Raw genomic sequence first — 57,671 nt, forward strand, 5'->3', positions numbered from 1 at the left:
TTGAAAAACTAAACCAGGCCGGCTTTGACACCGTCAGCCTAGGCCCGCGCATTCTAAGGGTCGAAAACGCCGTCAGTACATTAGTTGCCCGCCTGTTTGACGGTGCCGCTTAAGTCTAAACGCGGTCACCAACCACAAAAAAGCGGCCAGTAAGGCCGCTTTTTTACTTAATCAAGCCTCGCCTTAGGCCGCTTGATGAGGTCGAAGTAGCACCTGTTCAGGGGCGACATACGCATAGCCCAATGCGCCGGCAACCGGCTCATTAGTCACCACACCACGGTACACATTCAACCCCTGTAGAAGATGTTTATCATCTAACATTGCCTGCTCTGCCCCCTTGTCGGCGAGCGCCAGAGCAAACGGTAGCGTGGCATTGGTCAGCGCCATCGTCGCTGTGCGCGCAACACCGCCGGGCATATTAGCAACACAATAATGCACCACATCATCCACCACATAGGTGGGCTGTTGATGCGTGGTCGCATGTGAGGTTTCGAAACAACCGCCCTGATCGATGGCGACATCAACCACCACCGAACCCGGCTTCATGCGACTGATTAAATCCTTCGATACCAGACGCGGCGCCGCGGCACCGGGAACCAATACCGCACCAATAACTAAGTCAGCAGCCAGGGCATACTGCTCCACCGCATCGCGGGTCGAATAGATGCATTTGATACGGCCGCCAAATTGATTATCCAGCTCACGCAAGCGTGGCAGCGAACGATCGAGAATCGTCACCTCGGCCCCCATACCAACCGCCATAGTAGCCGCATTAACACCCACAACACCACCGCCGATGACCAGCACCTTGGCTGGTTCAACACCGGGCACGCCGCCGAGTAACATACCATTGCCGCCCTGGGCTTTTTCCAGCTGATGAGCACCGGCCTGGATCGACATGCGGCCGGCAACCTCACTCATTGGTGCCAGCAAAGGCAGACCACCACGGCCATCGGTAACCGTTTCATAGGCGACACAGGTGGCGCCGCTGTCGACTAACAATTGGGTCTGTTGTGGATCCGGCGCGAGGTGTAAATAGGTAAACAGTAGTTGCTCTGGACGCAGCTGTTTGCACTCTTCTGGCTGGGGTTCTTTGACCTTGATAATCATCTCGGCGCGCTTGAAAATCTCTGCCGCGCTGTCGATGATTTCGGCACCGGCATCCACATATTGTTGATTATCAAAACCGACGGCGGCGCCGCCATCATGTTCTACTATGACTTGATGGCCGTGGGCGACCAGCTCATTAACACCGGCTGGGGTGAGACCAATACGGTATTCATGGTTTTTTATTTCTTTGGGGACGCCGATAAGCATAATAAACTCCAGTTGATAATCTAAACAGTTGATAGAGCCAGTATATGCTGCAATTATTAGTTTTATTTTCTTACTTCCCTTAAATATCAGTCGATAAAACTTAATTTTACGCGAAAAAAAGGTTATTCCACCGATGCTTAACACACCGATAACACTCAGCCGAATCGATCGCCGCATCCTGCGGGAGCTGCAACAGGATGGCCGGGTCAGCTATGCTGAGCTGGCACGCCGCGTTGGGTTGACCACCACCCCCTGTATAGAGCGGGTAAAAAAATTAGAGAAAACTGGCATTATTCGCCGCTACCAGGCCATTCTCGATCCCGAGCCCTTGGGGGCCGGCCTGGTTGTCTTTGTCCAGGTCAGATTATCTCGCACCAGCCAAGCCAATTTCGAAGACTTCCGCAGCGCCGTGATCAAGCTCAAAGAGGTGCAGGAATGCTATCTGGTATCGGGCAACTTCGATTACCTGATCAAGGCAAGAGTGGCCGATATGCATGCCTATCGCGAGCTGCTGGGCGAGACACTACTCACTCTGCCCTCGGTCAATGAGTCGACCAGTTACGTGGTCATGGAGGAGTTAAAAGAGACGCTAACCCTTAATATTGCCGACTAAGCTGGCGACATAAAAAAGCCCCAACAGCTGAGCTGTCAGGGCTTTTACACGCTACCCAGGGCTGTCATGCCCCGGGTCGGTATGCAATAACGACTATTGCGTGCTGCGGTAGTAGTTCATCAAAATCTCAGCCACTTCTGGGCGGGAGAATTCTGGTGGTGGCGCGATGCCGTCACCCAGCAACTGACGCACCTTGGTGCCCGACAACAGGATGAAATCTTCTTTCGCGTGATCCGGCGCATCCTTCATCATGATGACTTTGTTCAGCTTCTTAGAGTAAGCGGTGTGATCGGCGCGGTAAATCTCAATATCCAAGGCACCAGCGGGGACTTTCTCGTCGAAGATGGTCTGTGCATCGAAGCCACCGTAGTAATCGCCAACACCGGCGTGGTCACGACCAACGATAAAGTGGGTGCAACCACAGTTCTGACGGAAGAGTGCATGCAGCACGGCTTCACGTGGGCCAGCATACAGCATATCGAAGCCGTAGCCGGTGACCATGACGGTGTTTTCTGGGAAGTAGACATCGACCATTTTACGGATACAGTCATCGCGAACATCGGCAGGGATGTCACCCTTCTTCAGTTTACCGAGTAACATGTGGACCAAAATACCGTCGGTGTTGAGGTCTTCCTGCGCCATGCGACACAACTCTTCATGGGCGCGGTGCATTGGGTTACGGGTTTGGAAGGCAACAACTTTTTCCCAACCGCGATCGGCGATCTCATTGCGAATCTCTACCGCGGTGCGGAAGGTATCGGGGAAGTCGGCGGCGAAGTAGGAGTAGTTCAATACTTCGATGGCGCCAGACAATACATACTTGCCCAGGCCGGTAAAGGTAGCAACACCTGGGTGCTCAGCATCGTCGGTACCGAAGATCTCAACCGCCATGGCGATAAGCTCTTCGACGGTCACATCTTCGATGGCATCGACATTCATCACGGCAAGAACAGGGTTGCCTTCAACGTTGGGATCGCGAAGGGCGATACGTGAAGCGCCTTCGATGGCCGAGATGTCATTGGTGATGTTCACCACAGGCACAGGCCAGAACAAACCGTCGGTCGTCTTTAGGCTGTTGGCAACACTCTTGGCGTCGGCCAGATTCATATAGCCATTGAGCGGGGTAAAATAACCGGCACCCAGCATGACAGCGTTGGCGGCTGCGGCCGAGTTTAATAGCAGTGAAGGCAGCGTCTGCGCTTCCTCTAATAGTGCTGCACGCTTGGCTTCGTCAGCCACGTATAGCGGGTTTAACTGTTCAGAACCGTGAGGCTTGATCATTCTTATACTCCAATCATTAAAGTCAGCGGCTCAATCGAGCCGCTAATAATTACTTTTATTCGCCGCTTAAAATACCGCGATCTGTCAACAGCTGCAGCAGGATGGCAACCTCTTCTTCCAGCGACTGCTCGTGGCTGTTTAAGACCAGCTCGGCCTTCTCTGGCGCCTCGTAGGGGTCAGAAATACCGGTAAAGTTAGGAATCTCGCCAGCTCGGGCCTTCTTGTACAAGCCTTTCGGATCACGCTCTTCCGCCACGTCCAGTGGTACATCGACAAACACCTCGATGAAGTCCATACCGGAGGCTTCATGTAGTTCGCGAACAAGGTCACGGTCGGCGCGGTAGGGGCTGACAAAGCTGGACAGGGTGATGACACCGGTGTCGACGAACAACTTCGCGACTTCACCGATACGACGAATGTTTTCGGTACGATCTTCGGCGCTGAAGCCGAGGTTTTTGTTAATACCCATGCGGATATTATCGCCGTCGAGACGGTAGGTAAGCTTGCCTTGCTCGGCCAGTGCCTTCTCTAGGGCTACTGCTACTGTACTCTTACCGCTGCCAGATAGGCCGGTAAACCATACGGTTGCGCCTTTTTGACCGAGCATACGCTGACGATCCTGACGAGAGATTTCACCGTCGTGCCAATGTACGTTGGTTGCTTTTTGTTCAGCCATTGTCGCTACTCCAAATCCTGATTTAACACGCAAACAGGCTCAAAAACCTGCCTCAAATTTTTGCCAGAGAATACTACAGCAAAACGGCCAGGCCGTCGCCATAGAAGACGATTAATCATCAGTTAAATTAGTGGTCAGCCAACCCTGCCTACCGAACGGCTTCAGGGTTGCTTGGTCACTATTGATCTTTGTTATTGCTGGACGGTTCAGCCTCGATAAAACGCCGACGATAATCTGCAAATTGCTGCCTTAACCCCTCTTCAGTCAAGCCAAATTGAGCCAGGGTGTAATGATGAGCGGCCCGGTCTTCACGCCGGTTATCCTGTCGCCATTGAGCCATCGCCTCCAGGGCCTGCTCGGTGGCTTCCATGCCGACAAAATCGTAAATCTGCTTAGCACAGCCCTCGGCATCTATTGTCGTCTGCTCAAACCATAAATCGAGAAAGACCTCCGGGGCATCGTCGCGCACATCCATGGTGTGTCGCATCCCCGCTGCAAATTTTGTGCTCCACTGCTCAGCCACCAAATGGTCATCAACCTGGTCGCTGGCCATAATCCACAGCGCATGATGAAAGCTGCAAATTGATGGGATAGTCTGAACGGGATCTCGGTGCGTCTGCACTATTTTAGCGTCGGGAAATACCGACAGCAACGTCTTCATCTGGTGTAAATGATGCGGCGTCTTCAGCAGCCAGCGCTGCGCTCGGGCGCCAGCACCTGATCTGTTTTTTTGCCATTGCAAAAACTGTAGCTGTCGTTTCAGGTATTCATAGCCCGGGGTATTGTCGGCCTCGCTCAACCACTGACCATAACTTGGTATGTAACAAAAAGCCTCTGGCGTGGTGCTAAAAAAAGACTGCTCTAGTAGCATCAACTCTTCATCGGCGCCACAGGCTTCCAGCGGGTGGATGGCCGCCAAGTCTGGACTGGCTGCTAACATTGCAGCCACCTCCTGTTCCGCCCGATTGATACGGGCGTCATTCTCAAGACTAAAATCCCAGTCTAAATCGGGCGCCGGATAGCGCGTCTCATACCACAGCGGGGCATAAAAACGATCGTCGCAGGCCATCGTCCGGTGCAGCATGGTGGTCCCGGTTCTCGGCAGACCCACGATAACCACAGGCGCCTCAATTTGCTCATCGAGGATTTCAGGGTAACGGCGAATATACTCCTCCGCCCGCAGTCGGCCGATCAGAATATCGACAATTCTGGCCCGCTGTCCCATTCGCCCCATCTCATTCAGCTTCGCCTCGGTGTCCAGGGCATGCAGTAATACCCTCAGAGGCTGTTCGAAGCGTGTATCGCCAAAGTTGGTCAAAGCTGTGGCCGATTTAGCCTCTGCAATAATACTGTCGAAATCTAAGCTCAGTGCATCGTTCATTATTTTTCTCTAACGGTTAAACAGAGGGGCAAGATAAATCAAAGACAGGTTAACAGTGCAAACTGGCAGCCTTAACCACACGCATCGATGGCTCGGGGAAATCCTTGGCGCCAATCCAGCGAAAGCAACTGGTACCCAGCTTGTGGCCAGCAGTGGTCAGCAGGTTATCCACCGCCAGTGTTTGATGCGAAACAATAATGGTGACACTGCCGTCGTTGGCAACCACCGCATTATGCTTGTTGATATGTATCTGCTGATAACGATAATCGAGGGATTCCATCCAATAATTATTGAGTTGATAGTTCCAATTTTCGCAGTCGGGAATAGAGGGCAGCTCGATAATCAGCGCCTCGTCATCGGCGAGCTGCCAATAGTTGAAATAGTAATGAATATTGGCGTCACCGCCGACATCTTGACACCACTGCTGCTCCCAGGGAGCAAAGGCATTAACATGGGGCAGGCAGCGCTGTGACCAATCGGCAAATAGCTGGGCAGTCCCCTTTACAAAGGCCGCTGTCGACTGCAAGTTTGTAGCAATAGCTGCCGCTGTTAACGGCGCTGGCGCTGCATCGGCGCCGATTCGGGCAATGGTTAACTCTGCCTTGTCCTCAGCAGACCGGTCGAGAAATGTCTGGCGCACAATGACAGTTCGCGTCGTTGCCGTCATCGCTAACCAGTTGCCCTGCGGCGGCTTGCTAACACTGAGGATCAATTCAAAGCGACCATTCTCATCGATGATTAAGTCATGATCATCGATAAACCCCGTCGATTCATTCTTGCCATCCTCACCGTAACCGCCCGATTGCGTACCAAAACTCAAATAGGCAACAGAGCCTCTGTGCCCCGATATTTTATAGTCGTACTGACCGTCGAGCTCAGCACGCTGATAATAATTATCGGGGTTATCGGCACCAATTTTAGCGGTTTCATGCGAGGGGCGATAAAAGCTGGGGTGAGAGCGGTCACCACTCTCCATAAACATATCCAAACCAATACGCGCTAACCGGGTTAGGTAACGATAGCCCTCAGCGCGATCAAAGGCATTATCCGGCGCCTCAGATCGTAGTACCACATCCCCAGCCTGTTTGAGCTGATCGCAAAAATCGCCCCACGCCTTTCCCGATAGAATATCTTGCTCATTTGACACGTCGATCACACCTCTAAAGCGGCCACGATGGTGGCGTTATCAAGAATTAAAGTGTGTGACAAACAGAGGCTTTTTTCATCACCCAGCTGGGTGGATGGGAGCGATGAAGAAGCCTGTCGTGCGAGCTTTAAATCCAGCCCTGGTATTTGGCCATCGATAACAACATGCTGATGACAATAAGAAAGGGCAGAAAACGGCTGATTTTATCCATGCTTTGCTCGCTGGCAGGCTTGGCAAAACGTTCAACCAGTACCGTCACCAAAATCAGAGCAGCAAATAATACGGCAAGTATCAGTAACAATTTCATAACGGGCTACCTGAATATATTGCAATAGGCCAATGCGACTATCGCTGGTGATGGAATAGCATTATCATAACCTAAGACAAAAATGCAGGGCGAGTAATAATTGTGACTGACACAGATACCACCATCGAATATCAGGGCAGAAAAACACAACGACTCAAGGGCGAACAACGGCGTGTTGCGATACTCGAGGCCACACTGCGTATTATTTCCCGCGAGGGGGTCAAGGCGGTCAAACATCGCGCCGTGGCCAAGGAAGCCGGCGTGCCACTTGCCGCCACCACCTACTATTTCAAACAATTAGGCGATTTAATTAACGATGCCTTTTATTTATTTGTTGAAAACACCCAAGCCAACCAACAACAGTTAGAGCAACAGAGCTTTACTGCACTCGAATCATTTAGCTATAAAGAACTCGATGAGCCGGAGAACAAGCAAAAGTTAATTGATATGCTGGTGGATTTTTTAACCGCACATGTCGAGGGCGAAGTCAGCCGACTATCCGAGCGAGTGATTGAGAACGCCTTCCGCTTTGAAGCAACTATCAACCCACAACTGCAACAGCTTGTGCATATGCTGCATGAAAACAATCTATCGCATATTATCAATTTCTATCATGTCTTCGGCTCCGACGACCCACAAGCAGACGCCACTATTTTACACAGCCTGATACTGCACCTTGAATATCAAAACATTATTAATAATGAATTTGATCAAGAAGCCACTCGCCGCACGTTGCTACGCTGCATTACCAACAGCCTTTAGTTATTTTTTATTTTTCCAAAAACCATCGAAGACCCATGCTGGACCAACCAAAAGAAAAAGAATATCTTTAAAAAACGAGGGCTTCTTACCCTCGACTTTATGGCCATAAAACTGTGCAATCCAAGCGATGACAAATAGACTGACACTGATGACCGTCAGCGCCCCCGTCGCCATTTCAATGGCCCAGGACAGCAATAGACAACTCAGGCTGAACACCAGTAATGCGATAAAGAAACGTAGCCCCAGTGTTGCGTAGAAAATCATGACAAAGAAAAGTGTTAGCGACGTCCAGTTAAGCAGTTCAACAGATGCCATCCAGCCCGGTTGCGGCAGCCCCCACAACAGACCAGCAATAGAAAAATAAATAGTGGGAACAGCGATATTGTGAATGCGCTTATTGGTGATATTTTGGTGGCTTTGAGAATATTCTTCGAACCATGACGTCGCCGTCCGCATTAGCCTGCACCTCTATTATTTTATGTCGAAAACCATTGAAAAAATCTCTCAACAAACAACCGCCGAAAAACCAAAAAACTAAGATGTTGTTTTTAAACAAAAAACATATTTTCGTAGAGATTTATCCGCCACTATAATCCACCCTATCAAATTTAGCACGATAGTACCACTCCGTCGATATGTCACCAAAAAGTAACTCCTCAAGCCCTATTGTAAAATATAGCTAAATTGTTAGAAAAGTATTTAACATTGCGAGCTTGTTAAGTACTATGCAGCAACATGATCTAGTAATGATCAGAAAAATAATAAAATTCAAACAGCTCTATAACAGCATCAATGTTCTCACTGAGATTGTACCGCTGCGATAGATAGGGGATGTTTTCATGCAGTTAAAACCAATTTTCAAACCCAGTTTGCTTGCCATTGCTGTCGCCGTCAGTACCCAAGCCACCACAGCATTAGCCAACGACTCTGCCATGCTGTTAGAAGAGGTACTTGTTACCGCTCAGAAACGTGCTGAAAGTTCCCAAGACGTACCCATTAGTATGCAGGCGTTTAGTTCTGATTTCTTACAAACAACGGGGGTTAAAGACTTTTCAGACCTCGACCAATACACGCCGGGCCTGACGGTTAACGCAGACCAAGCCACTCAACCCAGCTTTGTCATTCGTAATATAGGTACCGGTGCCTTTGGTATTGGCACCGACCCCGCCGTGGGTATTTATATCGATGGCGTTTATTCAGGCCGTTCCGGTTCTGCGCTGATGCAGTTTACCGATATCGACCGCGTCGAAATTCTCAAAGGCCCTCAGGGTACACTATTTGGCCGTAACAGCGCCGCCGGCGCCATTCAAGTTGTTACCAAGCGTCCGACTGAAGACTTTGAAGCAATGGTTCGCCTCCGAGGCGGCAACTATAACAAGCAGCTTGGCGAATTCATGCTTAACGCCCCTGTTGCCGACACCGGCCTCGCCTTTCGTATCAACGGCCTTGCCAACAAGCAAGACGGCTATATCGACAACGCCAATGGCGACGACCTGGGCAATCAGAAAGACAAAAGCTTCCGTTTCAGCGCCGCCTGGGATATCTCTGAGAAAACAGAAATCCGTTATACCTATGATTACAATGATCTTGATCAGGACGCTAACACCAAGATTAATATCAACAAATACAGCGGCACCATTAACAAGCCCGGCACGCTCGGCAGTAACACCGAAATAGACCAAAACAAGGCCAACAACCCCTGGGATGTGGCGGTCGATCATGACGTGGTTGAAAACAGAGAGTCGCGTAATATTGCCGGCCACAACCTTCAGCTAAGCCACGATTTAGATTTCGCCACCCTGCGTTATATCGCCTCTTACCGTGAATTTGAATCACAGAACAAGGGTGACTATGACGGCGCCGGCAACATCACCAGCTATGTCGATACCGAGAACGTCGAAGACAACTCACAGTTTTACACCGAGCTCAGCTTTAACGGCCAGTTCGACGATGTGATCTGGACTGTTGGCACCAGCTACTATAAAGAAGATGGCGATCAGGACAGCTTTGTTAATACCTTTACCGACACCACCAACATTCTGATCAACCAGCTCGGAAACATCGATCTTGCTGGCACAGTTCCGACCGGCGTTTACTGGACAGAGAATATTCACAACAAGGTGAAATCCGAAAGCGCCGCCATCTACGGTGATGTCACCTGGCAGGCCACCGAGAAGTTCTCGGTTACCGGCGGTGTCCGAGGCACTTGGGATAAGAAAGAATTCAGCTGGCAGAACCAGTGTAACAATGTGATGGATGACTATTTTTCCGATGCAGCCTGCCTCTTCGATATCGCCTATCAGGAAGGTGAGGCCGTCCTCGCCGGCTACAAGAATGGCACCTATGAGGACGACGACAGCTGGAGCAATATCAGCCCTCGACTGGTACTGAACTACCAACTGCTCGACAGCGCCATTATTTTCGCCTCTGCCACCCAGGGTTACAAGGCCGGTGGCTTTAACTCGCTGCAGATGGGCTCAGCCTACGACCCCGAGTTTGTCGACAGCTTCGAGCTCGGTTTGAAGTCACAGTGGTTCGATAACAGCCTGCGTTATAACACCTCGCTCTTCCACTACCTCTATAAAGACAAGCAGGACACGACACTGATCAACCCCAGCGAGGGCACAGCTTATTACTCGACCGACACCGGCGATGCTGAGGGCACGGGTATCGACACCGAGCTGGTTTGGGCGGCAACACCAGAGCTGCGTTTCAGCCTGGTACACAGCTATATTCACTCGGTGTGGACCGACCGCGAGAACCCAACAACCGGCGACGACATGGACGGCGAATACCTCGATGGCCCCAAACATCAGGCCAATATCGCCGTCGACTACGACATTATGCTCGGCGATGCAGGCCGTATCGCACTGCACTTAGATCACGCCTATGAAAGCGCGGCTAAGAGCAACTCAGCCTCATCCGCAGAGCTGCAGGGCGTCTACTACGACACCCTCGATGATGACCGTAACTTTACCAATGCCCGTGTCGCCTGGATCTCTCCGGAGGAAGCCTTCGAGGTGGCCCTGTGGGGCGAGAATATCTTCGGCAATGAATATGTCACCGGCTATAGCCAATTTATTAGCTATTTCCCCAGCGACACTGTTAACCTCGACAAACCCGCCTACTATGGCGCTGAGGTTATCTACAAGTACTAAGTACATAGTACGATGCCGGTAGGACAGCGCCTGCCGGATATCGTCCGACACAAAAAAAGCCGATAACGCCTGCGTTATCGGCTTTTTTCTTGCCGGTGTGGCTACTCTGTGACGATTAGCGCCGCCATGGCCAGCAGCCGCCTAGCCTCTTCAACATGCAATATTTCAATCAGCTTGCCGTCAACCACGGCAACGGCCTTGGATTCTGCCTCAGCTTGCTGCCATGCGGCCAATACTTTCTCGGCGTGGGCAACGTCGTCATCATTAAAGCCAAAACTGACATTCGCCGCGGCAATCTGTTTCGGGTGGATCAGGCTTTTGCCATCGAAGCCCAAGTCTCTGCCCTGCTCACAAACCGTGGCAAAGCCCTGGTCATCAGCCAAATCCAAGCAGACGCCATCGATCACATCAATGGCGGCTAGTCGTGCTGCAATCACACAGCGATTGAGACTGTAAAGAAAACCACTGCGACAGGGGGTATGGCGCACCCGTAGCTCTTTTGCCAGGTCGGAGGTGCCCAGCATCAGCACACTCAAGCGAGTCGACGCCTTAGCAATTTCGTTAGCTTTGTCGACACCCAACGGTGTCTCTATCATTGCCCACACGGTCATAGACGCAGCCGCATGATAACGATCTAACAGTTCAACAACTGTGATAATTTGTGCGGCACTCTCTATCTTGGGCAGGCAAATGGCATCGGCCTGAGACTGGGCCACGGCTTCGATATCCTCATTAAACCAAGGCGAACCAATAGTATTGACCCTGACCACCACCTCTCGGTGACCATAGCCGCCTTGATTAACTGCTTCAATAACGCTGTTTCTTGCCGTTGCTTTAACGTCTGGCGCGCAGGCATCTTCCAAATCGAAAACGACACAATCTGCCGCTAGGGTTTTAGCTTTTTCAAGCGCCCGTGAATTTGATCCCGGCATATAAAGTACCGAACGTCTTGGACGAATTTCCATGATTCACTCTCTGTTTAAATAGCTGTTATCGTCGCGTCATCGATATAGTCGCAGATGCTATCGACCATCCAACAACGGTGCTGTCTGCCGGTCTTTACCAGCTCACCACTGTTATAACAGTTATCCTCCTCATAGAGAAAGCAAAGCTTGTCACCCTCCACAACCAACTGTGGCTGATAAAAGACCATCCCTCTGCGCTCGGCAAACGCTGTTATCTGCTGACACTGCCGCAGGCGTGACATCTGACTCAGACAAATATAGGTTGGCGGCAGCATTGCCAGAGCACCCTCATGATGCTCGTTCAAGGCCTGCTGCAGCGGCAGCCACTGATAGCTAACAATCTCGCCATCATCAATAACAACCTCGATATCATCCTCAATAGTGGCGATAAAAAACCAAGTTGAAAACCGCTTAGCGGTGCCCTCAGGGGCCGTCCAGTGCGCAAAAGGGGTCAATTGATCCGCCGCGAGACGAATGCCTGCCTCCTCCTCGCACTCACGGATAGCAGCCACCCTGGCCTGCTCTTGTTCAGTCGCCTTCAGAGCCAGCTCTTCTGGATCTACCCTGCCGCCAGGGAACACCCACAGGCCGGGGGCAAAGCTTAACGTCTTATTTCGGTTGAGCAGCAACGCCTCAACACCCCGCTTGGATTGACGCTGAACAATCACCGTCGCCGCGGGAATCAACTCGGACATCATAGACCCCCTTAACAGTGAATTAATCTTCTGGGTAATAACGGCTGATGGTATTGATGACACAACCAGGGCGATCAGAGCCCTCGATTTCGACGGTGACGCGAACCGTCGATTGAATACCACCTTTAACACTCTCAACCTGAATCAATTCACCGCTGCCACGGACACGGCTGCCAACCGGTACGACGGCGGGAAAACGAATGCCTTCGCAACCATAATTAACGCCCATCTTAATGCCCTGAACATCGACGATCTGTGGCAGAAATAGATTCACCAACGACAGCGTCAAATAACCGTGGGCAATACAGCCGCCGAAAGGCCCCTCTTTGGCACGCACTGGATCGACATGAATCCACTGGTGATCACCGGTGGCATCAGCAAAAAGATTAATCCGTTGCTGATCAATAGTCAGCCAATCGCTGTACCCTAAATGTTGGCCAACGGCTGCTTCCATATCGAGAGGGGTTTTAAAGACAGTAGTCATAAGAGACTCCATAATAGTGGGATTTACCGACTAAACGGTTGATTAGATTTAGTATTACCCAATTCTAGCACCACCCACACCTGACCGGTGACCCCACTTGGGTTAAGTCTTGGTGAAATACCGCAACTATATTGGCCACATCGGCTTGCTTGTCACCCAATAGACGACCAAACTTACTGAGCAATCCTCAGAGCACAACCGCTGACACACCGTCTGAATAGCGACACCGTGTTAAGGAGGCCATTTTGTATAACGGCTGGGAAACACATCTAGTCAGAACAGCGCTGCAAAAGCGGCTGGAAGAAATACGATCAGAACTGATTCGTACGCCGCTCAGTGCGATGCATAGGATTCTCGAACTCAACGCCGAAATTGACAAAAACGAAATCATGCTAGAAAAACTCAACCATAACATCAGCCCTATTACCGGCGAACAGATCGGTAATACCAGCCCTACTCCGCTACCTTAAGCCATGACAGCTCAACTGGTGACGATCAAAGGCATCATCACAGGTAAGGTTCAGGGTGTTTGGTACCGCCGCTTCGTCGAGCACGAGGCCAGTCTGTACCATATTCAAGGCTATGCCAAGAATTTGAGCGATGGCTCGGTTGAGGTCTTGCTCACCGGCGGCGTCGATCCGCTGTTTCAATTTCTGCAGCAAATGTTTACCGGGCCACAGGCTAGTCGCGTCGATAATATCGCTATCTATCGGCAACCAACAACAGCCCTGCAGGGCTTTAAAATTCTCTAAACGCGATAGCCCTTGCCGGTACTTGTCCGATACAATTTAACCGGTGAAACCCACCGTTTTTTCGATTCATTCCTTCATTCTTAGGCCATCATGAGCACTTTTAAATTACAACAGTTCAGTGTTGTGCAACAACACAGCGCCATGAAAGTCTGCACTGACACAATGATTTTTGGCGCCAGCCTGCCAATCACTGGCGGTGAAACAGTCATCGATATAGGCGCTGGCACCGGTATTTTGTCGCTGATGGCAGCCCAGCAGGGGGCCAGTAAAGTCACCGCAGTGGAAATCGATCAAGAGACCGCGAAAGAGTGTGCCGATAATCTCTCGAACAGTCGCTGGCACAGTATTTTGCACTGCCTACACGCCGACATTTTATCCCGGCCGCTAATAGAGCAAGTCGACAGGGTTATCTGTAACCCACCGTTTTTCGACAATCACACCGCATCGAGCGACCCGCTACGCAGAACTGCCCGTCACACTGACTATCTCGACTTCCAATCGCTGTTTACCGTCGCCACCTCGCTACTCAAGCGGGATGGCATTTTTTGCCTGCTCATCCCCCGCCCCATCGTCGACCGCATAAATACCATCGCCCAATCGAAGCAGCTACAATTGACCCGCCGTTTTGATATTCAAGCTAAACCCAGCCTCGACAGCAAGACATCAATATTGTGGTTTAGCAGATCCTCTCATACACCGGCGACACCGCAGCATCAGACAATTACTGTCTACGATGAAGACCGGCAGTATAGCGAGCAAGGCGTCCGTTATTTGAAAGATTATCTACTGAGATTTAAGGATTCCAACTCGTCATCGCCGGAAGACGAAAACTTAACCCCTGAAAATTAAGCTGCACAGCATCGACTAAAATGGCCTCGACGCTGAGGCCGGCACCAATCTTGTCACCCGCAAAACGCTTGCTACCATTCAAAATAACAAAACCACTGGCAGAGCGAGAAGAATAAATATGGGCGCCATATTCTACTGGTGGGATACGCTCTTTTTGCACCCAAGTTAACTCACTGAACAGCGGCGGCAACGGTTTTTTATTTTTTCTAGCATCGATATCGACAACAACGGCAGGGCTTGCCTGATCTATCATCTGCTGCAACTCTTTATCACTAAACGCCTTGTTTTTCTTTTCAATTCGGCCACTCGTCACAGCGACTACAACTGACGTTTTTATTCCATCATCAGTTTTCAACGCTTCGGTTCGCTGCTGATACAGGTCATCAATATCATTTTTTACAGGCGGATTAAGCGGCGCTGAATCCGCTATTTTATCACCGCCCGACGGGGCAACAATGACCGGCTGACGCACTATATCACCAGCTATAACGTCCCTGTGCTCAGTCGCCACTGCCACAAGTTCAGCAGCCTCGACTGGCGGCGGCAACGCATGCGTATTTTCCGCTGTCATCGCCACAACCCCCGTAGAGGGCACTGAACGTGGTAAAAAAAGCACCGCCAACAGCATCAACAATAACAACACAACAATGGCGGCGAATATGACTGGTCGAGCGCCGAGCACCTGTTTTGTGACTGGCAAGGGCTCGCTGTACTCTGCGACCAAAATCTCAGCCACACCGTTTCTTTGTGCCTCAGACTTATTTAATGCATCGAGAATATAAGACATCAGCCCTGCCCCTGCTGCGTCAACACAGGCACTGATACTGAGGAGGGGACAACAGTATTATCCGCTGCCGGCTGCTGATTTAACAACCTCGGCCGATAGAGCTGCTGGTTTATTTTCAGTAACGTATTAACCCCAACCATACCATCATCATGCAGCTGGTTATAACGCTGGAATAATTTTACCCGTTGCTCCAAAGCCCGGTTAAAATGCTGGTCGGCAAGGGGAATACTTTGCTGGTCGATCGAGGCAAAGGCTGTTGCCAACCATGCCACCATTGCCCCCTGCGAGCCATAGCCTACGGCGACGTCGAAGGCCGCCGGTTTACGCCAAACAGCGACAGCCTCTCCTCCCCACTGTTCACCCAATTCGAGCAAACTCACCGTAACAGGCTGGCCCGCCACCATTAGCGTGGCACGGTTGCCATCTATGGCAAGCAACAGCGCCAGCTTACTATCGGCCACCGGCTTCCTCCGGTCGTCGCCTATAACTGACTGCTGCCGCAATAATAACGGTCGGTTCAGCTCCTTTACCGACGACCAGCTGGTCATCGATAACGGCAGGCAGGCCAAGTCTGCCGGTAGACCCTGACAATCTGTCCCATGGCTGAGTTGAGCCAAACCCGAGATATTGACTAAACGCTGTAATTGTCGGGCAAAATCACCCCGCCAAAAATCGACGGGCTGATCTTGTTGCGCCGCCAATTCGGTCGCTGGCTGCTGTATTACCGACAGCAGCTGAAGCTGGGGCGTCACCTCGGGCACGGTTTCCTCAACCTGCGGCATCGGTGGTACTGTGATCATTGGCGACGCAACCGACGGCTCTCGCTCCAACAGACGCTGGAGCAGCAACGGTTTTAGCCACCAGGCGAGCGGTAAGACTACAAGTATCAAGCCTGCCACAGCCAACCGGCGAGGTATCATGCGGCGGTTATTTTGCCGCTGCTTCGCGACAACCGACTCCTCGCCCAAGACCTCTTTTGCCGCCAATTTCAGCGTCGGCTTATCGACGACCAATCGATGCTGGCTATAGGTGCCCAACAGCGCACGGTCGCAGAGAACATTGACTACCCGTGGTACACCATTGCTCAAACGGTAGATTTCCGCCACCACACGATCGGGAAAAAGACTGCCAGCGGATTGACTGCCGGCTACCTGTAAGCGATGAACAATATAGGCCTTCACCTCTGCCTGCGTCATCACTCCGATGTGATATCGAGCGGTAATACGTTGCGCCAATTGACTCAACTCAGGCCGTGACAATACCGTTTTAAGCTCCGGCTGACCGATCAAAATAATCTGCAGCAGCTTTTTACTGCTGGTTTCTAAATTGGTTAAAAGGCGAATTTGCTCCAGCGTCTGAAACGGTAACAACTGGGCCTCATCAATCATCAGCACCGTATTGCGGCCACGGGCATGATTGCTTAATAGGTAGTGATGCAGCAGTTCAATCAACTCTTTGCTGGTCGGCTCATCGCTGATATAGGCGATACCCAATTCATCACAGATAGTCGCCAATAACTCGATAGTGCTTTGATAGGGGTTAAGAATAAAGGCGACATCAGTCTGTTCCGGTAACTGCTGCAGTAGACTGCGACTAATCGTGGTTTTTCCTGTGCCGACCTCTCCGGTCAATAAGACAAATCCGCCATCACCGCTAACACCATACAAAAGGTGCGCCAAGGCCTCGCGGTGACGCTTACTCATATAGAGATATCGCGGGTTCGGTGCGATTGAAAAAGGCGGCTCTTGTAAACCAAAATAGCGGCTATACATAAAACGGGGGACCGAGTTTATTATGACGATGAGTAGGCATTATGCCCAAGCCAGAGCAGAAATGCGAAACCACTGTTGCGCTAACGAGCTGGGGGATGATTTTTGTCGTAGCAAGCGGATAATAACGGCAGCAACTGTTGCAGCTTCTCGGTTAGCGCGGTGACAGCCAGTGACAGGTTTCGCTCAAATACCTCGCCTGTGTCATGATCTTGCCGTACCGGGTTACTGACCGCCTTGATGGCAAGAAACGGTATATTAAAATCCTGACACAGCCTCGCAATTGCCGCCGCCTCCATTTCCTTGATATCACTGCCAATTTTTTCCAGCTGCAGCAAATCAGCATCACTGACATCCAGCGAGTTGCCGCTGCTTAAACAGGCACTGTTCAGCGCCAGGGTCTGCGCCAAATCTGCATCGAAATAGACCGGGTAACGGCCGACACCGAAGGGCTCAAAATCGCCCAGCGGTATACGATGATCGTGAAAACATACCGGCTTATCTACCCATAACACATCGGCCACCCGCAGCTCAGGATTAACCGCGCCACAACTGCCAGCCGAGATCAGATAGTCTGGTTTGAACTGCTGTAACACGACAAATGCTGTCACCGCTGCAGCCTCGGTGGCAATCCGGTCAACGCCGTAGACCGGATCTGTACCATTGACTGCGATAAGAACCTCCGCACCCGCAGTATCGGCAGTAAACAACGCCATCGGCAGTGGTGTATCAAAAGCCTTGGGGCTCGCCGCCAGCGCCTCAATCAACGGCTGCGCCTCAGCATACATGGCGAATATCAGAGCGATTGTTGGCTTTTTAATCATAGAGTTCTCAAAATTTGGCTAAAAAAAACCGCCTCTAACGGCGGTTTCTGTTCACGCTGTAAGTACAACAACGGTTATTAGTGACGCGGCAGCAACTCATCAGGCGGCTGCTGGCAGACCAGTTTTTCGCCGAGCAGCTTCTCTAAGTCTGGCAACAGGAAGACATCGGTTTCACCGGCAAAGGTATAAGCGACGCCAGTTTTCCCTGCCCGCCCAGTACGCCCAATACGGTGGACATAATCCTCCGGGTCTTCCGGCACATCGAAATTAACCACGTGACTGATACCGTCGACGTGGATACCACGGCCAGCAACATCGGTGGCAACAAGAATGCTGATATCCCCCTTCTTAAACAATTCCAGGGTGCGGGTACGCTTGTTCTGTGGCACCTCGCCAGACAGCATGCCGACATTAAAACCGGACTTTTTCAAACGCTCTTCCAACCAACGGGTGGTGTCACGGCGGTTAGCGAAGATAATAATACTGTCGACACCGGGCTGACGCAGAATATTCTTCAGCAGTGGCAGTTTCTCACGCGATTCCACCAAGAAGACTTTTTGCTCGACTGTATCGGTGGCGACATGGTCTGGCTCGATTTCGACCACCGTGGGATCGTTGGTCCACTGACTTGCCAGATTTAACACATCGGGGGTAAAGGTGGCGCTGAATAATAATGTTTGACGATTATTCTTTGGCGGAGTACGACTGATAATGCGTTTAACATCGGGGATGAAACCCATGTCGAGCATTCTGTCCGCCTCATCGATTACCATCACCTCGACCATGTCGAGGTGAATATCACCACGCTTATTGGCGTCGAGTAAGCGCCCTGGGGTCGCGACAATAATATCCACCGCACTGCGTTCTATTTTCTTGAGCTGCTTATCGTATTCAACCCCACCAATCATTGAGATGACCTTCAGATCGGTATACTTCATCAATTTAGCGGCGTCATCGGCAATTTGCGCGACCAGCTCACGGGTTGGGGCGATGATCAAGGCTCGAGGCTCGCCACTGTAACGCTCGTCGGTCAACGGATTATTCAACATATCGTTAATAATCGTCAGCAGAAAAGCCGCCGTTTTACCGGTACCAGTCTGCCCCTTGCCAATGACATCGAAGCCCTGCAGCGTATCGGGCAGTGACTGTGCTTGAATCGGCGAACAGTACTCGTATTTAAGGTCGGCGATGGCATGCATCAACTCAACACGCAGATTCAAGTCGTGAAAACGTGTTCTGCCCTCTTCCTCGGCGACAACAAACTGACTAATATCCCACGGTTTCTTATTGTGAGCAGCGCGATTGCGGTGTTGACTGGCCTTACTGGCACCGGTGCTGTGTTTCTGACCGCTGCTGGTTCGCTTCGACTCCGAGGCCTTCTTGCTGCCACCCTGTGGCGGCTTTGCCTGGGCTTTTTTTGCAGGCTTGTCGGCCGGTGTCTTTTTGCTGAAAAATCGTTTAATCAATCTGTGTTCCTTAGGGCAGGCCTACACAGCCAGCACCATCGTTGATTCATCGTCGCCAACACTAGGCCGTGATGATTTAAAAATTCCGCCTATTCTATAGACAATTCAACACTATTACACTTTCAACGCCTAACTTTCTCGCCGCTGACGCGATCAAAGGGTAGCACTATTGATTAAAGCAACACCATCAGCGAGGGATTTAACCAACAAACTGCAACTTTTATGGCTAATCTTGGTCATAAATAATACTTATCAACAAAAAAAGCATCGGATGCCTCTTATGATCAGCCTCATTGCCAAGCTATACAATCAGTGGCGCGACCTTGCCTCATCACTACTCTCTCCCCTCAGAGGTCTGCCCGCCTTAGGCTTGCGACTCTATCTCGCCCCTATATTTATTGCCGCCGGCCTGCATAAGCTGCACAACATCGAAGACATCGCCGCCTGGTTTGGCAACCCCGACTGGGGCTTGGGTCTGCCGGCGCCGATGCTAATGGCCGTACTTGCCACTTTTACCGAATTGGTCGGCGGCCTGCTACTGTTGGTTGGTGCCGCTACACGGCTGATCAGCATACCGCTGATCGTCACGATGTTAGTCGCCATCTTTAGTGTGCACCTGCCCAATGGCTGGTTTGCCATTGCACCCAGCAACCCAGAAACCAGCACCGCTGCTATCCTCGCCCCTATCGGCTTTCCCGGTGCTGCGGAGAGCCTGACCAATAGTGAGCAAGTCGGCGAGCGTCTCAGCGCAGCCAAGAACCTGCTGCGAGAGCACGGTAACTATGATTGGCTGACCGGCAAGGGTGGCATTGTTATTCTCAACAACGGCATCGAATTCGCCACCACTTATCTATTAATGCTACTGGCGTTAATGCAGCTCGGCGGTGGCCGCTATGTCAGCATCGATTACTGGCTGGCCAGACGTTTCCGACAGCCCGAAAGTTAGCCAAGGCAGCGGTTAAATTAAGCGTGGGCTCTGACAGTCCACAAAATAGCAGGCAATAAAAAAGGCCTAGAAAGTCAACTTTCTAGGCCTTTAAAATTAATGGTAGCAAGAGGCGGATTTGAACCGCCGACCCCATCATTATGAGTGATGTGCTCTAACCAGCTGAGCTATCTTGCCACTAAACAGTCTTTGCAGAATCATGCTCCGCACTGTTAATGTGTCGCGCATTTTACCGATTAGCGAGACAGAGTCAAGCGCTGACCGTGAGTTTTATTGCGCTTTTTTGTCAAATTAATTGTCTACACAAAAGCGGCTCAATCATCAAAAAATGATTGGCCACTGACAACCGCTATATCGACACTTAAACGTTGAACAGGAAGTTCAATAAATCACCGTCCTTAACAATATACTCCTTACCCTCAGCGCGCAGCTTACCGGCCTCCTTACAACCGCTCTCGCCGTTATAAGCGATAAAGTCATCGTAGGCCATGGTTTCCGCTCGGATAAAGCCACGTTCGAAGTCTGTGTGGATAACGCCGGCCGCCTGAGGGGCTGTAGCACCCACTGGCACAGTCCAAGCACGCACTTCTTTCACGCCTGCAGTAAAATACGTTTGCAGCCCCAGCAGCTCATAACCGGCACGAATCACCCGGTTCAGACCCGGCTCTTCCATACCCATTTCCTCGAGGAACATGGCGATGTCATCCTCGTCATCCAACTCGGCAATATCGGCCTCCAGCGCATTACACACCGGGACCACCACCGAGTTTTCTGCCGCCGCAATAGCGCGAACAACATCGAGGTGCGGGTTATTTTCAAAACCGTCTTCGGCAACGTTGGCTATATACATGGTCGGCTTGCAGGTCAACATGTGCAGACCTGGCAGCACGGCCAACTCATCATCAGTCATCGCCAGAGAGCGAATCGGCTTGGCCTGCTCAAGGTGTGGGATGATTTTTTCGATCAACGCCATCTGGCTGACGGCCAGCTTATCACCACCCTTAACCGAGCGTCTGAGTCGTAGCACCTGTTTTTCTAGGCTGTCCAAATCGGCCATACACAACTCGGTATTGATGATGTCGATGTCGGCGGCAGGATCAATTTTATTGGCAACATGAATCACATTCGGGTCTTCAAAACAGCGTACAACATGAGCTATAGCATCTGTTTCACGGATATTGGCCAAAAACTTGTTACCCAAGCCCTCACCCTTGGAGGCACCGGCAACCAGACCGGCAATATCAACAAACTCCATGGTTGCTGCAATACACTTCTGCGGGTTAACAATGGCGGCAATAGCGTCCTGACGAGGATCGGGGATGGTCACCGTACCCTCGTTGGGTTCAATGGTACAAAACGGGAAGTTTTCCGCCGCGATACCATTCTTGGTCAAGGCGTTAAACAGGGTAGATTTACCGACGTTGGGTAGACCAACTATGCCGCAATTAATAGCCATAATACTGCTCTCATTGTTTGCCCGCAGGCACTATTCGTTAATTGGCAACCGCAGCTGCCGATGCAAACCGCTATGCTTTAAAACTGTGTAACTTGTTCATTGCCGGCGCCCAATCTTCGACAACAATCTCTGGCAGCACTGCCAGCGACGCATCAATAATCGCCTCTAGCTGCTCTCGCTCTGTCTGGCTGGGTTTTTTTAGCACGTAGTTACTGACTAACTTGGCATTGCCTGGGTGACCAATACCGAGGCGAAGGCGATGAAAGCCCTTGTCGTTGGCCAGGGCGCTGATACTATCGCGCAGACCGTTATGGCCACCGTGGCCACCACCGGTTTTTAACCGCGCGGTACCGGGGGGAATATCTAGCTCGTCATGGGCAATTAAAATCTCATCGACGGCGATCTTGTAAAAATTGGCCACCGCAGCCACCGCCTTACCGCTTAAATTCATAAACGTTGTCGGGATTAACAGGCGCACATCGCGACCATCAATCGTTGCTCGGCCAACCAAACCAAAAAACTTGGCATCGAGGCTGAGTGTTACATTATATTTTCGGGCAATCTCTTCCACCCACATAGCACCTGCGTTATGGCGAGTTGCCTCGTAATCTGCACCAGGGTTACCGAGGCCAACAATCAGCTTGATAGTCAAAATTCATCCTCAACAAAGTTGCAAATAGGCAGTCAAAAAACGCAGTTAAACAAAAGCCAGCTATAAGCTGGCTTTTGTGTACGACAAAATCAAAGACCGTGGGTCTTTATTCTGCGGCTGGAGCGGCTGGTGCTGCTTCGTCTTCCTCGTCCTTACCTTTTGAGGCGATACAAGTCGCAACGCCTGAATCGTGATCGGCACCCAACTGAAGCTCAGTGCTAACAACGCCTTCTGGGAAGGTGATGTTAGACAGGTGATAAGTTTCACCAGCTTGGATGGCAGACATATCAACTTCAACAAACTCAGGAAGTTTGGCTGGTAGACAGGTAACTTCAACAACAGTAGCGGTGTGAGTAATACGACCACCCTGCACTTTAACGCCTTCGGCAGCTTCTTCGTTGATGAAGTGTAGCGGTACGCGAACACTGATTTCGGCGTTTGGATCGACGCGCAGGAAGTCAGCGTGCATCACGATGTCTTTTGCAGGGTGACGCTGAAGATCTTTAAGAACAACTTTCTCTTCTTTGCCAGCAACGCTAAGAGTCAATACAGAGGCGAAGAAAGTCTCGTCCTGGATCATCTTGTAGAAATCTTTGTGGATAAGCGTCAAAGATTGCGCATCTTTATCAGCACCGTAAACAACAGCAGGGATAAGACCAGCCAGGCGACGCAGGCGGCGGCTCGAACCTTTCCCTGACTCTTCGCGAATTTCAGCTTCAATTTTAAAAGTAGACATTGTCTAAACTCCAATATTTTGGGAGTGATATAAAAAAACAAAACCCAGCCTTCGACCGGCTGGGCTTTATTTTTGTGTTTGGTGTGAGGCTACGGCACGAGAAGATACGATTTATTCCTTTAGGAATAGATACTTACCTAAACATCGCGCTGATAGATTCCTCATTACACACTCGGCGAACAGCTTCTGCAAGCAGGTTGGCCATAGTGAGCTGGCGGATCTTACCACACTCTTGTGCCTCTTGTGAAAGAGGAATTGTGTCGGTGACCACTAATTCGTCCAGCTGCGAACCATTTATGTTGCTCATCGCATTGCCTGACAGTACCGGGTGAGTACAGTAAGCGACAACATGGGTGGCACCTTTTTCTTTCAGCGCCTCAGCAGCCTTGCACAGTGTACCAGCGGTATCGACCATATCGTCGACAAGTAGGCAGGTACGACCATCAACCTCACCAATAATATTCATCACCTGGGCAACATTGGCCTCGGGGCGACGCTTATCAATAATGGCAAGATCGACACCGAGGCTCTTGGCCACGGCACGGGCACGAACAACACCACCGATGTCTGGAGAAACAACGACAAGGTTTTCATACTTTTGACGCTCAATATCATCAAGTAATACTGGCGAACCGTAAACGTTATCAACAGGGACATCGAAGAAGCCCTGGATTTGCTCGGCGTGAAGATCGACGGTCAAAACGCGGTCAACACCGGCTTTTTCCATCATCTCAGCGACAGCTTTGGCACTGATCGGCACTCGGGCAGAACGTACACGACGATCCTGACGAGCATAACCAAAATAGGGAACAACGGCGGTAATACGAGCGGCCGATGCGCGACGCAGACCATCGACCATGAAAATCAGCTCCATCAAGTTGTCATTGGTTGGCTGACAGGTTGACTGGATAATGAAGACGTCTTTACCACGTACATTTTCATTGAGCTCAACGCTGATTTCACCATCGGAGAATTTACCGACTGACACATCACCCATTGGGATATTGAGCTTATCGACAACTTTATTTGCGAGATCAGGGTTGGCGTTCCCTGTAAATACCATTAACTTGGACACGGGAAAACCCTTGGCTGACTGTTCTGTGGGAAGATCTGGCTGATGCCTACGCTTGCTATTAATAGTGTATACCTATTTTCAAGAAAGCAGAGAAGGATGGCAGGGGTAGCTGGATTCGAACCAACGCATGCCAGGATCAAAACCTGGTGCCTTACCGCTTGGCGATACCCCTACAATTTTAGTGATTCACACTGGCTATTTTATCTAACTCTATAAATAGAGGCGAGGTATTAACACCTCGAGCGACAAATGCCTGCCAATCACCGGGAACACGGGCCAGTATATCCTCTGCTTTCGATTGTTGGTCGAAATGGCTAAAAATACAAGCTCCAGTACCCGTCATCAGTGTCGGGGCAAAAGCAGACGCCCAATCGAGCGCTTTTTTTACCTCCGGGTAGAGTTCGCTAACAAGTGACTGACAGTCATTGCGCATATCTCCCACTAATGCGGTGGCAAATTTAATGGGTTTGCTGCTGCGTGTCAATTTTTTATGACAAAAAATTTCACCGGTGCTGACATGAACATTCGGGCAGATAACCAACAGCCAATCCTGCGTCGGGACGATTGGTTGCAGCGCCTCACCAACACCCTCGGCCCAGGCTGCAAAACCATGGATAAACACCGGCACATCAGCCCCCAGCGCCAACCCTAATTCGGCCAGTTGATGCTGGGTTAAATTTGTCTGCCACAGCTGATTCAGCGCCACTAATGTAGTCGCCGCGTTGGAGCTGCCGCCACCTAGGCCGCCACCGGCAGGCAGAATCTTATCGATTTCAATATCGGTGCCCAGCGTCGTGCCGGTATGTTGCTGCAACAGTTTCGCCGCTCGCACGATGAGATTCTGCTCCGCTGGCAAGCCCTCAAAAGGGGTCAGCAAGTTAATTTGCTGATGGTGATTTAAGCGAAAGTGTAGCTGGTCGCTATAGTCGAGGAATTGAAAAACGGTTTGCAACTCATGGTAACCATCGGGGCGCTGCCCGGTAATGTGCAGCATTAAGTTAATCTTGGCTGGGGCAGGCAAACTGATCGCCTTACAGGCCGCGGTAGAACGTTTCATCGAATACTCATTACTTGTCTAAACACGAAGTTACAACTGCCACTGACTGACAATCAGAGTGATACGCAGTGACGGGTGAGTGATCACAACCTTACTCGGCAACACCGTGCTCTCTATACGACTGTATCGCTGAAACTCGATATGCCAATCACCCTGCTGCAGCATCGCCAGCGGCAGGTCTTGCATCACCGTATTCTCAGTGTCGGCTTCCACCACCAGACGGCGACTGTCATCAACCGGTAGCTCAGGGCTGGCCAAGCCTTGCAGCCAGTAAACCATCGAGCTGACCGGCAATTGCCAACCGGTGTGACGCAGCAGCAATGCCTCGGCATCGACGGCTGAAACATCCGGCTGATTGCGCTGCTTTAAGACGACGTGCTCGGCATCGCCCTCAATAATAACAGTGCCAGCGCCAAAGGGACCGCTGAGTCGTAAGTTGTAGTCATCACCCTGTAGACGCCAAAAAATGTTGGCGCTTTCGGCCTGCCCCTCTGCTCGGATACCAACACGACCCTGAACACGCCACTGCGCCAAGGGCTCACGAGGCTGCTCAAAGCCACTATCAAAGACATCCTGCTGCCAACTACTACAGCCAGAAAACAACAATACAAGCGCTAGTAACCCGACAATTCTGCCGCCACGACTCAGATTTTTCATCGTCAGACCTTACAATAGTTCGGGCGCTAGCCGCTGCAGCGTCTCATTCAAGGTAACGTCATCAGGCTGTTTCTGCAGCGCCTGCTGCCACACCTTCATCGCCTCCTCTCTGCGCTCTAACTGCCACAGCACCTCGCCTAAATGCGCGGCAACCTCAGCATCCGGATAGCCGTCATAGGCCCTGTTCAAATAGCTCAACGACTGCTCATACTTACCCTGCTTAAAAAGCACCCAACCCATACTATCCAGCGTCGCCGGATCATTGGGCTGGATTTGCAAGGCCTTGGCAATCAACTCATAGGCTTCCTGCAGACGGTTGGTATAATTGCTCAACACATAACCGAGGGCGTTGAGCGCCGCGGGATTGTTCGGGTCATCGGCCAAGATCTTACGTAGGTCTGCCTCCATCTCGCTCAGTTTGCCGCGCTTCTCATTAATTAATGAGCGCGAGTACAGCAGATTGCTGTCCCCAGGGTGACGCTTTAGGCCTTGATCCAGTAAGCCCACCGCGTGATCGTAAAGCTGCTGTCGCTGCAGAATATCAGTTTGTAACAAATACAGTGGCACCGACTGCTCAGGCTCAAGCTGGCGCTGTTGCTCGATATAGTCGTCAAAGGTAGGCGCCATATCCGCGCCGTACCACAAGCGCGCCAACGCTTGAATCGAGGGCAGGTAATTTTGACTGGGGGTAACCAGCTGATAATAATCGATGGCCGAGGCCGGGTCGCCGACCTGCTCCGCGATAGCGCCGAGATAAAAGTTGGCATCATTACTGCGAGGTCCGAGGTCTCTCAGCCTTAAGAAGTGATTGCGAGAACTGTCATATTGTTTCAGTTCGAAGTCAATCAACGCCAGCGAGTACAATATGTCGCTGTCATTCGGTGCCTGCTGCGACAGAATCTCAAATTGTTGCTGGGCAGCGACAAGATCGACCGCGGTCAACTGACGAGCATATTGCAATCGCAGCCGTTGGTTGTGTGGGTTCTCTTCCAGCGCCTTATGCAAAATTGCAAAAGCTTCATCGCCCCGCCCCAATTGCTGCAATACGGTGGTCTGGATGCTCAGTGCCCGTAGATTATCAGGGCTCTGGTCAAGCACTTTTTCCACTGTTACCAGTGCCGCCTCTGGGTCGGTTTGCTGCTGCAAAATCGCCTTACCCATTAATAGCTGCTCGTCGCGGGCACGCTTTTGCAGCGCGGTATCAAACTGCGACAATAAATATTCTCGCTTAGAGGCCGGTAACTTTAAACCCTGTGCGGCAATCACTGTAAAATTGGTCACACCACCGAGGCGGTCGACCTGTTGCATATGTTCAAAGGCCTCGTTGACGGCACCGCTCTGGCCGAGATTAATCGCCAACATATAGTGTGCCTCTGAGCTTTCTGGCTCCAGTTGCGTCCACAATGTTGCCGCATCAATTGCCGCCTCATTGGCCTGTAAGTACTGCGCCAACCTTGCCGTACGAGCGGCAATTTGCGGGTCCTGGGTCTTATGCGCCTGCTGTAAATAGTTGCCCAAAGCTATATCGTATCGCTGGCGAGCCCCCGCGACCTCAGCTACCAACAAAGCGTATAAGGTATCCACCTCAAAGGGTTTGGTCGGGGCTTCAACCTTGGCCGGCGGCGGCACAGCAGCCACCTTTTCCGTCGGCTGCAAAGAGCCACAGGCAGCCAAGGTTACTATGCTAGCGGCGATGATCAAACGGCGGAGCAAAATAGTCATGCAAGACTCGAGTCACAAAATAGAATAGTCATGACGATAATAATGACATAGAGTCTGAGCCAAGCCTATCTATTCACACCGCTTTTATTCGTCATCGATGCTGGTCGCGGATTTTCAAATAAATATGACCGGTTTACAGTAGGCGACTGCCATTTGTCGCCGTCTATTGATAGAATTAGCCGCTTTGCATCGTCTAGTGATGAGAAATCGGCACGGTCGCGGCTTAATAGCGCTGCAATCAACAAGTATTATGGAGTCTGTAGCCACACTATGAGCCTTTTGGCCCTCGGTATTAATCATAATTCGGCCCCTCTGGAGATCAGAGAGAAGGTCGCCTTTAGCGAAGCTCGTTTACAAGAGGCTTTGTCGGATGCCCGCGCCCACACCAAAATCAAAGAGCTGGTAGTACTTTCCACCTGCAACCGTACCGAGCTATTTGCCGCCTACGATGACGATAATGACGCCGACAGCGAAGCTCTGGGGCAATGGCTGGCCAGTTTTCACGGCATCGATTGGCTGGCGCTGTCACCGGTCTGCTACCACTATCAGAACAGCGAGGCAGTGCGACACCTGATTCGCGTTGGCGCCGGTCTCGACTCGATGGTTTTAGGTGAACCACAAATTCTCGGCCAGATGAAAACCGCCTATGCCGCCGCTCACGGCTTCGGCTCCGTTGGCGCCAAATTGAGCCAATTATTTGAGGGCGGTTTCAGCATTGTTAAGCGGGTCAGAACCGAAACCGCCATCGGCGCCAATCCCGTCTCTGTTGCCTTTGCCGCCGTCAGTTTATCGAAACGTATTTTCTCTCGCTTAGACAAGAGTAACGCACTGCTAATCGGCGCCGGGGAGACCATCGAATTAGTCGCCCGGCACCTGAAAGAAAATGGCATTGCCAATATGACCATTGCCAACCGTACGCTGACACGGTCACAGTTATTGGCCGAGGAGGTCGGCGCCAAGTCTGTCCCCCTCGACGCCATTGCCGCGGAATTAGTTAACGCCGATATTGTGATTACATCGACCGCAGCCCCCATTGCCATTCTCGGCAAGGGTACCGTCGAATCGGCCTTAAAAAAACGCAAACACAAACCGATCTTCATGGTCGATATCGCCGTGCCTCGCGATATTGAACCCGAGGTAGCCGAACTCAGCGATGTCTACCTCTATACCGTCGATGATTTAAAAGAAATCGTCGAAGAAAATAAGCGCGGTCGCCAGAACGAAGCCTACAACGCTGAAAAAATAGTCGATCAAGGCGTACAAGCCTTCAGCCGAAAGCAACTTGAATACCATGCTGTCGACACGGTCAAGGCGCTGCGACAACAGGCCGACATGCTTCGCCAGCAAGAGCTAGAACGCGCTCTAAAACAGCTGGCCAAAGGTGATGAGCCCGCCGACATACTGGCCTCGTTAGCCAGATCGCTCTCCAATAAATTAATACATGCACCCAGTGCCAACCTGAAGAGGGCCAGCGCTGCCGGTCGCACTGAAGTAATACCGTTAGTCGATGAACTTTTTGACCTCGGTGAATACAAGTCAATAGACAGTGAGAAACAATGAAAGATTCCATCCGCAGTAAATTAGAACTCTTGGTCGAGCGCCATGAGGAAGTTGGCGTCTTGATGAGCGACCCTGAGGTGATTACGAATCAGGATAAATTCCGTGCCCTCGGCCAAGAATACGCTGAATTAGAACCAGTGGTGGAGTGCTTTGCCAGCTTTCAATCTGCAGTGGAAGAGGTCGACGAAGCCAAATTAATGCTAAAAGACAGCGACCCCGACATGCGCGAAATGGCTCAGGAGTCATTTAAAGAAGGCGAGATCGAACGCGACCGCCTCGCCATTGAATTGCAAAAGCTGCTACTGCCAAAAGACCCCCGCGACGATAACAACGTGTTCTTAGAAGTCCGTGCCGGCACCGGTGGCGACGAGGCGGCCATCTTCGCCGGCGACCTGTTCCGGATGTACAGCCGTTACGCTGAGAAACGCCGCTGGAAAATCGAAGTGGTCAGCGAACGCCAAGGTGACCACGGCGGCTACAAAGAAATTGTCACCCGCATCGTCGGAGATGGCGTTTATTCACAGCTCAAATTCGAGTCCGGCGCCCACCGTGTTCAGCGCGTGCCCGAGACCGAATCACAGGGCCGGGTGCATACCTCAGCCTGTACCGTCGCCATCATGGCCGAGGCGGCCGAGGTGGACGCCATCGAAATCAATAAGGGCGACCTGCGCGTCGATACCTTCCGCGCCTCCGGCTCCGGCGGACAGCACGTCAACAAAACTGACTCAGCCATTCGACTCACTCACCTGCCTACCGGTGTGGTCGTCGAGTGCCAGGACGAGCGCTCGCAGCACAAGAATAAGGCCAAGGCGATGAGTTTACTCGCCTCTCGACTGATGGATGCCGCCCAACAGGAAGCCGACCAGGCTGTTTCCGACGAACGTAAATCGCTGGTGGGCAGTGGTGACCGCTCCGAGCGTATTCGCACCTACAACTATCCACAGGGGCGGATTACCGATCACCGCATTAACCTCACGCTCTACAAACTCGACGAGGTTATGCAGGGTACATTGGATGATGTTATCCAGCCGCTGATCAATGAATATCAGGCCGATCAGCTCGCTGCCCTCAGCAACGACGATTAAGCAATGTGCACGATTGCCGACTGTTTATTGCGCCACAAAGAGCTGTTAAACAGCAGCGATAGTGCCCTGCTCGACACCGAGCTATTACTGGCCGAGGCGCTGAACAAAGAGCGTACCTATTTGCGCACCTGGCCAGAAAAAGCCCTATCCGATGAACAGTTGGCGGCGTTCTCCAACGCCTTCAGCCGCCGACTCACCGGCGAGCCAGTCGCGCATATTCTCGGTTACCGTGAATTTTGGACGCTGCGATTGGCGGTCAATCCATCGACACTAATCCCCCGGCCTGACACCGAAATCCTCGTTGAACAGGCGCTTCAGGCTTTTCAACCCGACGAAGCCATCACCGTCCTCGATCTCGGCACCGGTACCGGCGCCATTGCCCTGGCGTTGGCCAGCGAATGCCCCAACTGGCACATCACCGCCGTCGATGTCGAACCCGCCGCCGTCGCTTTAGCCCAGCACAATCAGCAGTACAACCAACTCAACAACGTCACCATTTTACGTAGCGATTGGTTTACCGCCATCGACGGCCAGCGCTTCGACATGATTGTCAGCAACCCGCCGTATATCGCTCACGACGACGCCCATCTCAGCCAGGGCGATGTTCGCTTCGAGCCTGATTCAGCCCTGACCGCCGACAATAACGGCATGGCTGATATCGAGCATATCGCTGGCAACAGCAGACAACACCTCAAGCCCAATGGCCGGCTGCTACTTGAACACGGCTATAATCAGGGGCAGGCCGCCAGAGACTGCCTATTGCAACAGGGCTTTCAACAGGTTCGTACAGTGAAAGATTACGGCGACAACGACAGAATCACTCTCGGCCAATACAGCACAGGGCAGCCACTATGAGTACTGATATCAACGATCAACAAATGCTGCGCTACAGTCGTCAAATCATGCTCGACGATATCGATATTGCCGGCCAAGAGAAGCTACTCGCCGCCACGGTTTTGGTGGTCGGTGCCGGTGGTCTTGGCTGCCCCGCGGCATTGTACTTAGCCTCTGCCGGCATCGGCAAACTCATCATCGCCGACGACGACCACGTCGAACTTTCCAATCTACAACGCCAGATTGCTCACGGCGATAACGATGTTAACAAGGCCAAGGTAGAGTCGCTGGCCGATTCTATCGCTGCCATCAACCCTGAGATCGAAGTCGAGTGCTTCGACCGTCGACTTCAGGGTGATGCGCTATATGCCAATGTGGCCAAGGCCGATATCGTGGTTGATTGCAGCGATAACTTTCAAACCCGATTTGCCCTCAACGCCGCCTGTGTCAGCGAGAAAAAACCGCTGATCAGCGGTGCCGCAATTCGCATGGAAGGGCAGGTGTCAGTCTTTCATGGCAGCCAGAATGATCAACCCTGTTATCGTTGCCTGTACAGTGAGCAGGATGGCGAGGACCTCAACTGCTCGACCAATGGTGTGCTGGCGCCTCTGGTCGGCATTATTGGTTCTATACAAGCCTTTGAAACCCTTAAGCTGATTGTTGGCTTTGGCGAATCACTGGCTGGACGGTTACTGATTTTTGACGGTAAATACCTGGAGTGGCGAGAACTAAAAATCAGCAAAGACCCAGCCTGCCCAATATGCCAGCAGGACTAAAAGGCCCAAGACAAGTTGGTCGTGGTCGAGACTCAAATACTGCGTTTTTTATAGTGTTCAATGGTCCGCTCTGTTCGCCACAGTAGGCGGGCACCGAGCGAGAACGAGGCACAGCTCAGACCAACGGCAAGACCAATCCAGAAGCCCTTCGCCCCCATCATCGGCAGCCACCAATCGGTCATGCCGAGCACATAACCCACCGGCAGACCAATCCCCCAACAAGAGATAATGACAAAAATCAGCGCCACCCGGGTGTCTTTATAGGCGCGCAGGGCACCATTGGCACAGGCCTGAATGGCGTCCGGCAACTGATAAATAGCGGCGTAAAATAGCAGGCCAACAGCCGCTGACTGTATCGCTGTGTCGTGAGTGTAAGCGGCGGCAATCCAGTCCCGCGCATAGAACACGAAACAGGCGGTAATCAATGCCAACACCATGCCGTAACCGATGCCGGTAAACGTAATCGCCCGCGCCTTCAGTGTCTTGCCCTGCCCGAGGGTGTGGCCGACACGAATGGTAATCGCGTTGGCCAGGCTGAGCGGTATCATAAACACCATGCCGGAGAAGTTCAGCGCAATTTGATGGGCACCGATAATGGTTGACCCCATCGGCGCAAGAATTAATGCGATGGCGGCAAACAACACCACCTCGACAAACATCGCGCCACCGATTGGCAAACCGACTTTCATAATTTCTTTAATGCGCTCGACGTCGGGTTTGGAGATTTTTTGATACAAGCCCGACGCCTTGAACTCGGCGCGCCGGCTAAAGGCAATAAACATCAGTAATTGCAGCCATAGCACAATGCCCGAGGCCAACCCGCAGCCGGCACCACCCAGCTCTGGCAGGCCAAACTTACCGTAAATCAGCGCATAGTTCAGCGGAATATTGAGTAAAAAACTAATAATACCAATGATCATGATTGGCCGCGTCTGACCCATACCCTCGGCCATGGTACGAATAGCTAAACAGCCAATCAGGGCGGGAAACCCCATGGCAAAACCGTACAGGTATTGCTGACTGATCACCGCCATATGTGCCGGTGTATCCATAATAACCAAGACGATATCGGCGTTAAACATCATTGCCATGGCAAGAAAGGAGATTGGCAGACCGAGCCATAGCGACTGACGGGTAGACTCACCAATATCGGCAAATTTCCGGGCACCGTAATGATGTGAAGAGATCGCTGTATTACCAATCATAATCCCGGCGATAAGCAACACAATAGGCAGAGAAAGGGAGTTGCCTATTGCCACCGCCGCCAAGTCATCGGCGTGATAACGGCCAGCCATCAATGTATCGACCACCCCCATTGCCGTCTGTGCCAGCTGGGCAATCAGGATAGGTACACCCAGAGAGGTCAGCCGGAAAATCTCGGCTCGAATAAAATTAGAACGCATAAATCAGCTCGCAGTAACAAGGCCGACAGTATACCCTTAAACCATAATAAAACACTGTGCAAAGGCCTGTAACCCTAATGAATATAGCGTTCAATTTGATCGGCGACCTAATCCTTCTACTTCTATTTCTCGCCGTTGTCGCCATCGTTGTCATTTACATTATTGATATCCGTCAAACCAAACACGCCATCCGGCGAAATTACCCCGTCGTTGGCCGCTTCCGCTACTGGTTTGAGCATCTTGGCGAGTTCTTTCGTCAGTATTTTTTCGCCATGGACCGGGAAGAAATGCCCTTCAACCGCGCCCAGCGCTCCTGGGTATATCGCGCCGCCAAGAATGTTGATACCACGGTTGCCTTTGGCTCCAGCCGTAATTTAACCACCGTCGGCACCCCCATTTTTGTCTGCGCCCCCTTCCCCACCATGCGCAAAGACAGCCTGGAACCCAAACTCGTCACCATCGGCCAAGGCTGTAAGCACCCTTACAGTACCGCCTCACTGTTTAATATCTCCGGCATGAGCTACGGCGCTATTTCAAAGGTTGCCATTCAGGCCTTATCCGGAGGCGCCAAGCAAGCCGGCTGCTGGGTCAACACCGGCGAAGGTGGCGTCAGCCCATACCACCTTGAGGGGGGGGCCGACTTAGTGGTGCAAATTGGTACAGCAAAATACGGCGTGCGTGATCATGACGGCAACCTCAGCCACGATAAATTGAAACAACTGGCCCAGCATCCACAGGTTAAAATGTTTGAAATCAAACTGTCTCAGGGCGCCAAACCCGGTAAGGGCGGAATATTACCCGGTGGCAAGGTGTCACAGGAGGTTGCCGACTTGCGCGGCATCCCCCAGGGGCAGGATTCCATCAGCCCCAACCGCCACCCGGATATTGCCAATGTTGGCGAATTACTCGACCGTATCGACGAAATCCGCACCGTGACCGGCAAACCCGTCGGTTTTAAAACGGTTATTGGAGGTGACGAATGGCTACAAGATCTCAGCGATGAAGTCCTGCGCCGTGGCATTGCCTCCGCCCCCGACTTCATTACTGTCGACTCTGCCGATGGCGGTACCGGTGCCGCACCACAAAGCTTGATCGATTATATGGGGCTGCCGCTGAAGCAGGCACTGCCCATGGTCTGCGACAAACTGGTCGAGGCCGGATTAAAAAACCGCATCAAAGTTATAGCCTCCGGTAAGTTGATCAATCCGGCAGAGGTGGCTCTCGCCCTCTGCGTCGGTGCCGACTTTGTCGTTTCTGCCCGCGGCTTTATGTTTGCCCTCGGCTGCATCCAATCTTTACAGTGCAATAAAAACACCTGCCCTACGGGTATTGCCACCCAGGATGCCAAGTTACAGCGCGGCCTCGATCGCGCGGACAAAAGCCAGCGTGTCGCTAATTATGCCAGCCAATTGAGTTATGAGGTCGGCATGATTGCTCACTCCTGTGGTGTCCGTGAACCCCGCCAACTGCAACGCCATCATGTTCGTATTGTCGCCGACAATGGTATGTCGCTCCGTGGCGATGAGATCTACCCCAATAAACAAAGCGCACAATAAGCCTCCCACCAGTATTCACAAATGCTATGGTAAAGACGTTAGCAAACAACGATTAAAAGGGGTTTTTATCATGATGGCTCTACTGTTCAGCCTGTTTTTCGCGGCGATGGTATGCTCTGTAATCGGTCAACGACAGGCCGCCCTCACCAGTGGCTATGTCGCGCTCATCGCCAGTAGCTTTTGGCTGCTACATCACTCCACCGATGCTCTCAGCATCTTGTTATAGGAGCCTGACCATGCCCAGTTTATTGCGAGATTTAAACGCTCTTGGCTTGCTCGCCGTTAGCTTTATTTTGCTCTATGCCTTCAACGATCAATTCATTGCCGGCGAACTGCCCTGCCCGCTGTGCTTATTACAGCGCGTTGGCTTTGCCGGGGTGCTGGCTGGGTTGATGCTCAATGTGTGTTTCGGCTGCAAACCCGCCCACTATAGCCTGGCAATATTGTCTGCAGTGTTCGGCGGCGCCGTCGCGCTACGACAAATAAGCCTCCATGTAATACCCGGTACCCCAGCCTATGGAGCACCGTTTTTGGGCTTTCATTTTTACACTTGGGCGTTTATTTGTTTCGCTATTATCATCATCGGCCTGGCCATTATTAGCAGCTTTAACCAGCAGTATCAGACCGCTTCAGGGTTCAAGTCCTTTCGACAACAGGGGCGACTGCCTAAAGTGGCCATCGCCGTGGCACTGTTGGTCGTGTTGACCAATGCACTGGCAACCTTTGCCGAGTGTGGCCCAATGGTCTGCCCCGACAACCCAGTTGAATACTGGCTATTCAACCGTTGAACACCCGTGACGGAAGTCCACTGAGTCGTTTTCCTCAGTGGTATCCGGCACTACATTACTCCGCTGCGCATTAATTTTCTGGGCAAAGTGGCGGCAAGCCACCCTTGGCCGCGGGCTTGGTCATGGTGTATTCATTCGACAGGCTGCGATGAACCTCAGTATGCCAAACACTGCCATCATCAAACTGAAAGGCGATGGCGTAATTAACCCCATTAACTACCTGGCTTCTCGCCTCGACTATTTTGTCGAGTTTGGCCGCAATATTCATCCGCTTAACCACACTATCGAGAGCGGCCTCAGCCTCAGCGGAGACCGGAATATTCACCCAGCCACCCGGTATCCCCTCGCCACAGGCGGGCTGTTTAGTATTTTTTGCCTGCGAGGCTGTATTACTGCCATCGCCACAGGCCAACAAACCACTGAAAACCATTATCATGGCATAACGCTTTAGCGGGTAATCTTTCATCGGACATTTCTCCGTTCACTATTGATGCCGTTAATCCTAGTCGTAAATAATAAAATACACACCAGCAACACACTCCGAGTATGAATTACCTGCCGCTTATTGCCACTTCGTGGCAGCGCAAGCATAATAGCGCCTTTGAGACTCCCTACGCTTGAGGTTACCATGGCAAATTCGCTGCAAGACCAGCTATTGAAGGCTGGCCTAGTTGATGACAAGAAGGTCAAATCGGCCAACAAGGCGAAGAAGAAACAGAGCAAGATGGACCGCCGCGCCCGCGTTGAAACCATCGATGAGAATAAGGTTGCAGCCCAGCAAGCGCTGGCCGAAAAAGCCGACAAGGCTCGGCAGCTGAATAAAAACCTCAATGAAAAAGCGCTGAAGAAGGCAATCAACGCCCAAATCAAACAGCTGATTGAGCGCAGCAGCATTGCCAAGAACAAAGGGGATGTCGCCTTTAACTTTACCGATGGCAGCAAAATTAAAAAGCTCTATGTGGACAACAAGATTCAGCAACAGCTGGTGCGCGGCTTACTCGCCATTGTCAAACAGGGCGATCAGTACGAGATTATCCCCAGCCCTGTCGCCAGCAAAATTGCCGAGCGCGACAGCAACCGTATCGTATTACTCAATGAACTCAGTGATGCTGACGACAGCGAAGCCGCAGAAGGCGAAGACGACTGGTATGGCGACTATGAAATCCCTGATGATTTAATGTGGTAAAGCCATATCTAAACCATAAAAAAGGCAGCTGAACGCTGCCTTTTTTTATTACCTGTCATCTTAATCAACCATCAGCGAGTGCCAAATATCTTATCGCCGGCATCACCGAGACCGGGCAATATATAGCCGTTTTCGTTCAAACGTTCATCGACGCTGGCGGTATAAATTTCTAAATCGGGATGTATGGCCAATACTTTTTCAATACCCTCGGGAGCAGCGACAAGGAATAAGCCCATAATATCCTTACAACCGGCACGCTTCAAAATATTAACGGTTTCGATCAAAGTGCCCCCGGTAGCCAGCATTGGATCGATGATCAACGCCGTACGCTGATCGATATCGCTGACCAATTTTTCGAGGTAAACCGTCGGTTCCAGTGTTTCCTCATCTCGAGCCAAACCCACCACGCTGACCTTGGCACTGGGAATCAAGCTTAAGACACCGTCCATCATACCCACACCGGCACGTAAGATCGGGACTACAGTAAGTTTTTTACCCTTAATTTTCTCAACAGTTGTCGTGCCAGCCCAAGTATCAATACTATAACTCTCAGTCTCGAAATTACGCGTTGCCTCATAGGTCAATAGCGTGCCGAGTTCGCCGGTCAACTCTCTAAAACGTTTGGTGCTGATTTCTTTTTCCCGCAATTTTCCCAGCTTATGTTGTACTAACGGGTGACGCACTTCATGAACAGCCATCGAGAACACTCCAATGATTTTCGATTGTATACGGACGCTTTTAACAGCAGTTGAATTATAGTAAGTGTAGCGCCAATTATTGCAAGTCACTTTGCGCTATCGCATTTTTTAAAAATTCTATTTTTTCACCATAAAAAAGGCAGCTGTCGCTGCCAAAAAATCGTCATCATTTATCGCTAAACACTACGCCGCATCGTCCTCTTTCATCGGGTCTTCAACATGCAACCGCTGATGCATAATGGGGCTGGTCGTGGTGTATTGTAGGTGAACTTTTTTGTCCGGCTGTAACTGCTCCTTAATGGCAAAGGCCGCCAGTGCACCCTCGTGGAAGCCGCTGAGTATCAACTTCTTCTTGCCGGGGTAGTAGTTGATATCACCGACCGCATAAATACCTGGGATCGAGGTTTGAAACTTCTCGGTATCCACTACAACCTGGCGTTTGTGCAGCTCCAACCCCCACTGACTTAACTGACCAAGATCCGGCACCAAGCCAAAGAAAACCAGTAAATCGTCGAGCTGCAGACGGCGGGTAACGCCATCGCTGCCAGTCACCTTGATCGCGACCAAGCGCTCATCATCAAGCACCAACTCACTCACCTGTCCCTGTAAAAATTGCATTTGGTAGTCGTCACACAAACGGAACATTTTATCGACCGAGGCCTTGGCCGCGCGAAATTTTTGCGAGCGATGGATAACCACCACCGAGTTGGCAATTGGCTGTAGCGCCAGCGCCCAATCCAGGGCTGAGTCACCACCACCCAGCACGACCACATCCTTGCCACGATATTGCTCAGGGTCTTTAATGCTATACACCAGCTGCTTGCCCTCTATCGCCTCCGCGCCTGCAGTCTTGAGCTTAACAGGCTGAAACGACCCCATGCCGGCGGCAATAATCACCGACGAGGTAAGAAACCGAGTACCGGTGTTGGTCAGCACCAAAAATCGGCCATCAGCCTGCTTATCCAGCGACACCACCTCTTGATTAAAGTGGAATACTGCCTCGAATGGCGCTATTTGTTGCAACAAATTATCGGTCAATTGCTGGCCAGAAATCGCAGGGCAAGCCGGTATATCAAAGATTGGCTTATTCGGGTAAAGCTCAGCACATTGGCCACCGGGTTGCCCCAAACTCTCAACCACATGGGCTCGAATGCCCAGCAGGCCAAGTTCGAATACCTGGAACAGGCCAACAGGGCCAGCTCCAATAATCAATGCTTCCGTTTCTATAAGCGTCTGCGTTGCTGTTAACTGTGTCATCCTGATTCCTCGGCGATTGCGCTCTTATTGTCATGGTTTGTCGTTGTGGTTGATGACACTGTAAGTAAAGTTCTTGCATAAGAGAAATGAGTAGTTTAGATTTTATTTATCAATAAAACTGATAAGAGGGTCCGCCGTGAAAATCACGTTAAAGCAACTTCGCGTCTTTGATGCGGTGGCCCGCACCGGTAACGTCAGCCGCGCGGCCGAAACAATACCACTCAGCCAATCGGCAACCAGCATGTCGCTGGCCGATTTAGAGCAGCATCTTGGTTCTCCGCTGTTTAACCGTCACGGCAAAAAACTACAACTTAATGACTATGGCCGCTGGCTACACCCGAAAGTTCACCAACTGTTACAACAGGCCGAAGAGATAGAGCTCAGCGCACACAGCGGCGCCCTACATGGCCAGCTTATTGTCGGCGCCAGCAGCACCATTGGTAATTTTTTATTAGCCGCATTAATCGCCGATTTTGTGCAGCAACACCCCGAGGTCGATATCCGTTTAAAGGTCGCTAACAGCGAACAAATCGTCGATGACATGGTGAATCTGCGCATCGACCTCGGCTTGATCGAGGGTATTTGCCACAGCCATCAATTAACCGCCACGCCATGGCGCGACGACCACTTAGTCACCTTTTGCAGCCCGCAACACCCGCTGGCACAGCAGACAAGCATCAGCCTGCAACAACTTGAAGAACAGCAATGGGTGCTGCGTGAGATAGGTTCGGGGACAAGAGAAATTTTTACCATGGCGACTCAGCAAAAGCTGCATCACCTCAAGGTTAAGCTAGAACTCGGCAATAGCCAGGCCATCAAGCAGGCTGTCAAAACCGGGCTGGGGTTAGGCTGTCTGTCGACACTGGCCATAGCCTCAGAGGTCGAACACGGCGAGCTAGTGGCGCTCTCCACCCCCGATCTGTTGATCAGCCGGGAGCTTTTTTTACTTACCGGCAACAGCCAGCATCAGAGTGAACTGAGCCTGAGCTTCCAGCACTTTATCGCCTAGCCATGTCAGTCGATTTAGTCGTGACAATCATGTTGATTGCCTATGATTCAACAACGCTGTCTAAGCCATCACCCGACAGCGGTGAGATCGATTCATCGATATGATCGGTAACCGAATTAGGCAAGGGTTTTTTCGCCCTCACGCCTAATTCCCGAAAGCGCTCTGCCTGCCCGACCAAATTGCCTCGACCACTGTATAGGCTTCGCCAGGCATCATCGTAGGTGGCCTGCGCAGTATTGAGTTGCAGGCCAAGCTTCTCCATTTTTTCAACGAAGACCCGTAACCGGTCATAAACCTTGCCCGCTTGTTCAGCCAGTAATTCCGTACTGCGGTTCTGCTTATCGACCTCCCACAGGCTCGCCACTGTCCGCAGAACGGGAAGTAATGTCGTTGGTGTGACGATGGCAATACGCCGTTCATAGGCCTGATTAAACAATTCGGGCTTTGCCTCCAACGCCATCAAGAATGCCGGTTCAATTGGCATAAACATAAAGACAAAATCCGGGGCGTTGAGGCCTTTAAGCTTCGGGTAATCCTTGTCGCTGAGGCTGTTAATATGATGTTCAATATTCGCCACATGCGATGACATCGCCTGCTGACGCTGAGCATCATCATCGGCGGAGAAATAACGGCTGTAATCGTTCAACGACACCTTGGAATCGATGATAATATGCTTACCGTCCGGCAGGTTGATAATGAAATCTGGGCGACGGTTTTGACTGTCTTGATCCTTAAAATTCGGCTCTCGTTGATACTCTATATCTCTACGCAAGCCGGCCTGTTGTAGCAGTAGCTCAGCATGCTGTTCGCCAAAATTCCCCTGTAGTTTTTTATCCCCCTTCAAGGCCTTGGTTAGATTCGCCGCCTCGTCGGTAATCTGTTGGTTAAGTTTGCGTAGATTATCAAGCTCATTTCGCAGCCCCGCCTGCCCTTGGATCTGTTCACCATGGACAGCATCGACACGCTTTCTAAAACTATCAAGCTGAGTTTTCAATGGCTCTAACAGCCCCCCCAAACCCTTGAGACTGGCATCATCAAACTGCTTAGACTTATCTTCGAAAATTCGTTGCGCCAGCTGATTAAATTCTTGCTTGAGCTGCTGCTTGTTTTCACTCATTAACGTTAATTGCTCACGGTGCTTCATTTCGCTCTGCTCGACAATTTCCTTTAAGCGAGCACTTTCAACTTGAGAGCGTGCTAAATTATTTTGGCTCTCTTCAGTTTTTCGCTCACTTATCTGTAAGCGCGTCTTCAGTTCCCCGAGTTGCTCAAGCTGTCCAGTATAACTGCCGAGCTTTTGTCCCTGTACCTGCAGTTTTTCCCACAGTTTCTCAGCCAGCTGTTTGTGATGCTCGGCCTCTGAAACCGACGACTGTAATTGTTGTTGAGCAATACCATAGTCCTTCTGCAAGGTATTGATTCTCTCATTCAATGCCGACAACAGTGTGCGGCGACTTAACAGCGGGTAAATCAAAGCACCAATCAACAAGACGCTTAATACCCCAATAATAATAAATAACTGTTGCTGTTCCATTGCTAACTCCCTGTCGACAAAAGCATGATGCCTTTAATCATTGAAACCACAACTAACGACTATATTTATCGCCCCAACCGCCGTCACTAAACGGTTACAACGACATTTGTGTTTTTTTATCAATCGATACGCTATATAGTCAAAATCATGTCGCATCAAAAAAATAATAGCGACACAAGAGTGGTGGCTTACAATTTTACCCAAAAGCTTGTTCCGTAACTACGGATTAGTGCATTAAAAAATAATAAAAATACAGGTATAAGGATATGGCATTACCCAGCAATTGGTCGGTTCAAAAACGGATATTCGCAATTGCAGCTCTTCCCGCTGCCATTGCATCGGTGCTTCCAGGGCAAGTCCATGCACAGTCCCCTGAAAATTTAGTCATTGAAGAAATTGTCGTTACCGCAAGAAAGCGAGTCGAAAACATTCAGGAAGTCCCCGTTGCTGTCACGGCATTTAGTGCTGAGAAACTCAATGAAGGCGGCATTACTAATATTGCTAACTTTGGCGACCGGGTGCCCAATGTTGAGCTTGAGAGTGGCAACGGCAGTACCGGTGATGCCAATGTCTATATTCGCGGCGTCGGTCAGCGTGAGACAAAGTCCAACCTCGATAGCGGCGTCGGCATCTATATCGACGGCGTTTATATCCCACGAGCATCAGGCGCCCTGTTAGACCTCAATGATGTTGAGAGCGTACAGGTTCTGCGTGGCCCCCAGGGGACCCTATTCGGTAAAAACACCACCGGTGGCGCGCTGGTAATCAGTACGCAAAAACCGGATGACCAACTCGGCGGTAAAGCCATGGTTCGTGCCGGCAACTATAATCGCTTAGACTTTCAGGGCACGGTCAATGCACCACTGTTAGAAGACAAGTTGCTATCACGGCTCACCTACGCCAGCACCAACCGTGACGGCACCACTCACAATGTCTATGACGGCCAAGATTATAATGATGAAAGCCGCGAGGCCGTACAGTTACAATTTCGCTGGTTGAACTCCAGCACTGTCACCACCGACTTTAATTTCAATTACACCAAGACCACGCAAAAATCACGTGGCGGTCCCTGCATCTACAGTGGCGAGGGCAATCCCCCGAGCCAAATCGAGCAATCACTCTTGCTGGTCAACAATGGCCTAACCACACCAGGCACCAGCCCCGACGGTCAGACTATGAATTTGAAGGCGGCCTGTAAATCCCAGAGTGGTGACAGCCTCGACCAATGGCAATTTGCCTCCGATGCATCCGGCGACTACAACACCGCCTCCTACGGCGCATCGGCGACTGTCGACTGGGAAATCAGTGACACCCTGTCATTCCGCAGTATTACCGCCTACCGCCACCTCGAGGAAAAGTCTCGCGATCAAGAATTAGACTTTACCTCACTGCCAGTGCTGTCCCGTCACAATACCGCGCCCACGACGAATAATTATATCAGTCAGGAATTTCAATTTATCGGCAGCTTATTTGACGATAAGGTCGAGTACGTGGCCGGTGCTTTTCTGTTCTCAGAAAAGGGTAAAGAGAATTACAACAGTAAAACCGGTGCCTCCTTCGGCAGCAACTATATTGAGCTAGACGCACAGGGTGGCTTCGCAGGTAACCCGGCAGCGACTGGCATCCCCGGTAGCACCCCTAACGCCACCGCCATGCTATTGTTGGATGCTGAGACACGGGTTGAAACAGAACACCTTGGCGGCGCACTTTTCAGTCAGGCAGACTGGTCAATATCAGAGCAGTGGACATTGACAGCTGGGCTTCGGTATACCTACGAAAAACGTAAACTGTCTCAGGTAAAATCTTCGCCGAATATCGATGACTTAGCAGTTTTACCGTTCTCCGTCGTCGATACCAGTGACTACAACAGCTCGCCGCTGACCAACACTATTTATGTCGACCAATCGGGCCGCGGCTTTGTCACCGAAGGCTATGGCTTCGGCACCGACCCCATCTATGCCGAAGATCAGGTGACGAATGACGCCTGGACGCCGATGGCCAGTATTCAATACGCCTTCAATGACTCACTGACTGATATGTTCGGCCTCGACGCCGCCAACACCTATCTTACGCTCAGCAAAGGGTTTCGGGCCGGCGGTTTAAACGACGGTTTAAACAACGACTTACAGTCATTTGATCCTGAAACAGTGATTAATACCGAATGGGGCTTGAAGGTCGATGCCCTCGATCGCCGTCTGCGTGCCAATATTGCCGTCTTTAGTATGTCCTACGAGGATATTCAGATGACCAGTATTCGCACTGGAGGCAGCGGCCGCCCCGCCCCCGTCACCGTGAATGCCGCCGAGGCAACCATGCAGGGTGTAGAGCTAGAAATCACAGCCATTCCATTCGATAACTTCGAGGTGGGCTACTCGGGCGCCCTCCTCAGTGGTGAATATGATGATTTCATGGATGTCGATGGCCAGGGCAATGTGATCGACCGCTCTGACGAAGACATGGTACGCGCGCCAGAATACAATCACTTCCTCAGCATGCAGTACTTCCTGCACACCTCGATAGGCACCATTGTGCCGCGAGCCGAGGTGCAGTTTAAGGGCGAGACTGACTACCACTTAACAGCCGAGGGCGCCGCCAGCGGTGACTGGGTGTCAGATACGGCAACGGTCTACAACGCTCGCCTCACTTGGACATCGACCAACGAGGAGTGGGAAGCCTCACTGTTTGGCCGCAACTTGGGTAATGAGTACTATATTACCGGCGGTACCGACGTGACCAATTTGCTCAACCTTGGCAACCTCACCTACGGCGACCCACGCACCTACGGTGGCGAGGTTCACTTTAGCTTTTAGGGCCTCAAAAGGCCGGTAATCAGCCCCTCAAACATCCCTGCCTCGGCGGGGATTTTTTATGATTGACCGCTAAATTTGGCAAAACCAAACGTTACCTTGTCACCATTATCTGCACAAACTGGTCAAAATAGCGCCAAAGGTAACAGTTTTTTTGACAGACTGATTAATTAGCAGAAAGTTCACTAATTACCTTTGCAATCGAAAAAAAGCGTTATATAGTCGATCGCAAGTCACCTAAGTAATTATACCTACGACATAAAAATAATAAGCCTACTAACAATAATAATAAGGCAAGACTAGGTAAAAGACTGAGGTTGGTGGCTCTGAGAGGCACCCTAGCTGGCAACTTAATTACCCACAGAAGGTAATGTGTTAGCAAAGGTAAACTAGGTAAAATAACAATAATAAATATTGCCTAGCCTCTCTATCGTTTTTTTCTCACAATAGAATAACTCCACGTACGACCTTCTCTAACGCATTCAATGACTGCGATCTCCGCATTACGGCGCCATCTAGTCGTGCTATCAGCTTATAACACATATCAGCTAAACCGTTAGTTAGGCAGCACACCAATACGCGAAAACGTTACCTTGTCACCTTGCAGCCAGTCTGCTGATGATAATAATCTACTAAAAGTAACAGCTTTCAGCACGGTCAACATAGATTGTAAAAAGTTCCACAATTAACTATGCAGCAGAAAAAAAGCGTTATATAGTCGATCGCAAGTTGCATAAGTATTTATACCTACAAAATAAAAATAACAAGCTCAACAATAACAATAATAAGAGCGAGTAAGGATAAGTCACTGACATATGCAACCTTGAGAGGCACCTTGGCCAATCACTAAATTATCCAAAGAGATAATGTGTTAACCAAGGTAAGCAGGTGCAAATAATAATAAAAATTACTTGGCCTCTCTACCGTTTTTACTCCACCAGTTCGACTTCGTGCACACCTTCTCTGGCATTAATGAATACATTACTGGCTGACACCACGAACAAAATGAAAAACGTCTTAATATCAGCATCAGTCAGCCGATACTCCTTATCGGCCTGAGGGGTCACCTCATCACTACTCCCTCCATATCGAAGTAGTTAGTTCACAAGCCACCTTAGCGACTAATCATAATCGAATAGTATCGGCAGATACGGTGTAAGATATGCCGAAGTAAGTCACAGCTCTATTGGTCCGCCACAAAAAAACCGCCAAGGCAGCAAGCCAGGGCGGTTTTTTGTGGGCGGCAACGGCGTTTAATCCGCCGGCGACGGAGGCAGGATGCCCACCTTGCGTTTTGCCGCCTGACGTAGCTTTTCAATAATCACGTAGTAGACGGGCACCAGTAGGGTACCGGCAATACCGGCCATCAACATGCCACCAAACACCGAGAGACCCAACGATTGCCGACTGGCCGCACCGGCACCCGTGGCGACAATCAGCGGCGCAACACCGAGGACAAATGAGAAGACCGTCATCAGTACTGCCCTGAAACGCAGCCTTGCTGCTGTCACCGCCGCCTCGATAATACTCAACCCTTCATTATCGTGTTGCTCTTTGGCAAATTCAACAATCAGTATCGCGTTCTTTGTCGCCAAGCCGATCAGCAATATCAAGCCTATCTGGGTATAGAGATTGATATCACCGTTGGCAATAAATACCGCTGCCAAGGCACCCAATATGGCCACTGGCACAGCCAGAATAACCGAGAACGGAATCGACCAACTTTCGTATTGGGCCACCAGGAACAGATAGACAAAGACTATCGCCAAGGCGAATAGGATAGGGGCTAGATTGCCCGCCTCGTTTTCCTGGTATGTCATCCCCGTCCATTCGAAACTATAACCCGCCGGCAAATGCTCCCGTGCGACTTTCTCCATCGCGGCAACAGCCTGCCCCGAGCTATAGCCCGGCGCCGCATTACCGTTAATGGTGGCGCTATTATATTGATTATAGCGGTCGAGTATCTGCGCCCCTAGAATAGGCGAGGTCGATAACATGGTACCCAGCGGCACCATATCGCCATCCTTGTTACGCACATAGAACCGATCGATATCCGAAGCCTCGCCCCTGAACTGCTGATCGGCCTGTATTTTTACCTGATAAACCTTGCCGTAATTGTTGTAATCGTTCACATAACTAGAGCCTAACTGCCCCTGCAGCGTTCCGAAGATATCACTCAGCGGTACGCCTTGGTTCTTCGCCTTTAAACGATCTATATCAACAAATAACTGCGGTACATCGGCACGAAAAATACTAAAAGCGGCACCGATTTCTGGTGCCTGGTTGGCCGCCATAATCAAACCACGCATGGTAGAGGCGACCTCTGGTGCGGGCCGTCCCATGGTGTCTTGTAGAACAAATTCAAAACCACCGGTTGCCCCTAACCCTGGCACCGCCGGTACTTCAAAGGCCATAACATTCGCCTTGGGGTATGCCCAAGCCTGTCTCCGCACCTGCTGCACAATGGCTGTCTGGTGTAACTCGGGGGTTTGTCGGTCCGCCCAGTTATCTAACACCACAATAATAAAGGCACCGTTAGGAGTTACCGCACCGTTAAGCATACTGAAACCAGGCACCGCCAAGACATTATCGACACCGTCGATGGTCTGTATCATTTCCGTCAGCTCTTCAACAACCAACTCGGTTCTAGGAAAAGCCGAGGCATCAGGCAACTGCACATCCATCATAAAATAGCCTTGATCCTCCGTCGGTATAAAACCGCTGGGCATCTTGGCAAAGCCCAAGGCAATAACGCCAAACAGCAACACCACAGACACCGCAACCATTAACAATCGTCGAACAAGAAAGCGAACCCAGCGTGTATAGCCCGAGGTTAAACGATCAAAACCTCGGTTGAAGGCTTTCAATACACCGGGGATCTTAGGCTTATTTTTTGAGAGTATTTGACTACAAAGCGCCGGGCTCAACGTCAGAGCATTCACCGATGAAATCAACACAGCCACCGACAGCGTCATCGCAAACTGCTCGTACATTTGACCGGTGATACCAGGCATTAAGGTCACCGGCACAAAGACCGCTAACAGCACCAAGGTTGTCGCCACAATAGGGCCGCTGACCTGCTGCATGGCTTTGATTGCTGCAGCTTTGGGCTCCAGCCCCTCGTCGTCCATTAAACGCTGTACGTTCTCAATAACCACGATCGCGTCATCCACCACCACGCCGATGGCCAGCACCAGCGCAAATAGCGTAATGGTATTGATCGACATGCCCATGGCCAACATAAAGGCATAGGTGCCGATCAGCGATACCGGAATAGCAATGGCAGGAATCAGCGTCGAGCGCCAGTCCTGCAGAAAGACGTAAACAACCAAGATGACCAACAGCACGGCAATGATCAGAGTTTCAATAACCTCGTCCATCGAGACAGTAATAAATTCAGTACTATCGTAGAGAATGTCGTAAGAGACCCCCTGTGGAAACGCCTTAGAAATCTCCGCCATCTCTTGATGAATACTCTGCGCCAAACCAACAGCGTTAGCATCGGGCTGCTGATAAATAGCCAGCTGCACCGATGGCTGATTATTAACCGTGCCGTAGGCACCGTAGGAGTTCGAGCCCTGCTCAATACGAGCAATATCACGCAGATAAACCACGCCACCACTGTCATCGGCACGAATCACAATAGAGCCAAAGTCCTCTTCAGACTTTAACCGCCCCTGCGCCTGAAGAGTGTATTCAAACTGCTGCGTTGCCAATGAGGGCGATGCCCCGACTTGACCAACAGCAACCTGAACGTTTTGCTCATTAATGGCCGCCTGCACATCCTGCAACGTCAGTTTAAGGCTGGTCATCTCATCAGGATGCAGCCATATACGCATTGAGTACTCTTGCTCACCCAGTATCTTGGCATCACTGACACCGTTTAAACGGGCTAGACGGTCACGAATATTAATTGCCGTATAGTTCGACAAGAACAATCCGTCAAACGAATCATCCGGGGAGGCTACACTGACTAATAGCAACATGCTGGTTGAGCGCTTCTCAACCGCCACCCCCAATCGCTTAACCTCTTCCGGCAGCTTTGGCATCGCCTGAGTCACACGGTTTTGCACCCGCACCTGCGCCATATCGGCATCGGTGCCGAGTTCAAAGGTCACCGTCAGGACATAGGATCCGTCGCCAGCAGACTTCGACGACATATAAATCATACCCTCGACCCCGTTGACCTTTGCCTCTAACGGTGTCGCTAATGCGTCTCGCACCACATCGGCACTTGCACCGGGGTAATTAGCCACCACCTGCACTGTCGGTGGGGTGATTTGCGGAAACTGTGCAACGGGTAAGATTTGATAACTGAGTAATCCTGCCAGGGTAATAATGACAGAGATAACATAGGCAAACTTCGGTCGGTTAATAAAAAACTGACTAATCATAATCGTCTCTTACTCTGCGGCTTTTTGTTGTAGCGCTTTCTGTTGCGCCTGCTCGAGTTGGCCACGATCAATAGCCTTGACCGGCTGGCCTGGCCTGACCTTCTGTAAGCCCTCGACAATCAGTATTTCACCACCACTTAAACCCTTGAGAACCACCCGATTAATACCGTCGACATCGCCGAGTTCAACACGCTGTGTCATGGCGTTAGATTCGGCATCCACCACCACCACGTAATGGCCCAACTGATCCTGCTGAATTGACTTCTGCGGCACAATCACCTGCTCCTGTGCCTGCTCTTCACGCACGTCGACACGGACATACTGACCGGGAATTAAGCGACCATCCGGGTTGGGAAAAACCGCACGAACATTAATGGTGCCAGTGCTGCGATCGACGCGGTTATCAACAAAATCAAAACGCCCCTCAAAACCATAGGTATCACCATTGGCCAGGCGAATACTCGGCACCAGTATCGCCTCAGCACTACCATCGAGACGCTGCTCTCGACCGCTCTGTTCCGTGCGCGCCATTAGGCGCTCATTGACGGGAAAGGTGACGTGCATTGGATCCTGCTGAACAATCGTCAGCAGTACATCATTAGAAGTCACCAGGTCACCGATACTCAACGCCTTCGAGCCGACAACACCATCAATCGGTGAGGAGATTTTGGTATAGCCCAAATTTAGCTCGGCTGTTTTTAACGCCGCCAGAGCCGATTCAACATTAGCCTTGGCACTGAGCGCCGATACTTTCAGGTTTTCAAATTCGGTATCGCTGATGGTTCCCTGTGGGTGCAATGTCTTACCGCGCTGATAATTCTTATTGGCATTGGCCTCTTCGGCACGCGCCTTCGCTAAATCGGCTTTAGCCCGAGACTCATCGGCAATATAGGGCTGATCATCAATTTCAAAAAGCAATGTGCCCTTCTCAACAAACTCACCCTCTTGAAAGTGAATCGATTCCAAATAACCCTGAATACGCGCGCGCAAATTAACATCCTGTACGGCAACGGTACGACCAACAAACTCCCAGGAGCTATTGACCGCGGCTTTGCCGACAGTCTCGACCGTCACCGCTGGTGGCGGCGGTGCCTGTTGCTCTCCACCCTTATCACCACAGGCGACTAGTGCTGCGGCAAACGACAGAAGAATAACGGGCTTGAACAGATTTTTTTTCAGCGATGATTGCATAAACAAATCCACTTGTTTCTCTTTGAAGGGCGCTTCACCATTAGTTAATTAACAGTGAAACTCGCCAATGGTTAAAAATTTTTCGAGCTTTACAGCAAAATCAAACTAATTTCTGGCACATAGGTAATTAACAACAGCGCCAGAATCAACACCGCCATAAAGGGCAGTGCCGCCTTGTACAGCTCGGTTATCGGTTTGCCAAATCGGTAACTGGCAATAAATAAATTCATCCCCACCGGTGGGGTAAAGTAGCCGATCTGCATATTGGCCAAGAAGATTATCCCCAAGTGCACCGGGTCAATACCGTAGGCGATAGCCACCGGTAGAATAATCGGCACCATAATCACAATCGCCGAGAATATATCTAATATAGCACCCAGCAACAATAAAAATATATTCAATAAAATCAAGAACGTATACTTGCTATCCACATGCGACTTGATAAATTCGAAGGCTCTGGTTGGCACCTCGGCGTCGATAAAGACGCCGGTCAAGGCCAGGGATACCGCCAAAATCAATATAATCCCGCCAACCATCGTCATCGATTGACGGATGATGCTGGGCAGTTGTTTAAGAGGAATTTCCTTGTAGAGAAACACTTCCACAACCAACACGTATAAGACGATGACTGCCGCGGTTTCTGACACCGCAAAAAAGCCACCGTAGATGCCACCTATGACAAACAGCGGCAGCGGAAGTTCCCACCGGGCCTGCCAAAAAGCGGCGCGAAGCTCTGCCCAATCAAAGGCCTGCATCTCAATAGGGGCTTCTTTATTGGCCCATAGGCTGTAGGCCGACAACAACACAATCATCAGCAGAGCTGGCAGAATACCGGCAACAAACAAATCTTGAATAGTAAACGACTGCTCTAAGTTCATCTGCTGGGCGATAATACCATACAGAATCAGCGGCAGTGACGGTGCCAACAACAATCCCAGGCTACCGGAAGTGGTGACCAGGCCGAGGCTAAAGCGCTCACCATAACCGACTTGTTTAAGGGCTGGATAAAGCAGCGCACCGACGGCGACAATGGTGACGCCACTGGCACCGGTAAAGGCGGTGAATAACGCACAGGTAATAAAGGCAATAATCGACAGGCCGCCGGGTAACCAGCCAAACATCGCCTGGGTAAGGCGCACCATTCGCTCGGAGGTTTTGCTCTCGGCCATTAAATATCCCGCCAAGGTAAACAGCGGCAGCGCCAGTAACAATGGCGTCTCGCTGATCCGATATAACTCAATGCCGATAACCGTCAGCGGCACATCGGCGATATGGAAACCGACAATAGAAGCCCCTAAAATAACAGCAAAGATCGGTGCCCCGGCCAGCGCCATGAGTAGAATGCCAAGAAATAAAATCGATGTGGTCATTGCGCCACCTCGAGCTTATCCCACCAGAACATTGCCATTACAAACTGTAGGGTGAATCGCCAGCCAATCACCGCCAAACCAAAGGGAATAATTGCCTCGCATAGCCAGGCAGGCACGCTGGCAAAAGCGGCGTAACTGTACTCATACTCCAGCAACACAAACTCACCGCTGTACCAGGCGCCGATATAGCAAATAACGGCGGTAGAAGCCGAGGCCAGCATCGCCAGCACGCGCTTGCCACGTTTGGAGGCATAAATTTTTAACACGTCGATGGCGATATGGTTACGCTCACGGGTGGCAATCATGGCGCCAATCATGGCCAACCATAGCACCATCACTCGCAACGCATTGTCGGCCCAAGAAATACCGCTGTCGTGGAAGTTTCGCAGCCAAATTTGGCTGATGGCCAAACCAATCATGGCCAACACCATCGCCACCAGCACGCTGTCTTCCAGCCGGTGGATTATTTTTATCACTGTCGGCATAGACGCCATCATTCCATTTTTAAACGATTATTATTCAATCTTACTGCGCGGCAACCGAAGAGCGATATTGCTCAAGGTGACGATCGACTTCATCGGCAACCTGTTGCGACATCACCCCCTGCTGCACAATGGTTTTCTCGGCATCCTCAGCCAGCTGGTACCAACGCACACGCTCTTCGTCGGTCAAAGCAACAACCTTGACACCCTGCTGCTGCAAGGCATCGTAAGCGGCAATATTATCTTTGCGGTTCTGTGCATCGATGCGCTTAAAAGCTGCTGTCATCACCTCGGTAACAATGGCTTGATCGCCGGCATTCAAGCGATTGAACGAGCGATTATCAATGGCCATGACTGCATAAAAGTAAAGCATGGGCACATCTGTCATGGTTTTCACCTGAGTGTGCCACTGCAGGGCAATAGCACCAATGGGAGAGGTGGCCACGGTATCCACTAGACCGGTCTGCAAACCCGCCAATACATCAGCTAACTGCAGAGGAATAGGTGAGACGCCGAAGGCATCGGTGGCACGCTGAGCGCCTTTGTCATCATTTGGAATCCACACCTTACCGGCACGTAATGCTTCGACACTGTCGATGGTTTTCTTCGACATGGTATAGGCGAGGCCGCCCTCAGCCAGGCCAAAGGTGGTAAATCCACCGGCCTTGATATCGGCGCCAACCTGCTCGTCCATCTGGGCACGAACATAGTCAACCTCCTCAAATGAACGGAACTTCAGTGGTAGGTTATAAGCCTGTGAATCCGGCGCCACAGCGGCAAAACTTCCACCTGTCATTGCGCCACCTTGCAGCTGACCGATGCGAATTTTACGCATCACCGCCTCATCACTGCCCATTACACCGCCGGGGTAAAACTTGAATTTCACCCGGCCATCGGTTTGTGTTTTGATTTCTTTTGCCGCCTGACGCATCTCTTTCATCCAGGCCGAGCCATCGGGCGAGAGAGTTGCTATTTTAAACTCCGCCGCCTGTGTCGAGGAAACAAAGGCAATTGCCGCGGCACTTACCACGGCAGTTTTAATCCACTTAAACCACATAGTTTTCTATCCTATCTACATTCCAAATTTGATTGAGTCGGCCGCTGCTTACAGACGAAATCTACGATGAACGCCAAACCCTATATTAAGCCCCAACCCGGTTAAAAATAATCCGCCTCTGAGGCCAGCAACTCCTGCGCCATATTTTGCGCCACGGTATTGACCAATATTAGCCCATCTACATTGGGATCGGCGGCCAACGCCTCGGTCAGCAGCTGATGATGTAACTCTTGATCAAACATCAAACGGGCATACATCTGAGCGTAAACCACCTTGGCCATCAGGTTCTCACCGTTGCTGAGCTCTATCGCTTGCTCAAAATACGCCTTGGCCTCATCGGGCTTGCCACCCAGAGCTGGCGGCAACAACGAGGCAATACCGCCGAGATAAAGCTGGGCATTGCCGTAGTCATAACCGGCATCGAGTTCAACAACACGCTCGAGTACGGCCTTGGCTCGCGGCAATTGAGCGACGGCATTCCAGTCATTGGTATTGACCTGCAGCCAACCCAGCCAGCTGACACCCAGGGTGTACAGATAGGCAATATCGCCCTCGTCGGCCTGATCAAGGGCCAGCTCTAACTGATCGAAGGGCTGATCCAGCACCTCGCAGTAGCGTTTGTCATGTGCACAAGCTGCTCTGAAGGCGTAATTGCGCCCCTTGTCAGACAGCCTTTTCTTGCGCTCTGGGTCGGTGACGAAGTTGGCCGCCATGGCATCATTCAGCGAGGCACCTGTGCGCAGTAGGCCGGCGCTATCCGGGCTGCCCTCGATAAAGCCGTCAACCATAATAATAAACGTCGGCATCGCTGTGGCGACAGTTTCAAGATCATTGTTGTTATAAACAGCAGACGACAGATCGTCAGCCATTTGCGCAGTTTTTGACTCGATCAGCGAGGCACAGCCAGAGACAGCCAATACAGTAGCCACTACGGTAAGACGGCGGAGTTGCTGCAGCAATTGCATGAAAATAACCTTTAATATGTTTAAAAATTAAGCAGATAACCGCTCATTATACATCATGTTAACAATCGCTGTCCGCTCACAGTAATACGGGTGTTTACATAGGCGAAGGGGGTATTCACCTACATTACCAATTGTTATAGCAAAAAAGTCCCTTAACGCGGCTCAATCTTCGCTGCGCTGGGCCGCGGCTAAATCGTTTTCACACCGCTTCAGGCGGTAGCTCAAATCAGCAATCTGCTGCGCCTGCTCACTGTTTTGTTCGCTCAGTGCTTTTTGCTGCTCATCCTGCTGAGCCAGTAACTCAGAGGCCTTGTAGAGTTCAACCTGGTAATGTTTTCGGGTCCAGACGAAGACAAAAAATCCCGACATTACCGAGACCAAAAGCGCCACTGCAATCATTGCCATTATGGTAATTCCTGTTTAAAAAATAGTCGCTTAAAGGCAACCTATTGTTTCGCTTATGTGGACATTGATTCATCGCCCGACGATTTATTACCGGCTACAATAACGCCGCCTTAACCACAATACGAGACTAATAATGAAAAAAATACTCCTCGCCCTATTAGTAGCCGTCGCAATCGCTGTTATTGCCGTGTTGCTGTGGCTACAACCCGAGCAGCCACCGGCTAAACAGGTGTTTATCAATGGTAACGTACTGACCATGGATAAGGACAATCGTATTGTCAGCGCCGTCGCCGTCAGCGGCGACACTATTACCGCCACCGGCAGTGATGAGGAGATCAAGGCGCTGATCGACAGCAACACCGTGGTAAACGATTTACAAGGCAAAACGCTGCTGCCCGGCTTTATCGATGCCCACGGCCACTTCCCAGGCTCCGGCATGAAGGTATTTGGCGTCGATGTTAACAGCCCGCCGATAGGCAACACCGAGAACATGAACCAATTACTGGCTGCCATCGAAGGCCAGGCCAACAAAACCGCCGAGGGCGAGTGGGTAATGGCCGTTGGCTATGACGACACCATGCTGGCTGAACAGCGCCACCCTACTATTCAAGAGCTGGACGCTATCTCCACCACCAAACCCATCTTCGTCTGGCACATCTCTGGTCACATGGCCGTGGTAAATCGCAAAGCATTGGAGCTGACCGGTATTACCGAGGACAGCGTCGACCCCGATGGCGGTCACTACAGCCGCGACAGCGAGGGCAAACTAAACGGCTTGATTGAAGAAAATGCCGTCACCCCGATCCAAATGTTGGCCATGGATTTCTCGGCGCTGCAGTTTTTTGAGATGATTAAAGACGCCAACAAGGACTATCTTGCTGTCGGTGTCACCACCGCTCAGAGCGGCGCCATCGAGAAACAGATGGCCCAGGGTATGGCCATGGCCTCAATGCTAAAACTGACACCGATGCGACTCGAACTGTGGCCGATGAGCGACAGCTACGGCAAGGATATTTTGAGTGGCAAGGAAAACCCCGCCGAGCTGAGCAAAGGCAAGATCAACATCGGCGCCGTTAAGTTATTTTCCGATGGCTCTATTCAAGGCTATACCGGTTACCTCAGCAGCCACTACCACACCCCGTATCACGGCGATGAAGAGTACCGCGGCTATATGCGTAGCAGTTACCAAAGCCTTGAAGACGATGTCGTCGCCTTCCACAAGGCCGGCCTGCAAATGGCGATTCATGCCAACGGTGACGGCGCCATCGACGAGGTCATCAAGGCCTTTACCGTTGCTCAAGAGCAACACCCGGTCGACGATCCGCGGTTGATTTTAATCCACTCGCAGATGGCCAGAGACGATCAGTTATTGCAGATGAAGCAGCTCGGTATTACCCCCAGCTTCTTCTCCGCCCATGTTTACTACTGGGGTGATCGACACCGCGATATCTTTATCGGCCCCGAGCGCGCCGCCCGTATCAGCCCGGCCAAAAGCGCCGAGGCTATCGACCTCACCTACAGCCTCCATCTCGACACCCCGGTGGTACCGATGCAGCCGCTGATGGCCGTGTGGACCAGCGTCAACCGCATCACCGCCAAGGGCGAGGAGTTGGGGCCCGAGCAGCGCGTCAGCGTGATGACGGCGCTGCGAGCAGTGACTATCGACGCCGCCTGGCAGATCTTTCAAGAGGATAATCGTGGCTCGATCGAGGCCGGCAAGCTGGCCGACCTGGTGATTCTTGAGCGCGACCCGCTGCAATACCCGATGGATATTAACAATATCCGCGTCGAGCAAACCATTATCGGTGGCGTCGAGCAGCTTTAACGCTTACCACCGACGATAACTGCGCCGCGTCTTTGATGCCGCGCAGTTATCCCTAGCTGTTAAGCCACGCATTCCCCTACGCTGTTTTTTCACTTAGACTAAGTCGATCGATTGTTACTTCTTATTGCCGCCGCAATTTTTGACCAGCCAACTGGAAAGCCGCTATGTTCATCAAGCCTTTTTATACCGCGATTACTGCCCTACTGTTCACCGTCATCATCGCCGGTTGCTCGTCGCCGACCCAGTATGACTATAACGATGCCATCGACTTCAGCGGCTTCCACAGCTTCAGCCAGCAGAGCGTCAATAACGACCACCCACTGCTGCAACAGCGTGTCGATGCCGCGCTAACCACGCAGCTGAGCGCCAAGCAGCTGACACCGGCGGCGGCAGATGCTGCCGATATCGATGTGCGCTATACCATTGCCACCCAGACCAAACAAAACAAGTCCTCGGTTAGCATTGGCCTGGGCAGCTTCGGTAGCAGCGGCGGTGTCGGCGGCAGTGTCGCCATCCCGGTCAACAGCGAAGGCCCGAAAGTCGTCGCCATCCAACTCGACATCTACCAGCGCAGCACCGACAAGTTAATCTGGCGCAGCAGCGAGAAATACAACGATGACGGCGGCGACAATGCCGACAAACGCACGGCACAAATCAACGACACCATCGCTAAGATGTTAGCCAATTACCCGCCGCAGCAGCAGTAAATTCAGACATAAAAAAACCGGCCTAGGCCGGTTTTTTTATATTCTAACGAAACAGCTATTGTTACTGTTCGCCAGCATTTGGTAAATCACGGAACAGTTTATTAATACCGGTCTGGACACTCGACTCAACGGCTTTTAGAGAAGGGGAATTATCTTCCACCAATTTCTTTGCCACGCCTTCCCATACCATGCGCTTGGTGCTGTTATCGAGTACCGAGAATACGATGCCTTTGATTTGGAAATCGGTCATCACCGGGTGATTGTAAAACTGGCTGTTAACCGCATTGTAATCGGCCGAGGTTAAGTGGGCCGTCTCCATATAGTCGCGCGGTGAGGCCAGGCCATCTTCGCTAATAAACGACTCTTCACCAAAGCGGTAATCGAGGCTGATGTCAGCATTTTCGGCGGCATAAACATAGCCCTTTTCTTGCAGTTTCTTATCGACAGCCGCACGAATCCAATGATCGAAATCGATGGTTCGCTGCTCAACCCCCTCCTTTGGCACCATTGCCTCTGAGCGCCAGTTATAGCTCTGCCAATCGCCAATGACTGCCTTGCTGTGGGTGTAACTCTTGGTCTTAACACCACTGCAAGCACTGATGGCCACTACGGCTATCAACACTGAAGTTGCCAACAATAATCGTTGTACGCTCTTCATCTTCATCCCCTAGGTTTTTTCTGAACATCTTATAATTTTAGTATAACACGCCGACTCAGCGAGTCGGCAACGATGATTTAGCCACCGACAATAAAGCCGTTGAGATCCTGATCCCGCAGGGCACGGTTTAACAGCTCAGAGAACAAATCATCAACCAAGGCCTGATTTTTTTCATTGTTAGGCACCTGTGGCATTTTATGGGTTTGCTTTACCGAGTAACGAAAACTGCGCTTTTCGCCGCCCCGCTCAGCCACCACGGATAGCTGACCAGCGTAGCTGATCTCGGGTAACACACTGCGCTCAGGTGTCGAGATGGCAAAGCTGGACAGTACCACGGTAATCGCCGTCGGTGCCGAGGGCTGAATAGTGATCACACCGCTGTCGATCAAACCCTGTTGATATTGGTCGGCCAACTGCTGGGCAAAACCTTTATTGGTGGTTAATAGACTGGTCTCGGCATAGGTACCGCCACGGGAGCCAACCGTCATACTGGCACGGTCATCCCGCGCCTGTACCGATATCACGGCCAAACCCGAACGAATATTGGCCGGGGTCAACTCACCATTAAAACTCAATTGCTGGGGGCTTTG

The 57,671-nt window shown here is 51.2% G+C and carries 55 protein-coding genes and 2 tRNA genes (2 of these 57 cut by a window edge); 20 read left to right on the forward strand and 37 right to left on the reverse strand.

Going from position 1 to position 57,671, the window contains the following annotated elements; all coding sequences use genetic code 11:
• Window positions 1–113, forward strand: the 3' portion of a protein-coding gene (locus tag L9P87_RS07455) for a 16S rRNA (uracil(1498)-N(3))-methyltransferase (RefSeq protein ID WP_237444047.1). 607 nt of this gene lie to the left of the window's left edge; the window shows 113 of its 720 coding nt (coding positions 608–720); its start codon lies off the left edge, out of view; the stop codon is at window positions 111–113.
• A 70-nt stretch (window positions 114–183) separates the two neighbouring features.
• On the opposite strand, the gene ald is transcribed toward L9P87_RS07455, so the two are convergent.
• Window positions 184–1,317, reverse strand: coding sequence for an alanine dehydrogenase (ald, locus tag L9P87_RS07460; protein ID WP_237444048.1), 1,134 nt, complete (start codon window positions 1,315–1,317; stop codon window positions 184–186).
• Between the two features lie 133 nt (window positions 1,318–1,450).
• Between ald and L9P87_RS07465 the strand changes: the two genes are divergently transcribed.
• Complete coding sequence (locus L9P87_RS07465) at window positions 1,451–1,930, forward strand: Lrp/AsnC ligand binding domain-containing protein (RefSeq protein WP_237444049.1); 480 nt, start codon at window positions 1,451–1,453, stop codon at window positions 1,928–1,930.
• 93 nt (window positions 1,931–2,023) lie between these two features.
• Here L9P87_RS07465 and sat read toward each other — a convergent pair whose 3' ends face one another.
• The 5 genes from sat to L9P87_RS07490 all read right to left on the reverse strand — a co-directional run bounded on the left by sat (window position 2,024) and on the right by L9P87_RS07490 (window position 6,722).
• On the reverse strand, window positions 2,024–3,211 hold the full coding sequence (gene sat, locus L9P87_RS07470; protein ID WP_237444050.1) for a sulfate adenylyltransferase: 1,188 nt from the start codon (window positions 3,209–3,211) through the stop codon (window positions 2,024–2,026).
• Between the two features lie 55 nt (window positions 3,212–3,266).
• On the reverse strand, window positions 3,267–3,887 hold the full coding sequence (gene cysC, locus L9P87_RS07475) for an adenylyl-sulfate kinase (RefSeq protein WP_237444051.1): 621 nt from the start codon (window positions 3,885–3,887) through the stop codon (window positions 3,267–3,269).
• Window positions 3,888–4,065: 178 nt separating this feature from the next.
• On the reverse strand, window positions 4,066–5,268 hold the full coding sequence (locus L9P87_RS07480) for a sulfotransferase family protein (protein ID WP_237444052.1): 1,203 nt from the start codon (window positions 5,266–5,268) through the stop codon (window positions 4,066–4,068).
• Between the two features lie 49 nt (window positions 5,269–5,317).
• Complete coding sequence (locus L9P87_RS07485) at window positions 5,318–6,415, reverse strand: hypothetical protein (protein ID WP_237444053.1); 1,098 nt, start codon at window positions 6,413–6,415, stop codon at window positions 5,318–5,320.
• A gap of 127 nt (window positions 6,416–6,542) precedes the next feature.
• Window positions 6,543–6,722: a hypothetical protein gene (locus tag L9P87_RS07490; protein WP_237444054.1), complete on the reverse strand. Its 180-nt coding sequence runs from the start codon at window positions 6,720–6,722 to the stop codon at window positions 6,543–6,545.
• 102 nt (window positions 6,723–6,824) lie between these two features.
• Here L9P87_RS07490 and L9P87_RS07495 point away from each other — a divergent pair, with 102 nt between their 5' ends.
• Window positions 6,825–7,484, forward strand: coding sequence for a TetR/AcrR family transcriptional regulator (locus L9P87_RS07495; RefSeq protein ID WP_237444055.1), 660 nt, complete (start codon window positions 6,825–6,827; stop codon window positions 7,482–7,484).
• On the opposite strand, the gene L9P87_RS07500 is transcribed toward L9P87_RS07495, so the two are convergent.
• The gene (locus L9P87_RS07500) at window positions 7,485–7,940 is read right to left on the reverse strand and encodes an Mpo1 family 2-hydroxy fatty acid dioxygenase (protein ID WP_237444056.1); all 456 of its coding nucleotides are present in this window, start codon (window positions 7,938–7,940) and stop codon (window positions 7,485–7,487) included.
• A 383-nt stretch (window positions 7,941–8,323) separates the two neighbouring features.
• Between L9P87_RS07500 and L9P87_RS07505 the strand changes: the two genes are divergently transcribed.
• On the forward strand, window positions 8,324–10,642 hold the full coding sequence (locus tag L9P87_RS07505; RefSeq protein ID WP_237444057.1) for a TonB-dependent receptor: 2,319 nt from the start codon (window positions 8,324–8,326) through the stop codon (window positions 10,640–10,642).
• A 101-nt stretch (window positions 10,643–10,743) separates the two neighbouring features.
• On the opposite strand, the gene L9P87_RS07510 is transcribed toward L9P87_RS07505, so the two are convergent.
• The 3 genes from L9P87_RS07510 to L9P87_RS07520 are packed head-to-tail and all read right to left on the reverse strand — an operon-like array spanning window position 10,744 to window position 12,786.
• Window positions 10,744–11,607, reverse strand: coding sequence for an HpcH/HpaI aldolase/citrate lyase family protein (locus tag L9P87_RS07510; protein WP_237444058.1), 864 nt, complete (start codon window positions 11,605–11,607; stop codon window positions 10,744–10,746).
• 14 nt (window positions 11,608–11,621) lie between these two features.
• Window positions 11,622–12,305, reverse strand: a complete 684-nt coding sequence (locus tag L9P87_RS07515) for an NUDIX hydrolase (protein WP_237444059.1) — start codon at window positions 12,303–12,305, stop codon at window positions 11,622–11,624.
• Window positions 12,306–12,324: 19 nt separating this feature from the next.
• A complete protein-coding gene (locus L9P87_RS07520; protein WP_237444060.1) occupies window positions 12,325–12,786 on the reverse strand; it encodes a MaoC family dehydratase in 462 nt (153 codons plus the stop codon).
• A 245-nt stretch (window positions 12,787–13,031) separates the two neighbouring features.
• Here L9P87_RS07520 and L9P87_RS07525 point away from each other — a divergent pair, with 245 nt between their 5' ends.
• The 3 genes from L9P87_RS07525 to L9P87_RS07535 all read left to right on the forward strand — a co-directional run bounded on the left by L9P87_RS07525 (window position 13,032) and on the right by L9P87_RS07535 (window position 14,387).
• Window positions 13,032–13,256: a hypothetical protein gene (locus tag L9P87_RS07525; protein WP_237444061.1), complete on the forward strand. Its 225-nt coding sequence runs from the start codon at window positions 13,032–13,034 to the stop codon at window positions 13,254–13,256.
• Window positions 13,257–13,259: 3 nt separating this feature from the next.
• The gene (locus tag L9P87_RS07530) at window positions 13,260–13,538 is read left to right on the forward strand and encodes an acylphosphatase (protein ID WP_237444062.1); all 279 of its coding nucleotides are present in this window, start codon (window positions 13,260–13,262) and stop codon (window positions 13,536–13,538) included.
• Window positions 13,539–13,628: 90 nt separating this feature from the next.
• Complete coding sequence (locus tag L9P87_RS07535; protein ID WP_237444063.1) at window positions 13,629–14,387, forward strand: tRNA1(Val) (adenine(37)-N6)-methyltransferase; 759 nt, start codon at window positions 13,629–13,631, stop codon at window positions 14,385–14,387.
• Here the strand turns inward: L9P87_RS07535 and L9P87_RS07540 are convergent.
• From L9P87_RS07540 to rhlB, 4 genes are all read right to left on the reverse strand, one after another.
• Window positions 14,332–15,174: a general secretion pathway protein GspB gene (locus L9P87_RS07540; RefSeq protein ID WP_237444064.1), complete on the reverse strand. Its 843-nt coding sequence runs from the start codon at window positions 15,172–15,174 to the stop codon at window positions 14,332–14,334. The genes L9P87_RS07535 and L9P87_RS07540 overlap by 56 nt on opposite strands.
• Window positions 15,174–16,877, reverse strand: a complete 1,704-nt coding sequence (locus L9P87_RS07545; RefSeq protein ID WP_237444065.1) for an ExeA family protein — start codon at window positions 16,875–16,877, stop codon at window positions 15,174–15,176. The genes L9P87_RS07540 and L9P87_RS07545 overlap by 1 nt, the downstream gene beginning before the upstream one ends.
• Window positions 16,878–17,026: 149 nt before the next feature.
• Window positions 17,027–17,767 carry a phosphorylase family protein gene (locus L9P87_RS07550; RefSeq protein WP_237444066.1) on the reverse strand — a complete coding sequence of 247 codons (741 nt, stop codon included), beginning with the start codon at window positions 17,765–17,767 and terminating at the stop codon, window positions 17,027–17,029.
• 77 nt (window positions 17,768–17,844) lie between these two features.
• Window positions 17,845–19,233 carry an ATP-dependent RNA helicase RhlB gene (gene rhlB / locus L9P87_RS07555; RefSeq protein ID WP_237444067.1) on the reverse strand — a complete coding sequence of 463 codons (1,389 nt, stop codon included), beginning with the start codon at window positions 19,231–19,233 and terminating at the stop codon, window positions 17,845–17,847.
• 280 nt (window positions 19,234–19,513) lie between these two features.
• On the opposite strand from rhlB, the gene L9P87_RS07560 reads away from it, so the two are divergent.
• A complete protein-coding gene (locus L9P87_RS07560; RefSeq protein ID WP_237444068.1) occupies window positions 19,514–20,179 on the forward strand; it encodes an HvfX family Cu-binding RiPP maturation protein in 666 nt (221 codons plus the stop codon).
• Between the two features lie 100 nt (window positions 20,180–20,279).
• Here L9P87_RS07560 and L9P87_RS07565 read toward each other — a convergent pair.
• From L9P87_RS07565 to L9P87_RS07605, 9 genes are all read right to left on the reverse strand, one after another.
• Window positions 20,280–20,356: transfer RNA gene (locus L9P87_RS07565), tRNA-Met, on the reverse strand.
• A gap of 184 nt (window positions 20,357–20,540) precedes the next feature.
• A complete protein-coding gene (gene ychF, locus L9P87_RS07570; protein ID WP_237444069.1) occupies window positions 20,541–21,635 on the reverse strand; it encodes a redox-regulated ATPase YchF in 1,095 nt (364 codons plus the stop codon).
• A gap of 70 nt (window positions 21,636–21,705) precedes the next feature.
• Entirely contained in the window at window positions 21,706–22,290 is a 585-nt protein-coding gene (pth, locus tag L9P87_RS07575; RefSeq protein ID WP_237444388.1) for an aminoacyl-tRNA hydrolase, read from the reverse strand.
• 103 nt (window positions 22,291–22,393) lie between these two features.
• A complete protein-coding gene (locus tag L9P87_RS07580) occupies window positions 22,394–23,023 on the reverse strand; it encodes a 50S ribosomal protein L25/general stress protein Ctc (RefSeq protein ID WP_237444070.1) in 630 nt (209 codons plus the stop codon).
• 133 nt (window positions 23,024–23,156) lie between these two features.
• Complete coding sequence (locus tag L9P87_RS07585; RefSeq protein WP_290368496.1) at window positions 23,157–24,086, reverse strand: ribose-phosphate pyrophosphokinase; 930 nt, start codon at window positions 24,084–24,086, stop codon at window positions 23,157–23,159.
• Window positions 24,087–24,195: 109 nt separating this feature from the next.
• Window positions 24,196–24,270 (reverse strand) — tRNA-Gln (locus L9P87_RS07590).
• A 6-nt stretch (window positions 24,271–24,276) separates the two neighbouring features.
• On the reverse strand, window positions 24,277–25,155 hold the full coding sequence (gene ispE, locus L9P87_RS07595; protein ID WP_237444072.1) for a 4-(cytidine 5'-diphospho)-2-C-methyl-D-erythritol kinase: 879 nt from the start codon (window positions 25,153–25,155) through the stop codon (window positions 24,277–24,279).
• A gap of 30 nt (window positions 25,156–25,185) precedes the next feature.
• On the reverse strand, window positions 25,186–25,812 hold the full coding sequence (gene lolB, locus L9P87_RS07600; protein WP_237444073.1) for a lipoprotein insertase outer membrane protein LolB: 627 nt from the start codon (window positions 25,810–25,812) through the stop codon (window positions 25,186–25,188).
• A gap of 9 nt (window positions 25,813–25,821) precedes the next feature.
• The gene (locus tag L9P87_RS07605; protein WP_237444074.1) at window positions 25,822–27,534 is read right to left on the reverse strand and encodes a tetratricopeptide repeat protein; all 1,713 of its coding nucleotides are present in this window, start codon (window positions 27,532–27,534) and stop codon (window positions 25,822–25,824) included.
• Window positions 27,535–27,804: 270 nt separating this feature from the next.
• On the opposite strand from L9P87_RS07605, the gene hemA reads away from it, so the two are divergent.
• From hemA to L9P87_RS07625, 4 genes are read left to right on the forward strand one after another with little or no spacing between them, the layout of a single operon-like run.
• Window positions 27,805–29,094, forward strand: coding sequence for a glutamyl-tRNA reductase (gene hemA / locus L9P87_RS07610; protein ID WP_237444075.1), 1,290 nt, complete (start codon window positions 27,805–27,807; stop codon window positions 29,092–29,094).
• Entirely contained in the window at window positions 29,091–30,179 is a 1,089-nt protein-coding gene (prfA, locus tag L9P87_RS07615) for a peptide chain release factor 1 (protein WP_237444076.1), read from the forward strand. The genes hemA and prfA overlap by 4 nt, the downstream gene beginning before the upstream one ends.
• 3 nt (window positions 30,180–30,182) lie before the next feature.
• Complete coding sequence (gene prmC, locus L9P87_RS07620) at window positions 30,183–31,034, forward strand: peptide chain release factor N(5)-glutamine methyltransferase (protein WP_237444077.1); 852 nt, start codon at window positions 30,183–30,185, stop codon at window positions 31,032–31,034.
• Between the two features lie 8 nt (window positions 31,035–31,042).
• Window positions 31,043–31,789, forward strand: coding sequence for a HesA/MoeB/ThiF family protein (locus L9P87_RS07625; RefSeq protein WP_237444389.1), 747 nt, complete (start codon window positions 31,043–31,045; stop codon window positions 31,787–31,789).
• 32 nt (window positions 31,790–31,821) lie between these two features.
• Here the strand turns inward: L9P87_RS07625 and L9P87_RS07630 are convergent, their stop codons facing one another.
• A complete protein-coding gene (locus L9P87_RS07630) occupies window positions 31,822–33,192 on the reverse strand; it encodes an MATE family efflux transporter (RefSeq protein ID WP_237444078.1) in 1,371 nt (456 codons plus the stop codon).
• A gap of 77 nt (window positions 33,193–33,269) precedes the next feature.
• Between L9P87_RS07630 and L9P87_RS07635 the strand changes: the two genes are divergently transcribed.
• The 3 genes from L9P87_RS07635 to L9P87_RS07645 all read left to right on the forward strand — a co-directional run bounded on the left by L9P87_RS07635 (window position 33,270) and on the right by L9P87_RS07645 (window position 35,536).
• Complete coding sequence (locus L9P87_RS07635) at window positions 33,270–34,748, forward strand: FMN-binding glutamate synthase family protein (RefSeq protein ID WP_237444079.1); 1,479 nt, start codon at window positions 33,270–33,272, stop codon at window positions 34,746–34,748.
• A 70-nt stretch (window positions 34,749–34,818) separates the two neighbouring features.
• Window positions 34,819–34,974, forward strand: coding sequence for a DUF5993 family protein (locus L9P87_RS07640; RefSeq protein ID WP_237444080.1), 156 nt, complete (start codon window positions 34,819–34,821; stop codon window positions 34,972–34,974).
• Between the two features lie 10 nt (window positions 34,975–34,984).
• The gene (locus tag L9P87_RS07645; RefSeq protein WP_237444081.1) at window positions 34,985–35,536 is read left to right on the forward strand and encodes a disulfide bond formation protein B; all 552 of its coding nucleotides are present in this window, start codon (window positions 34,985–34,987) and stop codon (window positions 35,534–35,536) included.
• Window positions 35,537–35,606: 70 nt separating this feature from the next.
• Here the strand turns inward: L9P87_RS07645 and L9P87_RS07650 are convergent, their stop codons facing one another.
• Window positions 35,607–36,002: a cystatin domain-containing protein gene (locus tag L9P87_RS07650; protein ID WP_237444082.1), complete on the reverse strand. Its 396-nt coding sequence runs from the start codon at window positions 36,000–36,002 to the stop codon at window positions 35,607–35,609.
• Window positions 36,003–36,164: 162 nt separating this feature from the next.
• On the opposite strand from L9P87_RS07650, the gene L9P87_RS07655 reads away from it, so the two are divergent.
• Complete coding sequence (locus tag L9P87_RS07655) at window positions 36,165–36,722, forward strand: DUF2058 domain-containing protein (protein WP_237444083.1); 558 nt, start codon at window positions 36,165–36,167, stop codon at window positions 36,720–36,722.
• Between the two features lie 71 nt (window positions 36,723–36,793).
• Here L9P87_RS07655 and upp read toward each other — a convergent pair whose 3' ends face one another.
• A complete protein-coding gene (gene upp, locus L9P87_RS07660) occupies window positions 36,794–37,420 on the reverse strand; it encodes a uracil phosphoribosyltransferase (RefSeq protein WP_237444084.1) in 627 nt (208 codons plus the stop codon).
• A 183-nt stretch (window positions 37,421–37,603) separates the two neighbouring features.
• Entirely contained in the window at window positions 37,604–38,677 is a 1,074-nt protein-coding gene (locus tag L9P87_RS07665) for an NAD(P)/FAD-dependent oxidoreductase (RefSeq protein ID WP_237444085.1), read from the reverse strand.
• 136 nt (window positions 38,678–38,813) lie between these two features.
• Between L9P87_RS07665 and L9P87_RS07670 the strand changes: the two genes are divergently transcribed.
• On the forward strand, window positions 38,814–39,686 hold the full coding sequence (locus L9P87_RS07670) for a LysR family transcriptional regulator (protein ID WP_237444086.1): 873 nt from the start codon (window positions 38,814–38,816) through the stop codon (window positions 39,684–39,686).
• 40 nt (window positions 39,687–39,726) lie between these two features.
• Here L9P87_RS07670 and L9P87_RS07675 read toward each other — a convergent pair whose 3' ends face one another.
• Window positions 39,727–41,220 carry a DNA recombination protein RmuC gene (locus tag L9P87_RS07675; protein WP_237444087.1) on the reverse strand — a complete coding sequence of 498 codons (1,494 nt, stop codon included), beginning with the start codon at window positions 41,218–41,220 and terminating at the stop codon, window positions 39,727–39,729.
• Window positions 41,221–41,486: 266 nt separating this feature from the next.
• Here L9P87_RS07675 and L9P87_RS07680 point away from each other — a divergent pair, with 266 nt between their 5' ends.
• Window positions 41,487–44,030 carry a TonB-dependent receptor gene (locus tag L9P87_RS07680; RefSeq protein ID WP_237444088.1) on the forward strand — a complete coding sequence of 848 codons (2,544 nt, stop codon included), beginning with the start codon at window positions 41,487–41,489 and terminating at the stop codon, window positions 44,028–44,030.
• Between the two features lie 1,250 nt (window positions 44,031–45,280).
• On the opposite strand, the gene L9P87_RS07685 is transcribed toward L9P87_RS07680, so the two are convergent.
• The 7 genes from L9P87_RS07685 to L9P87_RS07715 all read right to left on the reverse strand — a co-directional run bounded on the left by L9P87_RS07685 (window position 45,281) and on the right by L9P87_RS07715 (window position 53,891).
• On the reverse strand, window positions 45,281–48,421 hold the full coding sequence (locus L9P87_RS07685; protein ID WP_237444089.1) for an efflux RND transporter permease subunit: 3,141 nt from the start codon (window positions 48,419–48,421) through the stop codon (window positions 45,281–45,283).
• A gap of 9 nt (window positions 48,422–48,430) precedes the next feature.
• Complete coding sequence (locus L9P87_RS07690; protein ID WP_237444090.1) at window positions 48,431–49,624, reverse strand: efflux RND transporter periplasmic adaptor subunit; 1,194 nt, start codon at window positions 49,622–49,624, stop codon at window positions 48,431–48,433.
• 77 nt (window positions 49,625–49,701) lie between these two features.
• Window positions 49,702–50,982: a TRAP transporter large permease gene (locus L9P87_RS07695; protein ID WP_237444091.1), complete on the reverse strand. Its 1,281-nt coding sequence runs from the start codon at window positions 50,980–50,982 to the stop codon at window positions 49,702–49,704.
• Complete coding sequence (locus L9P87_RS07700) at window positions 50,979–51,467, reverse strand: TRAP transporter small permease (protein ID WP_237444092.1); 489 nt, start codon at window positions 51,465–51,467, stop codon at window positions 50,979–50,981. The genes L9P87_RS07695 and L9P87_RS07700 overlap by 4 nt, the downstream gene beginning before the upstream one ends.
• Window positions 51,468–51,507: 40 nt before the next feature.
• Window positions 51,508–52,521: a TRAP transporter substrate-binding protein gene (locus tag L9P87_RS07705; RefSeq protein WP_237444093.1), complete on the reverse strand. Its 1,014-nt coding sequence runs from the start codon at window positions 52,519–52,521 to the stop codon at window positions 51,508–51,510.
• A gap of 101 nt (window positions 52,522–52,622) precedes the next feature.
• On the reverse strand, window positions 52,623–53,486 hold the full coding sequence (locus L9P87_RS07710) for a TRAP transporter TatT component family protein (RefSeq protein WP_237444094.1): 864 nt from the start codon (window positions 53,484–53,486) through the stop codon (window positions 52,623–52,625).
• Between the two features lie 162 nt (window positions 53,487–53,648).
• Entirely contained in the window at window positions 53,649–53,891 is a 243-nt protein-coding gene (locus L9P87_RS07715) for a hypothetical protein (protein ID WP_237444095.1), read from the reverse strand.
• Window positions 53,892–54,024: 133 nt separating this feature from the next.
• Here L9P87_RS07715 and L9P87_RS07720 point away from each other — a divergent pair, with 133 nt between their 5' ends.
• Window positions 54,025–55,716: an amidohydrolase gene (locus L9P87_RS07720; RefSeq protein WP_237444096.1), complete on the forward strand. Its 1,692-nt coding sequence runs from the start codon at window positions 54,025–54,027 to the stop codon at window positions 55,714–55,716.
• A gap of 164 nt (window positions 55,717–55,880) precedes the next feature.
• Window positions 55,881–56,423, forward strand: coding sequence for a DUF4136 domain-containing protein (locus L9P87_RS07725; RefSeq protein ID WP_237444097.1), 543 nt, complete (start codon window positions 55,881–55,883; stop codon window positions 56,421–56,423).
• 61 nt (window positions 56,424–56,484) lie between these two features.
• Here the strand turns inward: L9P87_RS07725 and L9P87_RS07730 are convergent, their stop codons facing one another.
• Both L9P87_RS07730 and L9P87_RS07735 read right to left on the reverse strand, forming a co-directional pair.
• Window positions 56,485–57,081: a DUF4136 domain-containing protein gene (locus tag L9P87_RS07730; RefSeq protein WP_237444098.1), complete on the reverse strand. Its 597-nt coding sequence runs from the start codon at window positions 57,079–57,081 to the stop codon at window positions 56,485–56,487.
• Between the two features lie 77 nt (window positions 57,082–57,158).
• Window positions 57,159–57,671 carry the 3' portion of a YajG family lipoprotein gene (locus L9P87_RS07735; protein WP_237444099.1) on the reverse strand. 51 nt of this gene lie beyond the right edge of the window, so only the last 513 of its 564 coding nucleotides appear in the window; its start codon lies off the right edge, out of view; it ends in the stop codon at window positions 57,159–57,161.

Source organism: Sinobacterium norvegicum (assembly GCF_923077115.1).
GTDB classification, from domain to species: Bacteria; Pseudomonadota; Gammaproteobacteria; order Pseudomonadales; family Sinobacteriaceae; genus Sinobacterium; species Sinobacterium norvegicum.

Coding starts and splice junctions, on each gene's coding strand:
- L9P87_RS07505 (WP_237444057.1), top strand. CDS start 8,324: ATGCAGTTAAAACCAATTTTCAAACCCAGTTTGCTTGCCATTGCTGTC.
- ald (WP_237444048.1), bottom strand. CDS start 1,317: ATGCTTATCGGCGTCCCCAAAGAAATAAAAAACCATGAATACCGTATT.
- L9P87_RS07550 (WP_237444066.1), bottom strand. CDS start 17,767: ATGATTAAAAAGCCAACAATCGCTCTGATATTCGCCATGTATGCTGAG.
- L9P87_RS07725 (WP_237444097.1), top strand. CDS start 55,881: ATGTTCATCAAGCCTTTTTATACCGCGATTACTGCCCTACTGTTCACC.
- L9P87_RS07605 (WP_237444074.1), bottom strand. CDS start 27,534: ATGACTATTTTGCTCCGCCGTTTGATCATCGCCGCTAGCATAGTAACC.
- L9P87_RS07720 (WP_237444096.1), top strand. CDS start 54,025: ATGAAAAAAATACTCCTCGCCCTATTAGTAGCCGTCGCAATCGCTGTT.
- cysC (WP_237444051.1), bottom strand. CDS start 3,887: ATGGCTGAACAAAAAGCAACCAACGTACATTGGCACGACGGTGAAATC.
- L9P87_RS07480 (WP_237444052.1), bottom strand. CDS start 5,268: ATGAACGATGCACTGAGCTTAGATTTCGACAGTATTATTGCAGAGGCT.
- L9P87_RS07730 (WP_237444098.1), bottom strand. CDS start 57,081: ATGAAGAGCGTACAACGATTATTGTTGGCAACTTCAGTGTTGATAGCC.
- L9P87_RS07530 (WP_237444062.1), top strand. CDS start 13,260: ATGACAGCTCAACTGGTGACGATCAAAGGCATCATCACAGGTAAGGTT.
- prfA (WP_237444076.1), top strand. CDS start 29,091: ATGAAAGATTCCATCCGCAGTAAATTAGAACTCTTGGTCGAGCGCCAT.
- L9P87_RS07520 (WP_237444060.1), bottom strand. CDS start 12,786: ATGACTACTGTCTTTAAAACCCCTCTCGATATGGAAGCAGCCGTTGGC.
- L9P87_RS07675 (WP_237444087.1), bottom strand. CDS start 41,220: ATGGAACAGCAACAGTTATTTATTATTATTGGGGTATTAAGCGTCTTG.
- L9P87_RS07650 (WP_237444082.1), bottom strand. CDS start 36,002: ATGAAAGATTACCCGCTAAAGCGTTATGCCATGATAATGGTTTTCAGT.
- lolB (WP_237444073.1), bottom strand. CDS start 25,812: ATGAAAAATCTGAGTCGTGGCGGCAGAATTGTCGGGTTACTAGCGCTT.
- sat (WP_237444050.1), bottom strand. CDS start 3,211: ATGATCAAGCCTCACGGTTCTGAACAGTTAAACCCGCTATACGTGGCT.
- L9P87_RS07535 (WP_237444063.1), top strand. CDS start 13,629: ATGAGCACTTTTAAATTACAACAGTTCAGTGTTGTGCAACAACACAGC.
- L9P87_RS07680 (WP_237444088.1), top strand. CDS start 41,487: ATGGCATTACCCAGCAATTGGTCGGTTCAAAAACGGATATTCGCAATT.
- L9P87_RS07510 (WP_237444058.1), bottom strand. CDS start 11,607: ATGGAAATTCGTCCAAGACGTTCGGTACTTTATATGCCGGGATCAAAT.
- L9P87_RS07655 (WP_237444083.1), top strand. CDS start 36,165: ATGGCAAATTCGCTGCAAGACCAGCTATTGAAGGCTGGCCTAGTTGAT.
- prmC (WP_237444077.1), top strand. CDS start 30,183: ATGTGCACGATTGCCGACTGTTTATTGCGCCACAAAGAGCTGTTAAAC.
- L9P87_RS07640 (WP_237444080.1), top strand. CDS start 34,819: ATGATGGCTCTACTGTTCAGCCTGTTTTTCGCGGCGATGGTATGCTCT.
- L9P87_RS07560 (WP_237444068.1), top strand. CDS start 19,514: ATGATCAGCCTCATTGCCAAGCTATACAATCAGTGGCGCGACCTTGCC.
- L9P87_RS07715 (WP_237444095.1), bottom strand. CDS start 53,891: ATGGCAATGATTGCAGTGGCGCTTTTGGTCTCGGTAATGTCGGGATTT.
- hemA (WP_237444075.1), top strand. CDS start 27,805: ATGAGCCTTTTGGCCCTCGGTATTAATCATAATTCGGCCCCTCTGGAG.
- ychF (WP_237444069.1), bottom strand. CDS start 21,635: ATGGCTATTAATTGCGGCATAGTTGGTCTACCCAACGTCGGTAAATCT.
- L9P87_RS07635 (WP_237444079.1), top strand. CDS start 33,270: ATGAATATAGCGTTCAATTTGATCGGCGACCTAATCCTTCTACTTCTA.
- L9P87_RS07665 (WP_237444085.1), bottom strand. CDS start 38,677: ATGACACAGTTAACAGCAACGCAGACGCTTATAGAAACGGAAGCATTG.
- L9P87_RS07705 (WP_237444093.1), bottom strand. CDS start 52,521: ATGTGGTTTAAGTGGATTAAAACTGCCGTGGTAAGTGCCGCGGCAATT.
- ispE (WP_237444072.1), bottom strand. CDS start 25,155: ATGAAACGTTCTACCGCGGCCTGTAAGGCGATCAGTTTGCCTGCCCCA.
- L9P87_RS07700 (WP_237444092.1), bottom strand. CDS start 51,467: ATGCCGACAGTGATAAAAATAATCCACCGGCTGGAAGACAGCGTGCTG.
- L9P87_RS07540 (WP_237444064.1), bottom strand. CDS start 15,174: ATGTCTTATATTCTCGATGCATTAAATAAGTCTGAGGCACAAAGAAAC.
- L9P87_RS07515 (WP_237444059.1), bottom strand. CDS start 12,305: ATGATGTCCGAGTTGATTCCCGCGGCGACGGTGATTGTTCAGCGTCAA.
- L9P87_RS07490 (WP_237444054.1), bottom strand. CDS start 6,722: ATGAAATTGTTACTGATACTTGCCGTATTATTTGCTGCTCTGATTTTG.
- L9P87_RS07645 (WP_237444081.1), top strand. CDS start 34,985: ATGCCCAGTTTATTGCGAGATTTAAACGCTCTTGGCTTGCTCGCCGTT.
- L9P87_RS07465 (WP_237444049.1), top strand. CDS start 1,451: ATGCTTAACACACCGATAACACTCAGCCGAATCGATCGCCGCATCCTG.
- L9P87_RS07585 (WP_290368496.1), bottom strand. CDS start 24,086: ATGGTATTTACAGGGAACGCCAACCCTGATCTCGCAAATAAAGTTGTC.
- L9P87_RS07500 (WP_237444056.1), bottom strand. CDS start 7,940: ATGCGGACGGCGACGTCATGGTTCGAAGAATATTCTCAAAGCCACCAA.
- L9P87_RS07710 (WP_237444094.1), bottom strand. CDS start 53,486: ATGCAATTGCTGCAGCAACTCCGCCGTCTTACCGTAGTGGCTACTGTA.
- L9P87_RS07580 (WP_237444070.1), bottom strand. CDS start 23,023: ATGTCTACTTTTAAAATTGAAGCTGAAATTCGCGAAGAGTCAGGGAAA.
- L9P87_RS07695 (WP_237444091.1), bottom strand. CDS start 50,982: ATGACCACATCGATTTTATTTCTTGGCATTCTACTCATGGCGCTGGCC.
- upp (WP_237444084.1), bottom strand. CDS start 37,420: ATGGCTGTTCATGAAGTGCGTCACCCGTTAGTACAACATAAGCTGGGA.
- L9P87_RS07630 (WP_237444078.1), bottom strand. CDS start 33,192: ATGCGTTCTAATTTTATTCGAGCCGAGATTTTCCGGCTGACCTCTCTG.
- L9P87_RS07685 (WP_237444089.1), bottom strand. CDS start 48,421: ATGATTAGTCAGTTTTTTATTAACCGACCGAAGTTTGCCTATGTTATC.
- L9P87_RS07545 (WP_237444065.1), bottom strand. CDS start 16,877: ATGAGTAAGCGTCACCGCGAGGCCTTGGCGCACCTTTTGTATGGTGTT.